A 57671-nucleotide genomic window follows, 5' to 3' on the forward strand; every position below is an offset into this window, starting at 1 on the left:
CGGCGCCTCCCTCTTCGTCGCCCTCCACCACCCTCAACGGACGGCCTTCGGCCGCGGCGCCTCTGCCGTCAGCGGGTGCCGCGGGCCCGGGCGATCTCGATCACCGCCCGCTCCAGGGCGTACTCGGGATCGCGGCCCGCGCCCTTGATGAGCGCGTCGGTCTCGGCGACCACGCTCATGGCGCGGGTGATCCCCGCCGGTGACCAGCCGCGGGCCTGCTGCCGCAGGGTGCGCATCTTCCACGGCGGCACCTTGGCCCGCTTGGCCAGCTCCGCCTCGCTCGTGCCCCGCTGCGGCTGGGACGCCACGGCGATGCCGCGCACCGCGCCCGCGAGCGCGCTGTTGATCAGCACCGGGGCGGTGCCCACCGCCAGGGACCACCGCAGCTGCTCCAACGCCTCCGGCAACCGGCCCTCGACGGCGCGGTCGGCGACCGAGAACCCGGACGCCTCGGCCTTCCCGGAGTGGTAGCGGGCCACGGCGGCGGCGTCCACCCGGCCCTCGGTGTCGGCGATCAGCTGGGTGCACGCGGCGGCGATCTCCCGCAGCTCGGTGCCGACCGCGTCCACCAGTGCCTGCGCGGCGTCCGACGTGATCTGCCGGCCGGCCGCGGAGAACTCGCCCTTGACGAACGCCACCCGCTCCGGGCCCTTCGTGGGCCCCTTGCAGTCCACCCTGTGGGCGCCCGCCTTCACCGCCGTCTGGAGCAGCGCCTTGCCCTTGGCGCCTCCGGCGTGGGTGAGGACCAGGTGGACGTCGTCGGCCGGAGCCTTGAGGTAGTCCGTGACGGTCGCCGCCAGATCCTTGGTGAGGTCGTGTGCGGAGCGCAGCACCACCACGCGACGGTCACCGAACAGGGAGGGCGAGGTGACCTCGACGAGTGTGGACGGACCGACCTGGGCGGGCATCAGATCGTGGACGTCCACGTCGGGGTCGGTCTCGCGGACCGCCGCGACCGCGGCGGCCACGGCTCGGTCGACGAGGAGCTCCTCGGTACCGACGATCACGGTGACGGGTGCGGCTGCAGGCATACACCGAGGATGCCACGTTCCACCGACCGACCGGACGCGATCGGTGCTCACCGCCGCGGATCGGGACCGCGTACGACGGCCCGTACGGGGTCGGAGCCGGTGCCGCCCAGGACGGCGACGTCCCCGTCACGGTCGGTGCGCAGGTTGATCCGCCCGAGCCGCTCCAGCAGCGCCCACGTGTACGGGGACGGGTGCCCGTACGGGTTGTCCGCGCCGACCGACGTCACCGTCACCACCGGGTCGGTGGCCGCCAGGAAGTCCGGGTCCTGGGTCCCCGCACCGTGGTGCGGAGCGGTCAGGACGGTCACCGCGAGCAGGTCGGCCTCCGGGGCGGTGAGCAGCCTCGCCTGGGCCTCCTCCTCGATGTCCCCGGTCAGCAGCACCGACATCGCCGCTCCGTCGGCCCGCACCACGACTGACCCGTCGTTGACCGACCCGGTGTGGCCCGGCGGGGGCCACAGCACCCGCAGCAGCCAGGGGCCGACCCGGAAGGACCGGCCGCGTTCCCCCTCCCACAGGTCCACGTCCGCCTCCGCCAGCAGGCGTCCGGTCGCGGTGCCGTCGAACCCGGCCGGCGCCAGCGCCGCGTCGACCCGGCGGTGCCGCAGGACTCCCGGCGTCCCGTCCACGTGGTCGGCGTGGTCGTGGCTGAGGACGAGCAACGGAACCTCCCGCACCCCCAACCGGTCCAGGCAGTCGTCGACCACGGCGGGGTCCTCCCCGGTGTCGGCCACCACCGCCGCGCCGCCGCCCGCCGACAGCACGAACGCGTCCCCCTGCCCCACGTCGCAGGCGACCAGGGTCCAGCCCACCGGCGGCCACCCCCCGGGCACGCACCGCACCGCCAGGAACAGCAGCAGCACGGTGACCACCACCGCCGCGACCACCCGCAGCACCCATCCCCGGGCCAGGACCAGGACGAGCAGGACGCAGGCCAGGAACAGGGCGCCCACCACGTCCGCCCGCCACGGCAGCGCGCCGTACGGCACCCGGGCCCCCGTCCGCGCGACCCACGCGACCCACGCCACGCCCCACCCGGGCGGCTGCGCGGCGACCGCCGCCCCGACCGGCCAGAGCACGGACAGCACCGCGAGCACGAAGCCCGCGACGGTCACCGACGCGACGACCGGCGCCGCGAGCACGTTGGCGGGTACCGCCACCCACGCGACCTCCCCCGACAACAGCACCAGTACCGGGGCGACCGCCACCTGGGCGGCCACGGCGACCGCGACGGCCTCGGCCAGTGGGTGCGGCATCCGCCGCGACCACACCCGGGTCCAGGACGGGACCAGCAGCAGGATGCCCGCCGTGGCCAGCACCGACAGGGCGAACCCGAAGGAGCCCGCCAGCCCCGGGGAGACGAACAGGACGCCCACCACGGTGACGCTCAGCGCGCCCAGCGCCGCATGGGAGCGTCCGGTGGCCAGTGCCAACAGGGCGAGCGAACCCATGAAGGCTGCCCGGACCACACTGGGCTCCGGTCGGCACACCAGGACGAACAGCCAGATCATCAGTGCCCCGCCCGCCACCGAGCACCATCGGGGAGCCCGCAGCCACCGGGCGAGCCCGAGCACGAACCCCGTCAGGACCGCCAGGTTCGCGCCGGACACGGTCAGCAGATGGGTCATCCCGGTCGCCCGGAAGTCCTCGGCGGTCTCCTCGCGCAGGAGCGACACGTCCCCGACCACCAGAGCGGGAAGCAGTCCGCGTTCCGGCTGGGGGAGGGCGGAGGCGGCCTCGCGCAGACCCGCGCGCACCCGACCGGCCAGCGACTGCGGGCCACTCGGTTCCGTCACCCGCTCCGGCGGTCCCCGGACCAGGACGAGCGCCGAGGTGAGCGGGTCGTCCTCCGCCGGGAGGAACACACCCCGGGCGCGGAAGGACTGCCCCGGCAACAGGCCGCGCCATCGTGGGTCCGAGGCCAGCACCACCACCCGCGCCCGGGAGGCGCGCCTGTGCCCGTCGACGTGCACCCAGGTGGTGCGGGAGCCGACGACCCACTCCGCGCGTCCGGGTCGGGGCGTTCCCGCCCGGGCCCGCGGATCCTCCCGGACGGTCGCTTCGAACTCGGCCTCCCGCTCCCGGGCGGCCGCCCGCGCCGCCGCGCTGCCCGCCTCCCGCGCCACGTGGGCGCCGGTCACCGCCGCCACCGTCGCAGCGCAGACCAGGGCGGCCACGACGGTGAGGGCCACGACCCGCCCCGAAGTCCGCGTCCACACGTACACCCCCGCCGCGACGCACCCGCAGACCACCGCGAGGCTCCACGCCACCCGTGGCGGCACCGACAGCGCGCCCAGGGCGGTGATCCACGCCGTGGCCGCCGGGAGGAGCAGCCGTGGGTCGGGCGGGTTCCGCAGGCCGAGGGCGTCCGTTCCGAGCCATGTCGCCACCGCGCTCACCCCACCGTCACGTGCGGTCGGAGGGTCTCCAGCGTCCGGTCCCCGATGCCGTTCACCTCGACCAGCGCGTCGACGCTGGCGAAGGGACCGTGGGTCTCCCGGTGGGCGACGATCTCGGCGGCGATGACCTCGCCGACCCGGGGAAGCCGGGTCAACGCGGTGACGTCGGCCCGGTTGATGTTCACCGGCCCTCCGGCCCCCGCGGCCTCGCCCGCGCCCCCGGCAGCCGGGACGCCCACCAGGACCTGTTCGCCGTCGACCAGAGGGCGGGCGAGGTTGAGGGTGTCCAGGTCGGTGTCCGGGAGGGCACCGCCCGCCCGCGCCACGGCGTCGGCCACCCGGGAACCCGCGGGCACCGTGTACAGCCCGGGCTCGGCGACCTTCCCACCCACGTGGACGACGAGGTCCTCCGGCGGGGCGGCGGCGCCCGTGCCGTCCCTCCCGTCCGCACCCCCGGTCTCCGTCCCGGACGCGGCGGCCGCCGCGGTTCCTCCGGCGGGGGAGGCCGCGGCGACCGCCTCCGCCGTCACCTCCTCGGGCCGGTCGCGCAGGGCGAGCAGGGCGGCTCCCACGGCGATCAGACCCAGGACGGTCAGGGCGAGCACGGCACGCCGCGACGGAGCGGCTCCGGCCGGCCACCGCTCGACGATCCGGGCCAGGAGCGACCCGGGCGGTTCGGGGCGGATCTCCTCGTACCCCGACGGCGGGCGGGCGGTCCGGTCCCGCCGCTCGGCCTCCGCGCCCCGGGTCCCCTCGGCGGACCGCTCCGCTCCGAGGCCCGCGGCGTCCGACCGCCACGCGGCCTCCGGAGCCCACGGCGACGCCTCGGGGGACGGTGACGTGACCGGAGGGTCCCCCGTACGGCCGGTCGGGGCGTCCGTGCCGCTGAGCGGAGCGCCCGCGTCCCCGGCCGGGGCGTTCGGGCCTGCTCCGGTCTCCGTGTCCCGATCCGCCTCCGGCGCCGCCACCGCGTAGGGGGCGCTGGGGATCGCGGGCGCGTCCGGTGGCGACGGTTCGGCCCCCTCGGCGGGCGGGCACGGCGCGGGGGCGTACGACCCGTCCGGGACGGGGGCGGACGGAGTCGGGTCGGGCGGCCACGGCCCGGTGCCGGGAACGGCGCCCGGGGCGAGCGCACGGAGCCGCTCACGGGGGTCGGGGACGGAGGAACGGCGTCGGACACGGCGCTGAAGGCTCATGCCGTCAACGCTAGGAAGGACGCCTACACGGTGTCAGCGCCCGATTTCCATCTGTGGATAACTCGGCCTCCCGGTCGGGAACGGCCCTCCCGGGGCCGAGCGTTCCTCCGGCCGACGGTCGTGAGGGGGCGACGACCGCCCCCGGGAACGACGAAGGGCCCGGTCCGGCGTGCACGCCGGACCGGGCCCCGCCCGTCAGGGTTCAGCCCTGGGCGGACTGAAGCTGGTGCAGGCGCTTGGCGATCGCGCTCTTGCGGTTCGCGGCCTGGTTCTTGTGGATGACGCCCTTGCTGTGCGCCTTGTCCAGCGCACGCGCGGCGGCGCGCTGGGCGACGACGGCCTGCTCGACGTTGCCGGCCTCGGCGGCCTCACGGAACCTGCGGATGGCCGTCTTCAGCGAAGAGCGCACCGCCTGGTTGCGGACACGAGCCTTCTCGTTCTGCCGAATGCGCTTCTTCTGCGACTTGATGTTCGCCATGCGAAAACGTGCTCCAGTTAATCTTGATCATCGCGCCGGACCGACCAGCGGCTCAGCTCGTGGGCAGCCGTACCACGAGCGGCCAGCGTGGGCGCCGACACAGGGTGTGAGTCCTCAGGGCTCTCATTCGAGCGCGGAGGTCCGAGACACGGACTTCCAGTATGCCGTATACGCGCACCACTTCGTGCATCCTCCGCGCGGCCCCGTCCCCGGGCGGAACGTTCCGCCCTCCTCACGAGAGCAACCACCCCGCCGTGTAGGCCGTCAGGTCCTCCCGGTCCGCCTCGTCCGCCACGTACAGCGCCACCCCCAGGGTCATCCCCTCCGGCGGCTCCACGCGCGTCATCCCCAGGCGGATCCCGGTGAGCGCGGTCGCGACCGACTCGGTGTCCTCGACCGGCCCCCACTTCCCGCTCGTGTGGGTCGGCAGCCCGAACCGGACCGCCACCTCGCCCCGGTCCGCGAGCGCCGCCACCCCCTCGGTCACCTGACGCACCATGAACCCCCCGTACAGGACGTCCATGGGCATGCCCGCGCCCACACCGGGGAGGACGACCTCGTCCGCGTCCTCGGTCACCCGGTCCAGGTACCCCGCCGACCAGTACTTCTCCTCGCCCCCGGCCACGAACGACGGCACACGTCCGCCCGGCACCAGTTCGACGTGCTGGGCCTGGACCGAGAAGACCGCGTCCTCGCCCAACTCCTCCCGCACCATGCCCATCAGTTCCGGTACCGAGGGGTCGTTGACGGTCACGGGCCGGATCTCCAGGTGCAGACCGGCGAAACCGTCCGCGGCCACCTCGGCGGCCCCGACCGCCAGCGCCGCCCGGGCCTCCTCGTCGAACCGGTCCCGGATCAGCGAGGAGCCCTCCGTCACGTGTCGCAGCCACGCCAGCGCCCGTACGTCCGGGTACTCGGCCGCCAGCCACGACAGCAGGTCCCCGGTGCCGGGCTCGCGTTCGACACCCCCGTCGGCGCCGACGGCGCCCGCGTACACGTACAGGGTGTCCACACCGCCGGTCGCCAGCAGGGCGTCCAACGCGTCCGTGTCCTCCCACGAGCCCACCCAGGCCGCGTCGGCGCCCTGAGAGGACGCCCACGGAGCGGGCTCCCCGGTGAACTGGTATCCCAGGAGCGCCGCGCTCCCCACCAGAACCACCGCGACGGCCGCCAGCCCGGCCAGTACCCGTGTCAGAAGCCACCTCAACGGACCGTTTCCTCCCGGTTCTCGCCCCCGCGCGCTCGGCGCGCCTCCCGACGGCCCGTTCCCGGCCCCACGTCGCATAATCTGGACACCAGTCCCGAACCCGCGGCCCATACTGCCGTACGGGCCGCGGCCGTCCACGGAGATGACGACCCCGTCCCCGTGGGATGATGGACGACGCCGTCGGACCGAGCCGCGGCGGGGCGGAGCCCACGGCCCGCCCGGGACCCGGACCCAACCTGTGAACGGAGCACGGTGGCACAGCCGAACTGGACCGATCCCGCGCTGATCCGCAACTTCTGCATCATCGCGCACATCGACCATGGCAAGTCGACGCTGGCCGACCGGATGCTCCAGATCACCGGGGTCGTCGAGGACCGCCAGATGCGCGCCCAGTACCTGGACCGCATGGACATCGAGCGCGAGCGCGGCATCACCATCAAGTCGCAGGCGGTGCGGATCCCCTTCACCGCGCTCGACGACAGGACGTACACGCTCGACCTGATCGACACCCCCGGCCACGTCGACTTCACCTACGAGGTGTCGCGCTCACTGGCCGCCTGCGAGGGCGCCATCCTGCTGGTGGACGCCGCGCAGGGCATCGAGGCGCAGACCCTCGCCAACCTCTACATGGCGCTGGAGAACGACCTCGCCATCATCCCGGTGCTCAACAAGATCGACCTTCCGGCCGCGCAGCCGGAGAAGTACGCCGAGGAGCTCGCCGGGATCATCGGCTGCGACCCCTCCGACGTGCTCAAGGTCAGCGCCAAGACCGGTGAGGGCGTCGAGGAGCTGCTCAACGAGATCGTCAACCAGGTGCCGCCGCCGGTCGGTGACGCCGACGCCCCCGCCCGCGCGATGATCTTCGACTCGGTCTACGACACCTACCGCGGCGTCGTCACCTACGTCCGGGTGGTCGACGGCAGGCTCAGCCCCCGCGAGCGCATCCAGATGATGTCGACCAGGGCCTCCCACGAGATCCTGGAGATCGGCGTCAGCTCGCCCGAGCCCAAGAAGTGCGACGGCCTGGGCGTCGGCGAGGTCGGCTACATCATCACGGGCGTCAAGGACGTGCGCCAGTCCAAGGTCGGTGACACGATCACCTCCCTGAACGCGCCCGCGACCGACATGCTCGCCGGGTACCAGGACCCCAAGCCGATGGTCTTCTCCGGCCTGTACCCGATCGAGGGCACCGACTACCCGGTGCTGCGCGACGCCCTGGAGAAGCTCCAGCTCAACGACGCCTCGCTGGCGTTCGAGCCGGAGACCTCCGCCGCGCTCGGCTTCGGTTTCCGCTGCGGCTTCCTCGGTCTGCTGCACCTGGAGATCACCCGCGCCCGCCTGGAGCGCGAGTTCAACCTCGACCTCATCTCCACCGCGCCCAACGTGATCTACCGGGTGGAGATGGAGGACGGCACCGAGCACGTGGTGACCAACCCCAGCGAGTTCCCCGCCGGGAAGATCGCCAGGATCTTCGAGCCGGTCGTCAAGGGGACGGTGCTCAGCCCGTCCGACTACATCGGCCAGATCATGGAGCTGTGCCAGGACCGGCGCGGCACCCTCCACGGCATGGACTACCTGTCCGAGGACCGCGTGGAGATGCGCTACACGCTGCCCATGGCCGAGATCGTCTTCGACTTCTTCGACCACCTGAAGTCGCGCACCAAGGGCTACGCCTCGCTCGACTACGAGCCCACCGGCGAGCAGGAGTCCGACCTGGTCAAGGTGGACATCCTGCTCCAGGGCGAGGCGGTGGACGCCTTCTCGGCGATCGTGCACAAGGAGAAGGCGTACGCCTACGGCGTCGAGATGACCAAGAAGCTGCGCGAGCTGATCCCGCGGCAGCAGTTCGAGGTGCCCGTGCAGGCGGCCATCGGCGCCCGGGTGATCGCCCGTGAGAACATCCGCGCCATCCGCAAGGACGTGCTCGCCAAGTGCTACGGCGGTGACATCAGCCGTAAGCGCAAGCTGCTGGAACGGCAGAAGGAGGGCAAGAAGCGCATGAAGATGGTCGGCCGTGTGGAAGTCCCCCAGGAGGCCTTCATCTCCGCCCTGTCCACCGACTCCGGCGGCGAGGACAAGAAGAAGAAGTAGGGGGTCCCCGGTCCGTGCGTTCCGCCTCGCGCCGACGCACGGACCGGACCCCGGCCTGGTCCTCAGCCCTTGACCGCTCCTGAGGTCAGGCCCTCGGTGATGAACCGCTGGAGGAACCAGAACACCGCCAGCGTCGGCAGGGACAGCATGATCGCGCCCACGGCGAACATCCCGAAGTTGGCGTTGCGCTGCGAGGCGACCAGTTGGTACAGCCCCAGCCCGAGCGTCTTGGCGTCCGTGTCGCGCAGGAACACGCTCGCCATCAGGAACTCGTTGATGGTGGCGATGAACACCAGCAGCGCCACGATCGCCAGGACCGGAGTGACCAGCGGGAGCATGATCCGGAAGAACACCTGCGCGTGTGTGGCCCCGTCCATCTGGGCGGACTCGTCCAGCTCCTTGGGGACGGTGTCGAAGAACCCCTTCATCAGCCACGTGTTGATGCTGAGCGCGCCGCCGAGGTACACGAGCAGCAGCCCCCACCGGGTGTCGAACCCGATCGCGGGATAGTACTCGCCGAGGGTGGAGAACATCAGGTAGATCGCGACGATCGCCAGGAACTGCGGGAACATCTGGATCACCAGGAGCCCGATCAGCCCCACCCGGCGCCCCTTGAACCGCATCCGGCTGAACGCGTACGCCGCCAGCGCCGACAACAGCACCGTCACCGCCGCGTTGGTGAGCGCGAAGAACAGCGAGTTCGCGTACCACGTGGTGAACGGGGTGTTCTGGAACAGATCCCGCGCGTTGCCCAGACTCGCCCCCGTCGGCCACAGCTCCGCGCTGCTCAGCGTCCCCACCGGGTTGAGCGCGGCCGACACCACGAACAGCACGGGGAAGAGCGCGAAGCCCGCGACCAGCCACATGACCGCGTGCCGCCAGCCCAGCCGGGCGGCCCACAGCGCGAAGCCGGCCGCCGCGGTGCGGCGGTGGCGGGTCGGCGCCGTGACTCCGGTGCTCGCCGTCATCAGTCCACCTCCTTGAGTGCCCGGCTCCGCCACAGGCTCACCACGGAGATCACCGAGACGATGACGAAGATCATCACCGACAGAGCGGCCGCGTACCCGTACTGGGCGGTGGCCTCGTTGAACGCCAACCGGTACGTGTAGGTGATGAGCAGGTCCGTCGCCCCGGCCGTGGAGTTGTCGGCGAAGAGCGGGCCGCCGCGGGTCAGCAGCCACACGGCGTTGAAGTTGTTGAAGTTGAACGCGAACACGGCGACCAGGATCGGGGTCATCGCCACCATGAGCAGGGGCAGCGTGACGTGCCGGAAGGACTGCCAGGCGTTCGCGCCGTCGATGCGCGCCGCCTGTTGCAGTTCGCGCGGGATGGCCTGGAGCGCGCCCGTGGCCACGAGGAACATGTACGGGTAGCCGAGCCACACGTTGGTGAGGATGACGGCGACGCGTGCGCTCCACGGGTTGCCGAACCAGTCCACGTCGAGCCCGAGCATGCGGTTGAACAGCCCGAAGTCGGTGTTGAACATGTCCCGCCACAGCAGGTACATGGCCAGCGAGCTCATGGCGTAGGGCAGGACCACCAGGATCCGGTACAGGACCTTGCCGCGCATGCGGGGCACGTGCAGGGTCAGTGCCACGGCCAGGCCCACCACGAAGACCAGGAACGTTACGGAGACGGCGAAGACGATGTTCCACACCAGGATGCCGAAGAACGACGTCGCGAAGGACGGGTTGAGCAGGAAGCGGGCGAAGTTGTCCAGGCCCACGTTCACCTGCCAGCCCTGCGGGAGCCGGTCGCCCTCCTCGTCGACGAACGCGCCGCGCTCGTCGTCGGCGGTGTAGACCCGCCCGGTCTCGGTGTCGGTCACGCAGTCGCACCCGGCGTCGTAGACGCGGACGGCGCTGCCCTCGAAGGCGGTCGACAGGCCGCTGGAGCGGATGCCCGCACCGCTGTCGGTCGGGACCGCGAACTCCTCCAGCTCGTCGCTGCGCGTGTTGACCTGGGCCGGGGTGAGGATCGTGTAGCCGAACGCCTCGGTGACCCGGCCGGAGGCCGGGTCGACGGTGGCGCCGTCGAGGTCCTCCAGGCCGTCGGCCGTTCCGGCGTAGGTCTGCCCCTCGGAGTCGGTGAGCAGGAAGACCAGCGATCCCGTCTCGGGGTCGCCCGTGGTGGCGACCGTCAGGGCGTACTCCTCGGAGTCGGGCGCGCGGGTCACGGACATCGACTCGATGGAGCTGATCGCCTGTTCCTTGCTCCCGCGGTGACCGTCGCTCATGTTGGTCACCGAGGTGCTCATCGTGTAGAGCACCGGGAGGATCTGGAAGGCCACCAGGAACAGCACACCGGGCACCAGGTACTTGGCCGGGACCGTGCGCCTGGACAGGTAGACGTAGTAGACCAGGCCCAGCACGGCGAGGACCAGCCCGATGCCGAGCCAGTTGTCGCCGAGGTAGAGGGGGAGCACCGCCCACGCGCCCAGGGCGGTGAACAGCCCCAACAGGCCGATCTTGACGACCCGTCCCGCCAGCGACCCGTCGCCGGCCCAGCGTCCGCCCGGCAGCGGTGGCCGGGAGGCACCGCGCCGCGGGCGTCCGTCGGCGGCGGTGGAGGGCGACGAAGAGGGGGGTGCTGCGGCCGAAGGCCGTCCGTTGAGGGCGGTGGAGGGCGACGAAGAGGGGGGTGCTGCGGCCGAAGGCCGTCCGTTGAGGGCGGTGGAGGGCGACGAAGAGGGGGGTGCTGCGGCCGAAGGCCGTCCGTTGAGGGCGGTGGAGGGCGACGGGCGGGCGGGCGCCCCCTGCTCGGGGGCGCCCTCCTTGCCGGAACCGGAGACCGTCACGACTACTCGCCGATCTGCTCGGAGATCGTCTGCGCGGCGGCCTCCATCGCCTCGCGCACGTCCCCGCCGCCGATGATCTCGGCCTGCGCGACGCCCAGCGGCTGCCAGGTCTCGCCCATCTCCGGGATGGACGGCATCGGCATGCCCTCGGCGCCCGCCTCGGCGATCGCGGCGACGTTGGGGTCGTCCGCGGAGACGGCCTCCAGGGCGTCGGCCTGGACCGGGACGCGCGGGTCGGCCTCGTACAGGCTGAGGATGAAGTCGGTGTCGGTGACGAGGGTGGTCACGAACTCCTCGGCGAGCGCGGAGTTGGCGCTGCCCTCGGTCACGAAGAAGCCCTGGTAACCGATGTAGGGCTGGGCGGGGCCGCCGTCCGCGAAGCCCGGGACGGGGCTGATCGCGTAGTCGATCCCGGACTCGTCGGCGCTGGCCAGGTCCCACGGGCCCGCGACGAGGAAGGCCGCCTCCTCGTCGAAGAACAGGCTGGCGTAGTTCTGGAGGGTGATGGAGCGGCGGAGCACGCCCTCGCCCGCCTCGCCGTACTCGGCGATCCGCTCCATGGCCTCGATCGACTCCTCGGTGCCGACGCCGAGGTCGCTCGGGTCCCAGGTTCCGGTGTCGTCCTGTCCGAACAGATAGCCGCCGGCGGAGGTGAACAGGGTGTTCATCCGGTAGGGGTCGCCCTCCTGGCCGACCGCCATGGACAGGACCTCGCTGACCTCGCCGTCCTCCTTGAGCTGGGAGCCGACCTCGACCATCTCCTCGAAGGTCTGCGGGGCGTCCGGCGTGAGCGCGGTGTTGCGCAGCAGGAAGAGGTTCTCCTGGGCGTAGGGGACACCGAAGAGCTGACCGTCGAACGACATGGCCTCCAGGGAGGTCTCGTCGAGCAGGGCCGCCCGGTCCTGGGGCAGTTCGATCGGCTGGACGGCGCCGTTGCGCACCAGGTTGCCGGTCCAGTCGTGGGCCCCGATGAAGACGTCCGGGGCGTTGCCCGCCTGGTGGGCGTTGAGCACGTCCCCCTGCATGTCCTCGAAGGCCACGGTGTCCACGCTGACGTCGATCCCGTTGGCCTCGGAGAACTGCTCGGCCGAGGCCTGGACGGCGTCGGCCCGCTCGGGGTCGGTCCAGACGACGAGTTCTCCCTGGGCCGTGGTCTCACCACCGTCGCCCGTGTCGCCGCCGCAGGCGGTCGCCGCCAGTGCGATCGCGGCGAGACCTGCGAACGCCGGTGCGCTGCGGAATCTCATGGTGTCTTCCCTCCGGGAGGCCGTACAGATGGGGCGCGCACGTGCCGGGCCGGGAGCCTGGTGTGTCACAGCATGCGCGGTGATGTGACATTAGCAATAACTTGCAAAGATTGAAAGGTTTTGCAGACCCCGTGGATAAAGATGCGGAAACATCCGGGAAACAGGTCGGTGGACCACCGACGATGGGTGACGCGGGTGTCGCTCCGGGTCGTCTCCCCACGTCGTGGCCGAGCGGGACGGCGGGCGCGGTGCCGGGCGTCCGACACCGCGCCCGCGCGGCGGCTAGGCCCGGAACCACACGGCCGTGTCGCCGGGCAACGTCAGCGATCCCCCGGCGGACCCCTCCACCGGACCGCTGGTGACGAGCACCTCGCCGGCCGCCGCGATCTCCACCGGCTCACCACCGAGGTTGACCGCGCACCGCAGACCCGGCTCGCGCTCGAAGTACAGCACGTGCTCCGGAGCGTCCAGCCAGGTCATGGAGCCGTCACCGAGCGCCTCCGACTCGCGCCGCAACCGCAGCGCGCGCTTGTACAGTTCCAGCGTCGAACCCTCGACACCGCGCTGGGCGGCACGGGAGAGCCCGCCCCACCCCTCCGGCATCGGCAGCCACGGCTCGGAACCCTCGGGTCCGAAACCGCAGGGGGAGGCCCCCTCCGTCCACGGCAGCGGAACCCGGCAGCCGTCACGGCCGCGCTCGGTGCGGCCCGAGCGCTCCCACGTGGGGTCCTGCAACGCCTCCTCGGGAAGGTCCGTGACCTCGGGAAGGCCCAGCTCCTCTCCCTGGTACAGGTAGACCGAACCGGGCAGGGCCAGCATGAGGAGCGTGGCGGCGCGCGCCCGGCGCAGTCCCCGTTCGCCCCCGCCGAAGCGGGTCGCGTGGCGGGTCACGTCGTGGTTGGACAGCACCCAGGTGGTCGTGGCGCCCACCGCCCCGTTGGCCGTCAGCGAGCGGTCGATGACCTCGCGCAGGCGGGCGGCCTCCCACGGCGCCGTCAGGTACTCGAAGTTGAACGCCTGGTGCAGCTCGCCGGGGCGCAGGTAGCGGGCGATCCGGTCGGCGTCCTCCACCCACGCCTCGGCCACCATGGCGCGGTCACCGGGGTACTCCGCGGCGATCGCGGCCCAGCGGCGGTAGATCTCGTGTACGCCGTCCTGGTCGAAGTAGGGCAGGGTCGTGCTGCCGTCGAGCAGGTCGGCCTTGGCGTCCCCGGCGATGTCGGGCAGGGCCGGGTCCTTGACCATGCCGTGCGCGACGTCGATCCGGAACCCGTCCACGCCGCGCTCCAACCAGAACCGCAGCACGTCGTCGAACTCGTCGTGGACCTCGGGGTTGGTCCAGTCGAAGTCGGGCTGTTCGGCGTCGAACAGGTGCAGGTACCACTGCTCCGGAGTGCCGTCGGGGCGCTTCAGGCGGGTCCAGGCCGGGCCGCCGAAGATCGACTTCCAGTTGTTGGGGGGCTCGTCGCCCTCGGGGCCCCGGCCGTCCCGGAACAGGTACCGGTCCCGCTCGGGGCTGCCCGGTTCGGCGGCCACGGCCTCGCGGAACCAGCGGTGCGCCGACGAGGAGTGGTTGGGCACGATGTCGATGATCACGCGGAGGCCGAGGTCGTGGGCGGCCGCGAGCAGGGCGTCGAAGTCCTCCAGGGTGCCGAAGCGCGGGTCGACGTCGCGGTAGTCGGCGACGTCGTACCCGCCGTCGGCGAGCGGGGAGACGTAGAAGGGCGTCAGCCAGATCGCGTCGACCCCCAGTTCGACGAGGTGGGGGAGGCGCTCGCGGATGCCGGCCAGATCTCCCTCCCCGTCGCCGTTGGAGTCGGCGAAGCTGCGCACGTAGATCTGGTAGATGGCGGCGTCGCGCCACCAGTGTGCCTGGAGCTCCATGAACGGGGGTCCTTCCCAGTGGGCGTCTGCAACTTCTTGCGCAAGATTACCGCTTACTTGCGATCATGTGACGGCGATCTCGACTAGAGTTGTCCGCATGGGTCCACGACTTGCCGACATCGCGCGGCACGCAGGCGTCAGCGAAGCGACGGTCTCGCGGGTGCTCAACGACAAGCCCGGCGTCGGCAGCGACACCCGCAAGGCTGTCCTGACGGCGCTCGACGTCCTCGGCTACGAGCGGCCCGCGCGGCTGCGGCAGCGCTCGGCGGGGCTCGTCGGGATGGTCATCCCGGAGCTGGAGAACCCGGTCTTCCCGATGTTCGCCCAGGCGGCCGAGGGCGCCCTCGCCCAGCGCGGCTACACCCCGGTCCTGTGCACCCAGACCCCCGGCGGCATAACGGAGGACGAGTACGTGGAACTCCTGCTGGAGCGCAACGTCTCCGGCATCCTCTTCGTCTCCGGCCGCCACGCCGACACCTCCGCCTCCCACGAGCGCTACCAGGCCCTCGTCACCCGCCGCCTGCCCATCGTGCTCGTGAACGGGTACGCCGACACCATCCCCGCCGCCTTCATCTCCTGCGACGACCGGGAGGCGGGCCGCCAGGCCGTCAACCACCTGGTCGCCCTGGGGCACACGCGGATCGGCTTCACCAGCGGCCCGGAACGCTACGTCCCCGTCCGCCGCAAGCTCGACGGCTACCGTCAGGCGCTGGCCCAGCACGGCCTGGACGGCGACGACCTGGTGGAACTGTCCCTGTTCGGCGTCGAGGGCGGCCACGCCGCGGCCGTCCGCCTCGTCGAGCGCGGCGTCACCGCGATGGTCTGCGGCTCCGACATGATGGCCCTGGGCGCCATCCGGGCCGCCCGCCAGCGCGGGCTGCGCGTCCCCGAGGACTTCTCCGTGGTCGGCTTCGACGACTCCCAGCTCATCGCGTTCACCGACCCGCCGCTGACCACGGTCCGCCAACCGGTCAACGCGATGGCCCTGGCGGCGGTCCGCGCCCTGTGCGACGAGATCGCCGGACACCCCGTCTCCCGCACCGAGTACCTGTTCGACCCCGAGCTGATCGTGCGCGGTTCCACTGCCGTCGCCCCGCCCCGCGCCACCGCCCCCGTCCAGGCCAGGGTGGCCTCCCCCGCCGACGCGGACGGCGCGCGCTCCGCCCGGGAGGCGGCCCCGCGCGGGTGAGGCCGTTCGCCGCGCCCGAGCCGGTGCGGCCGCATGGACGAGAAGGGACCGCGTGAGCACGCCCCCGGGTCGGTGACACTGGAGGTATGCCTTCCGTTGCCCTCGACGGCGATCCCGTCCCGCGGACCGGGGACCTGCCCGCGTCCTCACTCGCCGAGCTCGGCGACCGGCCGCTCGGGTTCTACGTCCACGTCCCGTTCTGTGTCACGCGCTGCGGCTACTGCGACTTCAACACCTACACCGCCGACGAGCTGGTCTCGCGCGACGGCACCGCCACCGCTTCCCGAGAGACCTACGCCGACCAGGCGGTCGCCGAGGTCGAGCTGGCCGACCGCCTCCTGCGCGGCGACCGCCCCCGGGTGAGCACGGTGTTCGTCGGCGGCGGGACGCCGACCCTGCTCCCCGCCGAGGACCTGGGACGGATCGTCGCCGCGATCCGCGACCGCTTCGGCCTGGCCGCCGACGCCGAACTGACGACCGAGGCCAACCCGGAGACCGTCGACCCCGACTACCTGGCACGGTTGCGTGAGGCCGGGTTCACCCGGGTCTCCTTCGGCATGCAGAGCGCCCGACCGCACGTGCTGCGGATCCTGGAGCGCGGTCACACCCCGGGGCGGCCGGAGCGGTGTGTGGAGTGGGCCCGCGCGGCCGGGTTCGAGCACGTCAACCTCGACCTGATCTACGGCACCCCCGGTGAGAGCGACGACGACTGGGCCGCCTCCCTGGCGGCCGCGGTCTCGGCCGCCCCCGACCACGTGTCGGCCTACTCGCTGATCGTGGAGGAGGGCACCCGTCTGGCCGCACGCGTCCGCCGCGGGGAACTGGCCGAACCCGACGACGACACGATGGCCGACCGCTACCTCATGGCCGACGAGGTCCTCGCCGAGGCCGGGTTCACCCCCTACGAGGTGTCCAACTGGGCGCGCGCCCCCGAGGGGCGCAGCAGGCACAACCTGCTGTACTGGACCGGCGGCCACTGGTGGGGCGTCGGCCCGGGCGCGCACAGCCACGTCGGCGGCACCCGGTGGTGGAACGTCAAGCACCCCGCCGCCTACGCCGCGCGGCTGGCGGCCGGATCGAGCCCCGGGCAGGCGCGTGAGGTGCTCACGGCCGAGGAGCGCCGGTTCGAGCGCGTTCTGCTGGAACTGCGGGTGGCGGACGGGTGCCCGCTGGAGCTGTTGGAGCCGCACGGACGGGCGGCGGCGCGGCGCTCCGTGGCGGAGGGCCTGCTCGACGCCGCCGCGCACGAGGCCGGACGCGCCGTCCTGACCCGCCGGGGACGCCTGCTCGCCGACGCCGTGGTCCGGGACCTGACCTGAGTCCTCCGGGCGCGGACTACTTCACCCAGTTGACGTTGAACGGGTAGCGGTACCACTCGCCCCGGTTGGCGGCCATGCCGCCGAGGATCCCCAGGACCAGGCAGACCACGGCGACGACCACCCACGTCAGGATGCCGATGAGCACGATCGTCAACAGCCAGGACACCACGATGCCGATCGTGACGAGGATCTGGAAGTTGAGCGCCTGGACCGACTGGTCCCGGACGAACGGCGACTCGTCCTTCTTGACGAGGAACACGATCAACGGGACGATCCAGCCGAACCCCGAGAAGAAGAACCCGGCCAACCCGCCGCCCAGGTGGGCGATCAGGCCCATCTGCCGTTCGGACTGGTTGGGTTGGCCGGTCGTGGCCGAGGAGGGCTCGAAGCCGCCCTGCGGGTATCCGCCGGGCGGGTAGCCCCCCTGCTGGTACCCGCCCGGCGCGTGGCCACCGGGAGGCGGACCGTAGCCGGGTTCCCCGCCGGGCGGACGGGCGCCCGGCGGAGGCCCGTACCCGGGCTGGCCGCCGCCCTGCGGACCGGGGGGCGGCGGCTGGCCGCCGGCCCCCTCCTGCCCCTGTTGCCGCCGCTCCCGGTCGTCGGGCTCCTCAGGAGGTGGCGTGTTCGGGTGCGACATGGCGGTGTCCCTTCGTGCTGACTCACTCAGACACTGGCGGGGGGACTACTTCAGGAGGCGGATACTCACCGGGTAGCGGTACGTGGTCCCCTTGTTGGCCCTGGACGCTCCCACGACCCCGAAGACGATCGCGAGGATCCAGATCAGCGCGATCAGTACGGAGCCGATCCAGGCCAGCCCTGGGAAGAAGATACCCAGTCCGATGAAGACCACGCAGGCGAAAACATAGGGGATGAGCAGGGTGAGCTGGAAGTTCGCCGCCTCGGAGGCGTGGTGGCGCACGACCGGGGACTGGTTCCGCTTGGCCAGGTAGATCGCCAGCGGGGGGATCCAGCCGAGGAAGGCGATCACGAACCCGGACAGATGCGCCATCATCGCCACCAGGGTGCCGTCGTCGCCGGCCGGTGCCTGCGCCTGGCCGCCGGGCTGCCCGTAGGCGGCCGGGCCGCCCGGGAACGGGGGCTGCTGGGGCTGTCCCGGCTGCTGCGGGTACGCCTGGTGCTGGGCGGGCGCGTAGGAGGGCTGGCCCTGGACGGGCTGGGGCGCGTACGGCGACTGCTCCGCCGCGGGCTGGGCGTAGCCGTGGGGCGCCGGCGGTTGCTGGGCGTACCCCTGCTGGGGCTGTCCGGGGGCGGGGGGCGGCGGTGCGAAGCCCGGCTGCCCGCCCGACGGCTGCTGGCCCTGTCCCGGCTGTCCCTGGAACTGCTGCTGTGCGGGGTCGGTCGCGGGCTGCTGGAAGCCCTGCTGGTCGTGCTGGGGCTGGGCGTACCCCTGCTGCGCGGGGTCGTGCTGGGGCGCGTAGGGGGGCTGTCCGCCCGACGGCTGTCCGTAGGCCGCCTGGGCGCCCGAGTGCTGGCCGCCCTCCGTCTGGGGCGCGTACGGCGACCGGGCCTGCGCGTACCCCTGGGGGGCGTATCCCTGCTGTGCGGGGTCGGTCGCGGGCTGCTGGAAGCCCTGCTGGTCGTGCTGGGGCTGGGCGTACCCCTGCTGCGCGGGGTCGTGCTGGGGCGCGTAGGGAGGTTGTCCGCCCGACGGCTGTCCGTAGGCCGCCTGGGCGCCCGAGTGCTGGCCGCCCTCCGTCTGGGGCGCGTACGGCGACCGGGCCTGCGGATGGGACTCTTCCTGTTGCTGCGGAGACTGCTGGGGCTGTGCGGGCTGCTGGCCCTGCGGGTCCTCCGGGGACGGGGGGTTCGTCGGGGTCTCGCTCATGCTCTTCCTTGGCTCCGCTGCTGGGGTGCGGTTGTTCTCTGGGGCTGTACCGACGACCGGGGAGGGCCCGAGGCGGGCGACCGGCACGACCGGACGCGGTGTCCTCGCCGTCGCCTGAGGAGAATCCTAGTGTTCACCCGGGTGCGGTCCCGTAACGAAGTCGATGAGCTCCTCGACCCGACCGAGCAGCGACGGCTCCAGGTCGGCGTAGGAGCGTACCGAACCCAGGATGCGGCGCCAGGCCGCGCCGGTCTCCATCCGCCACCCCAGGGCGCGGACGACCCCCTCCTTCCAGGGGGTCCCCCTGGGCACCTCGGGCCAGCGCTCGATCCCCACGGCCCGGGGGCGCACCGCCTGCCAGACGTCGACGTAGGGGTGACCGGTCACCAGGACGTGCTCACCGCGCACCCGTTCGGTGATCCTGCTCTCCTTGGAACCGGGGACGAGGTGGTCCACCAGGACCCCCAGCCGACGGCCGGGGCCGGGGGAGAAGTCCGCGACGATCGAGGGCAGGTCGTCGACCCCCTCCAGGAACTCCACGGCCACACCCTCCACCCGCAGGTCGTGTCCCCAGACCTTCTCCACGAGTTCGGCGTCGTGCGCGCCCTCGACGTAGATCCGGCTCTCCCGGGCGGTGCGCGCCCGCGCGTCCGGCACCGCGATCGAGCCCGACGCGCTGCGCAGCGGCCCCCTCGGCCCGGCCGGGGGGCGCACCAGCGTCACCGGCCGCCCCTCGACCAGGAAGGCCGCCGGTTCCAGGTCGAACACCCGACGGCGGCCGTGCCGGTCCTCCAGGGTCACGGTCGCCTTGTCCCAGGCCACCACGGCGCCGCAGAAGGTCTCCTCGGCGTCCTCCACGACCAGGTCCCGGCTCAGGGGTGTCTCGGGGACGTCCCGCCCTCCGGGGCGCCGCCGATCCGGGGCCAGAACGTCGCGGCCGTAGCGGCCGGTTCCCTTGGTAGCCACGGTCGTGCAGTCTACTGGTGTGCTCCGCGGCGCCGTCGGCACCGACTCTCCCGGCGCGGTCCGGACCCGGTCGGACCGTGACCGGCGGGGAAGATCGGGGCCGATCGGGGGTGTTACTACCCGTGGGTAGCAGACGGCGTTTGCGACCGGGCTTAGAATTAGCACTGAGGACCACGGAGTGCCAGGAGGTGACGAGTTGCTGGATGAGCGCAAGCTCGCGGTCCTGCGTGCGGTCGTTGAGGACTTCGTCAACACCAACGAGCCCGTTGGCTCCAAGGCTCTCGCGGACCGACACCGACTCGGGGTTTCACCCGCGACCATCCGCAACGACATGGTCGCCCTCGAGGAGGACGGCTACATCACCCAACCGCACACCAGTGCCGGCCGTGTGCCGACGGACAAGGGTTACCGGCTCTTCGTGGACCGCCTCTCCTCGGTCAAGCCGCTCTCGGCGGCCGAGCGGCGGGCCATCGAGTCCTTCCTCACGGGCGCGGTGGACCTCGACGAGATCGTCGCGCGCACGGTCCGTCTGCTCGCCCAGCTCACCCGCCAGGTCGCGATCGTGCAGTACCCGTCCCTGACCCGTTCGTCGGTGCAGCACGTGGAGCTGGTGCCCCTGGGCGGACCGCGGCTCATGATGGTCGTGATCACCAACACGGGCAGGGTCGAGCAGAGGGTCATCGACGGACTGGGTTCGGTCAGCGAGAGCGCCGTCAATGATCTGCGCGCCATGCTGAACCGGGCCATCGCGGGACTCCCCCTCGGAGACGTCCCCGACGCGGTGGACGACCTGCCCGCCCAGGTCGACCCGGAGCACCGCCACATGGCGGTGTCGGTCCTGTCGGTCCTGTTGGAAAGCCTCGTGGAGCGCCACGAGGAGAAGATCGTCCTGGCGGGCACCGCCAACCTCGCGGCGGTGGACTTCGCGGCCAGTCTGCGGGACGTGCTGGAAGCGCTGGAAGAGAACATGGTCCTCATCCGTTTGCTGGGTGAGGCGAAGGACCCTTCGATGCTGACCGTGCGCATCGGCGAGGAGAACTTCCACGAGGGTCTGCGGTCCACCTCCATCGTGTCAGCCGACTACGGCGTGGGAAACCAGTCGCTGGCCAAGATCGGAGTCGTGGGTCCCACCCGGATGGACTACCCGGGAACGATGGGCGCCGTACGTGCGGTGGCTCGGTATGTCGGACAGATTTTGGCAGGACAGTAACTCAGTGGCCAGAGACTATTACCAGGTTCTCGGGGTGCGTCGTGACGCGTCCAAGGACGAGATCAAGAAGGCGTACCGGCGGCTCGCGCGCGAGCTGCACCCGGACATCAACCCCGACCCCGCGACCCAGGAGCGCTTCAAGGAGGTGACCCAGGCCTACGAGGTCCTCTCCGACGAGAACAAGCGCCGGATGTTCGACATGGGCCAGGACCCCTTCGCTCCGGCCGGTGGCGGCGGCGCCGGAGGCTTCGGCGGCGCGGGAGGCTTCGCGTTCGACGACATCATGAACGCGTTCTTCGGCGGCGGACAGCCCGGCGCGCGCGGCCCGCGCGAACGGGTCCGGCGCGGACGCAGCATCAAGATCCGCGTCGAACTGGACCTGAAGGAGACCGCGTTCGGCGTCAGCAAGGAGATCACCTTCCCCACGGCGATCCTGTGCGACACCTGCCAGGGCGAGGGGACGGCTGCCGGTTCGCACCGCACCACGTGCGAGATGTGCCACGGCCAGGGTGAGGTCTCCCAGGTCACGCGCTCCTTCCTCGGCCAGGTCATGACCTCGCGCCCCTGCCCGCAGTGCTCGGGCCAGGGCACGGTCATCACCGACCCCTGCGCCGACTGCGCGGGCGAGGGGCGGGTGCGGGAGAAGGTCACCCGCACGGTCAAGATCCCCGCCGGCGTCGACGACGGCACCCGCATCCAGCTCGCGGGCGAGGGCGAGGTCGGCCCCAACGGAGGACCGCGCGGCGACATCATCCTGGAGATCGTCCAGCGCCCGCACCCCACCTTCGAGCGGCGCGGCGACGACCTGCACTGCACCGTGACCGTGCCCATGACGGCCGCCGCGCTGGGTGCCTCCTTCGCCTTCGACACCCTCGACGGCACGGAGAACATCGACCTGCGCCCCGGCACCAACTCCGGGCACGTCATCACCCTGCCGAACAAGGGAGTCACCCACCTCGACGGCGGAGGCCGCGGCGACCTGCGCATCCGCGTCGACGTGGAGACCCCCGCCAAGCTCGACGAGGAGCAGGAGGCGCTGCTGCGCAAGTTCGCCGAACTGCGCGGCGAGGACCAGTCGCCCGGGCGCTTCAGCCCCGGCCACGGCGGGTTCTTCGCCAAGATCCGCGACGCCTTCGGAGCCAAGTGACCCCGGCGGTCTTCCTGGTCGACACCGCCGACCTGGCGGCCGACCGGGTCGAGGTCACCGGCCCCGAGGGGCGGCACGCCGCCGTCGTACGCCGGATCCGCCAGGGTGAGACGGTGGACCTGTCCGACGGTCTCGGGCGGCGTGCCCGGTGCACGGTGACCGGGGTCGCCAAGGACGGGATCGTCTGCGCGGTGGTCGAACGCTGGGAGGAGCCGGAGCCCCGTCCGCGGCTGACCGTCGTCCAGGCACTGCCCAAGGGCGACCGCGGGGAACTGGCCGTGGAGATGATGACCGAGGCCGGGGTGGACGCCGTCGTGCCCTGGGCGGCCGAACGCTGCGTCACCCGGTGGAAGGGCGACCGGGCGGCCAAGTCCCTGGGCAAGTGGCGCGCCACCGCCCGCGAGGCGGCCAAGCAGGCGCGACGCGGACGGCTGCCGGAGGTGGCCGAACCGGCCGACCGCGCGGCCGTGGCGAAACTGCTGGCCGAGGCCGACCTGGCCGTCGTGCTGCACGAGGACGGCGCCCGACGCCTGGCCGAACTGGACCTGCCCGGGGGCGAGGGTGCCGGGATCGTGCTGGTCGTCGGACCCGAGGGCGGCTTCTCCGAGGCCGAGCTCGACGCCTTCGCCGAGGCCGGGGCGGTGCGCGCGCTACTGGGGCCCACGGTCCTGCGTACCTCCACCGCGGGGGTGGCCGCGCTGTCGGTGCTCCAGGCACGCACCGGTCGCTGGTAGCGGGGACGAGGACGAACGACGGGGGCGGCCACGGGAACTCGGTCCCGTAGCCGCCCCCTCTCACGTGCTCCGGCGGAACCCGGTCACCCCTGCGGGGTCTCCGCCACGGTGCCGCCGTCCGTTCCACCGGTGCTGGTGCTGTCGTCGGTGGGCTCGTCGCCGCCTCCGGCGTCCTCCGAACCGCCGTCCCCGCCGTCGCCTCCGGCGCCGTCCGTGGCTCCGTCGGTGCCCTCGTCGGTGGGTTCGTCGTCGACGGTGGGGCAGTCGTCCGCGCCGGTGCGATCGGAGGTCTGCTCGCCGCTCCCCTCGTCCGCGGGGCTCGCCTCCTCGGAGGGGGTCGGCCGGGTCGGGGAGCACTCGTCAGTCGGGGTGGCCTCCTCCGGCGGAGCGGAGGACCCGGGCGAGGAGGTGGGTGTGGGTGAGGGATCGTCCGCGGGCTCCGGCTCGGGAACGGCCACCCCGGCACCCGTGTCGGGGACGGGCTCGGCGGAGGCGACGTCCTCCTCCGAGGGGGCCGCAGCCGGGGGGGTGCCCTCACGGTCGGCGCCCGCAGGGACGATCTCCAGCACCTGGTCGCGAACCTCGGGGTTGGAGATGACCACGGACACCGCGATCAGGACCGCCCCCGCCACCGCCAGAGCCGGGCGCAGCCAGGGCAGCCCGAACCAGCCGCCCCGGGCGCGCTCGGTCCGCTCGCGGATCAGGTTCAGTCCCTCGGGGGAGGGCTCACACGCGTCCGCCTCCGATCTGAGGATCGAGCGGAGCCGGTTCTCGAACTCGTCGTTGTCGGATGGGCTGCTCATGTCGTCTGCTCCAGAACAGAGCGGAGCGCGGAGATGCCACGGGACGTGTGACTCTTCACCGCGCCCTTGCTGATCCCCATGGCGTCCGCGATCTGCGCCTCGGACAGGTCGCCGTAGTACCGGAGCACGATGGCCTCTCGCTGACGTGTGGGTAGTTTGCGCAGGGCCCTGATCACGGCCTCGCGCTCCAACTGGTTCATGGCGCCGTGCTCCGCGCTGGGAGCGTCCGGTAGCGCCTTGGGTGCGTGCTTCTCCACGACGGCGCGGTGGCGCAGGACCGACCGCGCCTTGTTCACGACCGCCTGTCGGAGGTAGGACAGGGCCTTGTTGGGGTCGCGCAGCCGTCGCCAGGCCGAGTGCATGGCGACGAAGGAGTCCTGCACGACCTCCTCCGCGGTCGCGTGGTCCCGGACGAGCAGCGAGGCGAGACGGACCAACGGGCGGTAGTGCTCCCGATAGAGTTCGGTCACCGCGTGGTCGGCGTCCCAGCCCACGGCGAGGGGGGCCGTGGTGGCTCCCGCCACCATGGTTTCTGTCGTCACATCAGTTCGACGCACACCCTTGTCGCGGGGTTTACGAAAGGGCATACCTCTTCTTTTCCAAGTAGGGGTGCGTTCCGGTCCGAACACGCTGGAGGGTGGACATCGGCGGAGGAGGCCGACGACCCGACGCGCACGGGTGCAAAGCCTATCGCGATTCTTCCGAAGGGAGACGCGGTACCAGGTGTTCCGGTTCGGGTCCGCGCGGTCCCGGAGGTCGGGACCTGCGGCATCATGGTGACCGGACAATCCGAGACGGCCGCTGCCGGTGGCGCCCGCCAGGCGGGCCCGGCAGCGGGAACAACCGGGCGACAGTCCCCCGACGGAGGTAATCGATGGCCGAGGCCGACTGCCTTTTCTGCAAGATCGTGCGGGGGGAGGTGCCCGCCGAGATCGTCCGCGAGGGCAAGCGCACCGTCGCCTTCCGCGACATCAACCCCCAGGCCCCGACGCACGTGCTGATCGTCCCGCGCGACCACCATCCGGACGCCGCGTCCGCCGCGGCCACCGGGGCAGGGCTGTTGGACGAGATCGCGCTGGAGGCCCGGGAGGTGGCCGAGGCCGAGGGCGTGGCCGACTCGGGGTACCGACTGGTGTTCAACACCGGAAGCGGCGCCGGGCAGACGGTGTTCCACCTGCACGGCCACCTGCTCGGCGGGCGCGGCCTGAACTGGCCGCCCGGGTAGCCGGCGCCCGACGCGGGTCCCGCGCCCCGCGGCGGCCCGCCTCACCGGCCCCGGCCGGGGCCGATGGGGGCGTGGGACGGTCGAAAAAGCGATCGATCCGGATGGAGACGCGTTGGTAGACTCGGGGCGTGGCCCCAGGGGCCGGGGAGCCTCGGGAGGCACCGGTTGGCAGGACGGGCCCGGTACCGGCTCGGGTGCCGCAGACGTCGCATCCCGTCAGCGAGGGCGACGGGGTCGGATCGAAGGGTAGGGACAGCGGCCGCAAGGCCACGTCATGGCCGAGACAACGCACACGCAACCGCGACAGGACACCCAGGTCAAGGTCGTGGTCCCGGACGAGCACACGATGGTCAGCCTGCTGGGCTCGGGGGACGAACTCCTCAGGGCGCTGGAACGGGCCTTCGACAGCGACATCCACGTCCGCGGGAACGAGTTCACGATCAGCGGCAGCCCCGAGGAGACCGCGGTCGTGGTCCGCCTCGTCGAGGAGCTCATCGAACTCGCCAAGAGCGGCACCCACGTCACCCCCGAGACCATCGAGCGCATGGTCCACATGCTGCGCACGCCCGGCTCGGAGCGTCCGGCCGACGTGCTCACGACCAACATCCTGTCCAACCGGGGCAGGACCATCCGCCCCAAGACCGTCAACCAGAAGCGGTACGTCGACGTCATCGACCGGCACACGGTCGTGTTCGGCATCGGTCCGGCGGGAACCGGCAAGACCTACCTGGCGATGGCCAAGGCCGTCAAGGCGCTCCAGGACAAGGAGGTCAACCGGATCATCCTCACCCGTCCGGCGGTCGAGGCGGGCGAGCGGCTGGGCTTTTTGCCGGGCACGCTCTACGAGAAGATCGACCCCTACCTGCGGCCGCTGTACGACGCGCTGCACGACATGCTCGACCCCGACTCCATCCCCAAGCTGATGTCGGCCGGGACGATCGAGGTCGCGCCCCTGGCGTACATGCGCGGCAGAACGCTCAACGACTCCTTCATCATCCTGGACGAGGCCCAGAACACCTCGCCCGAGCAGATGAAGATGTTCCTCACCAGGCTCGGCTTCGGCTCCAAGATCGTCGTGACCGGTGACGTCACGCAGGTCGACCTCCCCGGCGGGCAGACCAGCGGTCTGCGCACCATCGAGAACATCCTGAGTGACATCGACGACATCGCCTTCTGCCGCCTGTCCAGCGACGACGTGGTTCGCCACAAGCTCGTCGGGCAGATCGTCGACGCCTACGGCCGCTACGACGCCGCCCAGGGCGCCCCCACGGGACCCGGGGGCGGCCGCTCCCGCCGTCTGTCACCCCGCAGGGGCTCCGCCGACACTCCGGCGGACGGCGGCCCCGGGAGCCCCCACACGAAATAGCGGGCAGACTGGAGTGGTACACCGTCCGAGCTGGTGGGCCCGCCGTGGTGCGGGCCCACCGGTGTCGGACGCCCAGGCGCGGCCGCGGGCGGCGCCGCGCCGCCGGGCGGTCATCCCGTCCGGCCATGACGATTTCCAAGTGAGGCATCCGCAACCGATGAGTATCGACGTCGCCAACGAGTCGGGCGTCACCACCGTGGACGAGGAGCGACTCTCCCGCCTGGCTCGGCACGTGCTCGACGCCATGCGCGTCCACCCGCTGGCGGAGCTGTCCGTCGTTCTGGTGGACGAGGAGCCGATGACGGACCTGCACGTGCGGTGGATGGACGAACCCGGACCCACCGACGTTCTGTCCTTCCCGATGGACGAACTGCGTCCCGGAGGCCCCGGTCGCACCAGCGAGCCGGGCGTCCTCGGTGACGTGATCATCTGCCCCCAGGTGGCCGAGCGGCAGGCGCTCAAGGCCGGGCACTCGACCGAGGCCGAGATCGACCTGCTGTGCACGCACGGCATCCTGCACCTGCTCGGTTACGACCACGCCGAGCCGGACGAGCACAAGGAGATGTTCGGTCTCCAGGGCGAGATCCTGGCGTCCTGGCGCGAGCGTGAGGCGGCCTCGGCCGGAGGAGACGAGAGCGACCGATGAGCGCCGCGTCGGCCCCGACCGTGTTGGCCGCCGGAGATCCCGCACTGTGGGGCGCCGCGTTCGCCGCCGCCCTGCTGCTGATCGCGGTGGCCGCCTTTCTGGCCGCCGCCGAGGTGGCCGTCACCCGGGTGGGCTCGGTGGGGCTGCCCGGAAGCTCCGGTGAGCGGGCCGCCGACTCCCGCTGGGAGCGGGTGGCCGCCGACCCCACCCGGCACCTCAACGTCCTGCTGTTCCTGCGCGTGGTCACCGAGGTGTGCGCGACCCTGGCCACCGCGCTGGGCATGGTGTTCCTGCTGGGCCCGGGCTGGCCCGCGCTGGTCCTGACACTGGTGGCACTGGTCGTGGTGGAGTCCGTGTTCGTCGCGATCGCCCCGCGGATCCTGGGCCGCCAGTTCTCCGGGCCGATCGCCCGGGCCAGCGCCGCCGCCCTCCACCCGGTGCAGGTGGTGGTGAGCCCGGTGGCCCAGCTCCTGGTGGGGTTGGGCCGGGCGCTCACCCCGCGCGACAAGGGGGACCGGGAGGGCCCGTTCAGCACCGAGGTCGAGCTGCGCCAGCTCGTGGACCTGGCCGAGCGCGGCGAGGTCATCGACCCCGAGGAACGCCAGATGATCCACTCGGTGTTCAAGCTCGACGACACCTCTGTGCGCGAGGTGATGGTGCCCAGGCCCGACATCGTGTTCACCAACCGGGACGCGGACGCCGACGCGGTCCTGTCGCTCGCCCTGGCCAGCGGCTACTCGCGGATCCCCGTGACGGGCGAGGACGAGGACGACGTGGTCGGCATCGTCTATCTCAAGGACCTCGTCGAACGGTTGCGCGACCGTTGGTCGGCCTCCGCCGGAGGGGCGGAGGAACCGCCGCTGACCGCGGGGGACGTGATGCGTCCGGCGACGTACGTGCCCGACACCAAGCCCATCGACGAGTTGCTGCGCGAGATGCAGAAGCACCGCAACCACGTCGCCGTGGCCATCGACGAGTACGGCGGTACCGCGGGTCTGGTGACCCTGGAGGACATCGTGGAGGAGATCGTCGGTGAGATCACCGACGAGTACGACCACGAGATCCCGCCCGTGCAGTGGCTGGACGCGGACCGGGTGCGTGTGACGGCGCGCCTGCCGTTGGGGGAGCTCGACGAACTGTTCCCCGATCGGGACCTGGACGTACCCGACGTCGAGACGGTCGGCGGTCTGGTCGCCTTCGTGCTGGGGCGGGTCCCCACGGGCGGGGCGCAGGCGCAATACGCTGGTCTCAGACTCACCCTGGAGGGCCGGGGTGGCCGCCGGAACCGCCTGACCACGGTGTTGGTGGAGCGTCTGCCGGACGACGGCGGGTCCGCCGACGACCGGGGGAAGAACGAGGACGTAAGGAGCACGGAGCAGTGACGGACACGACGGGGCTGGGCCCCGAGGACGGCAAGCTCATCACCCTCGCCCGGGCCTCGCGGGCCCGCAACGCGGCGGCCGAGGGGGCGGCGGTGCGTGACGAGACCGGGCGCACCTACGTCGCCACGACGGTGGAGCTGCCCTCGCTCCGGCTGACCGCGTTGCAGGCGGCCGTCGCGGCGGCCGTGTCCAGCGAGGCCTCCGCGCTGGAGGCCGCGGTGGTGGTGACCGAGGCCAAGGAACTGACCGAGGACGACCGCGCGGTGGCGGACGACCTGAAGACCCAGGTGGTGGTGGTCGCGGCCCCCGACGGGGTGCCCGCGAGCGTCACCCGGCGCTGAGAAGGAACGATGAACGACCTCGACCTGGAGAAGCTGCGGCTTCCGCTGCCCGAACCCTCCCACCCGGAGGGTTTCCGCAGCGGGTTCGCCTGCTTCGTGGGCCGCCCCAACGTGGGCAAGTCCACCCTGATGAACGCGCTGGTCGGCCAGAAGGTGGCGATCACCAGCAACCGGCCGCAGACGACGCGGCGGACGGTGCGCGGGATCGTCCACCGGCCGGACGCGCAGCTGATCATCGTGGACACGCCCGGCCTGCACAAGCCCCGCACGCTGCTGGGGGAGCGGTTGGACTCGCTGGTGCGGTCCACGCTGGTCGAGGTGGACGTGATCGCGTTCTGCCTGCCCGCCAACGAGCCGATCGGGCGGGGGGACACCTACATCGCCAAGGAGCTGGCGGAGCAGACCAACACCCCCGTGGTCGCGCTGGTCACCAAGACCGACCTGGCCGACCGGGAGACCGTCGGCAGGCAGCTGCTCGCGGTACAGGAGCTGGGCGAGTGGGCCGACATCGTCCCGGTGTCGGCCGAGGGCGGATTCCAGCTCGACACCGTCGCCGACGTGCTGTGCTCCCATCTGCCGGAGGGGCCGCCGCTGTACCCGGACGGCGACCTGACGGACGAGCCCGACGAGATGCTCGTGGCGGAGCTGGTCCGCGAGGCGGCCCTGGAGGGTGTGCGCGACGAACTGCCGCACTCGATCGCGGTGGTCGTGGACGAGATGAACGAGCGGGAGAACACCAGGCCGGGCAAGGAGCTGGTGGACATCTACGCCTCGCTGTACGTGGAGCGCTCCAGCCAGAAGGCGATCGTCATCGGCTCGAAGGGCTCGCGGCTGCGGGATGTCGGTTCGCGGGCCCGCAAGCAGATCGAGGGGCTGCTGGGGCGACGGGTCTTCCTGGACCTGCGCGTGCGGGTGGCCAAGGACTGGCAGCGCGACCCCAAGCAGCTGCGCAGGCTGGGCTTCGACCAGCAGACGTAGGGGTTCGGTTCGGGCGTCGGCGGGGTGCCTGCGGAGGGGACCGCGCCGTGGCCGTCCGTCGGGGGTGGTGGTGGCCGGGGCCGTGACCGACGTCGGCACGGCCCCCGCGGCGGTCGGGGCGGGTCAGCTCTGGTGGTTGAGGTCGGTGGCCAGGGTGCGTGCGGCCTCCTGGACCAGGGGAGCGGCCCGGTCGACGAACTCCCAGGTCACACGGCGGTCCGGGCCGGACACGGAGACGGCCATCCGGGAGGGCGCGCCCTCGACGGGGACCGCCACGCAGCGCACGCCGATCTCCTGCTCGCCGTCGTCGATGGCGAAGCCGCGCTCGCGGATGCGCTGGAGTTCGGCGGCGAAGTCCTCGGGGCTGGTGATGGTGCGGTCGGTCGCGGCGGGCATGCCCGTGCGGCGCACGGTCGCCAGCGCCTCGTCGTCGCTGAGCTGGGAGAGCAGGGCCTTGCCGACCCCGGCCGAGTGCGGCAGGACGCGTCGGCCGACCTCGGTGAACATGCGCATGGCGTGCGGTGAGGGCACCTGCGCCACGTAGATGACCTTGTCACCGTCGAGCATCGCCAGGTTGGCGGTCTCGCCCAGGACCTCGACCAGGTGGGCCAGGTGCGGTCGGGCCCACGTGCCGAGCATCTGCGACGCCTTGTCGCCCAGCCCGATCAGCCGGGGGCCGAGGGCGTAACGGCGCGAGGGCAGCTGCCGCACGTACCCGTTGCCGACCAGGGTGCGGATGATGCGGTGGATGGTCGGCAGCGGCAGCCGGGACGACTCGGCGAGTTGGCTGAGGGAGGTCTCACCGCCGGCCTCCGCCATGATCTCCAGTAGGGCGAAGGCGCGTTCGAGTGACTGCACCCCACCGGAACGACCGCGCCTACCGGTCTCCTCGGTCAGGGGCGGGGTGTCCGTCTGGGTGGTCTGCGAGGCTGACAAAGGTCATGCTCCCATGTGAAGGCCGCTTGAGGTCACGGTCTTTATTCTGCGATACGAAAAGTACTTCCCATCTCTGAGTCCTCTATAGCACGTGACCGTCACGTAGCGCCGCCTGAATCCTCGTGATTCGGGGCGATCGGGACACCCCCGACACCGCTGAACTCTTGTTATTCCGGATGGCAGAAGTTAGCATCCGCATATAGGAATTTTGGTGGGCCTTCCCTAGGGAGGCCAGGCCACCCCTACGGAGAGGAACCGCAACGTGACAGCGGAGGACCCCCTGTCCCTCGACGAACTCACCACCGCCTTGGACGCCCGTCTGGCCGACGCCGACGCGCGCCTGGCCCGTGAGTACCCCGGGGCCAACACGGCCCGGCAGCCGGTGCACACCGTCTACGTTCCCGCTGACCGGATCCGGCCGGGACTGGCCGCGGACTGGGGGCGCGACGCCCTGGCCGCCCTCGACGAGTTCGCCCCCAAGCCCACCGACCTCGCCGAGATCACCGGGCTGAGCGAGTCCGCCGTGGCCGAGGCGCTGCCGCGCGTGCGCGCCAAACTCACCCGGGAGCCGATCGAGGACCTGCGCGCCGACCTGGAGGACGGGTACGGCGATCGCGGCGACGAGGCCGAGGACGCCGACGTGACCTCCGCCGCCGGGGCCTTCTGCGCCGACGTGGAGGCGGGCACCGCCACCCCCTACTTCGGCATCCGGATGAAGGGCATGGAGGCCGCCGGACGGCACCGCGGGGTCCGCAGTCTCACCCTGTTCCTCCAGACCCTCCTGGAACGCCTCGGCTCCCTGCCGGACAATCTCGTTCTCACCCTGCCCAAGATCACCTCGGTCGAGCAGGTCGAGGCGATGGCCTGGGTCTGCGAGCGGCTGGAGCGGCGTTTCGACCTGTCCGAGGGCCGCCTGCGGTTCGAGCTCCAGATCGAGACCCCCCAGTCGATCCTGCTCCAGGACGGCACCGCCGCCGTGGCCCGGATGATCGGGGCGAGCCAGGGCCGGGCGAGCGCGCTGCACTACGGCACCTACGACTACAGCGCCGCCTGCGGGATCACCGCCGCCTACCAGAGCCTGGCCCACCCGGTCGCCGACCACGCCAAGGCCGTCATGCAGCTCGCCGCAGCCGGGACCGGCGTATGGCTCTCCGACGGGGGCAGCAACATCCTGCCCGTGGGCGGGCGCGCCGACGTCCACCAGGCGTGGAAGCTGCACGCCGGGCTGGTCCGCCGGTCCCTGGAACGCGGCTACTACCAGGGCTGGGACCTGCACCCGAACCAGCTGCCCATGCGGTTCCTGGCCACCTACGCCTTCTACCGGGAGGCGTTCGAGCCCGCCGCCGCCCGCCTCAGGGCCTACTTCGGCGCGGTGGCCGGTGGTGTCATGGACGAGCCCGCCACCGCGCAGGCACTGGCGTCGGCCCTGGTCAACGGGTTGCGTTGCGGCGCGCTCGACGAGACCGAGGTCGAGGAGCACACCGGGACGGACACGGCCACGCTGCTGGCCCTGGCCACCCGCCGAGTCGGACAGGAGCAGTGATGACCACCCACGACCTTCTCCTGCGCGCCCAGCGCGCCATCACCCCCGAGGGCGAGCGGGCGGTGACCGTCGCCGTCACCGACGGCCGGATCACCGCCGTCCTGCCCGGAGCGGACGCCGCCGCCACCGCGGCCAGGGAGATCGTCCTGGCCGACGACGAGGTGCTGCTGCCGGGGCTGGTCGACTCCCACGTACACGTCAACGAACCCGGCCGCACCGAGTGGGAGGGCTTCGCCAGCGCCACCCGCGCCGCCGCGCTGGGCGGTGTGACCACGATCGTCGACATGCCGCTCAACAGCGTGCCGCCGACCACCACCGTCGACGGTCTCAACGTCAAGCGCTCCGTGGCGCGCGACCAGGTCGCCGTGGACGTCGGGTTCTGGGGCGGCGCCGTGCCCGAGAACAGCACCCCCGACACGACCAAGGAACTGCGCGCGCTGCACGAGCGGGGCGTGTACGGGTTCAAGGCGTTCCTGTCGCCGTCCGGCGTGGACGAGTTCGGCCACCTGTCACCCGACCAGTTGCGCACGGCGGCGGAGGCGATCGGCGAGTTCGGCGGTCAGATCATCGTGCACGCCGAGGACCCGTCGGTCCTGGACCGGGCGCCCGCCGCAGCGGGCCGCGAGTACGCGGACTTTCTGGCCTCGCGTCCGGACGAGGCCGAGCACGAGGCGATCGCGCTGGTCATCGAGACCGCGCGCCGGACCGGGACCCGGGCGCACATCCTGCACCTGTCCAGTGCCTCGGCGCTGCCGCTGATCGCCCGGGCCCGGGCCGAGGGCGTGCCGCTGACCGTGGAGACGTGCCCGCACTACCTGACGTTGGAGGCCGAGGCGATCCCCGCCGGGGCCACCCAGTTCAAGTGCTGCCCGCCCATCCGCGACCACGCCAACCGCGACCTGCTGTGGCGGGCGCTGTCGGACGGCCTGATCGACTGCGTGGTCAGCGACCACTCACCGAGCACCCCGGACCTGAAGGACCTGGACACGGGGGACTTCGGGACGGCCTGGGGCGGGGTGTCCGGGCTCCAGGTCGGCTTCAGCGCGATGTGGACCGAGGCGCGTCGGCGCGGCGTGCCGCTGGCGGACGTGGTGCGGTGGATGTCCGCCGGTCCGGCGCGGGTCGCCGGGGTCGAGGGCAAGGGCGCGATCGCCGAGGGGGGCGACGCGGACTTCGCGATCGTGGCCCCGGAGGAGGCGCTGCACGTGAACGCGCGCGAACTCCAGCACAAGAACCCGGTGAGCGCCTACGACGGCGCCGACCTGGTGGGTCGGGTGCGCCGCACGATCCTGCGCGGTGCGGACGTCGACCTGGCCGCCCCCGCCGGTCGGCTGCTGACCCGGAGCTGAGGCCCGCGGCCCGCACGGCCCCGGCGCGCGGTCGCGCGCCGGGACACTCCGGGTACGAAGAGTCATTGACCCTGGGTGTTATACTTGTATAGCACCCAGGGAGGTTCATCATGTTGGCACTGCGACTTCCGGCGGAGATCGAGGAGAGACTCGAAGCCCTGGCCAAGGAAACCGGCAGGTCGAAGAGCTTCTACGCTCGAGAGGCGATCGTCGCTCACCTGGATGAGCTTGAGGAGATCTACCTCGCTGAGAGCAGGCTTGAGGACCTGCGAGCGGGGCGGAGCGGTACGACTCCGCTCTCGGACGTGATGGGCGAGTATGGCCTGGAAAGTTGAACTCCACGACGACGCCAAGCGGGAATTGCGCAAGCTGGACGGACAGGCCGCGCGAAGAGTCTTCTGGTTCCTGGACGACCGGATCTCGGGCTCGGAGGATCCGCGGGCGCTCGGAGACGCTCTGAAGGGCAACCGACTGGGTGACCTCTGGCGCTATCGGGTCGGGGACTACCGAATCATCGCCGACCTTCAGGACGGGATCGTCACGGTTCTCGTCCTTCACGTGGGTCACCGCCGGGAGGTGTGCCGGGGCTGACCCGATGGGCGCCTGCTCGTAGGGCGGACAGCCGTCGGGCGCATTCGGCCGCCTCCCGAAGTGCGGCGTTGACCTTCTCCTCGAGGGTCGAGGTGCCCAGGATGGCGGCGGCTTTGGCCAGTGCCCCGTCATCGATGTCGGTCAGGGGCATGCTCATGGTGACCTCCTGGTGTTCGATCTCTGAACACCCTGGAGGCGTGAGGGTGATGCTCACCGAGGAATCCACGGACTGGTGGCCCCGGCGCGCATATGCGCGCCGGGGCCACCAGTCCGTGTCAGCGGGTCAGCCGCAGTACGCGGCCTCCTCGCCGATGATGCGGTACGGGCAGTCGGCGTAGTCGAGCAGCCGCAGGACGGCCTCCCGGTTACGCGCGGTCTCCCGGTCGATCACCGAGGACGGCGGGTAGAAGCCGCCGCCCCAGTAGCTGCTCGGGTACATCTCGTAGGTGAAGTTGACGATCCGCTGGTCGCCCCACAACCAGTCGTTGATCGTCCCGTCCGTCACGTACAGGTCGCTGGACTGCTGGGGCGTGTACCCGTTGGCCTGGGCCATGTAGGTGCCCAGGGCCTCGTGGGTGTCGTACTCGTCGCGGTTCATCCCGTTGGTCACCTCGTCGTAGGTGTAGCCGAACGGCCACAGGATGAGCTCGCTGTAGGTGTGGAAGTCGATCGCGGACGTGATCTGCTGCTCGCCGCCGACCACCCGGCCGCGCACGAAGTCGGCGACCGCCGAGACCTCGGGGGCGGACTCGGGGTAGGCGCCCCGGTAGGTCGAGCTGGACGTGCTGCCCGACGAACCGCCGCAGCAGCCCCAGTTGTAGTCCCAGTTGCGGTTCAGGTCCGTGCCGATGTACGACGAGCCCGGGTTGGGCTGGCGGTTCTTGCGCCAGTACCGCCACGACGAGCCCGCCATGTCGTACTCGGCGCCGTCGGGGTTGACGTTGGGCAGGATCCAGATCTCCCGGTCGTTCACCAGGTCGGTGATCCTGGCGTCGGAGCCGTACTCGCCGGTGAACAGCTCCATCAGGTACACGGCCATCTCGACCGTCAGGTGCTCGCGGGCGTGCTGCGAGTGCGTGAACAGGACCTCGGGCTCGTCCTCGTCCACGCCGACGTTGTCGCTGATCTTGACCGCGATCAGCTCACGCCCCTGGTGGGAGTACCCGTAGACCGACTGGGCGGCGATCCCGGGGTTCTGGGCGGTCACCCGGTCCACGACGTCGCGCAGCTCCGGGTACGTCGTGTACCCGTTGTCGGGGGCCAGCTGCACCGTGGGCGGATCGAACTCGGTGACCTCGTACCCGAGGTCGTCGATGGCCTCGACGCTCTCGGAGGTCGCGGTGACGAGCACCGAGTCGGCGCCGACGTCGTCGATCGCCGCGCCGGTCGAGGCGATCTCGGTCCGTTCCTCGGCGGTCGACACGCCGCTGACCTCGTACAGCGCGGGATCGTCGGCGGACTCGGCGCTGGCGGGACTGAGCAGACCGAGGACCAGTGCGCCGATCGCCAGGGGGGTGAGGATTCTTCGGGGGGTGGGGGAACGCATGACACTGCCTCCGTGGAGCGGGGGGTGAGGCGTCGGACATTTGGCGTCATTGCTAAATAAAGCCGTAAATCCTGTCAATCCGTCTAACTGAGCGTGTCCGCCGGAGCGGAACGCCTGGTTTGACGCCTTCGGCAGGTGAGCCCCGCTTCCCGGGGCCACAGACGGGCACGCACCGTGGCCGGATGTGGCCACGGTGTACACGGGGCGCACACCCCGGTGGGTGGCGCACGGACGCTCCGGGGCCGACCGCGCGGCCCGCGGAGGCGGTCAGCCGACCGCCTCCTCGACCAGCAGCCCGTCGATCGCGCTGTCCGTCCCCGCCGCGTGGCCCCGGGCGAACTCCTGGTCCGCCTCGGCCGTGCCGATGAGACGGTGGACCGCCCGGGTGAGGCGGTCGACGTCGAACCGGTCGCCGGGCTGGAGCGGCACCCCGACCTCCTCACGCGTGCGCGCCGCGGCGCCCAGGAGCCGTGCGGCGAGCGCACCGTCCTCCTCGGCCAGCGCCACCCCCGCGAACCCCTCCAGGGAGAAGGCCACCGCCCGGGGGTCGTCGCTCTGCAGGGCGAACTCCAACCCCTCGGTGTGCCGTTCCCGGGCCACGCGCGCGTCCCCGCGCATCTCGGCGCAGAACCCCAGTTCGGTCAGGACGAAGGCCAGCCCGGGGCGGTATCCGTCCTCCCGGTGGGAGGCCAGGACCGCGGACAGGTGCCGCTCCGCCTCCTCCGGCCGGCCACGGCGGCGCTCGCTCAGCGCCAGTCCCGCGTGCGCGAACCGGGCCCGGTCCGTCAGGGCCTGTTCCCGGGCCACGGCGATGGCCCGACGGTTGGCCTCGTCCGAGGCGTCCAGGTCGCCTTCGAGCAGGTGGACGCGCGCGATCCGGGTGTGCTCCTCCACCACCGAGGGCCACAACCCGATCCGCTCCGCCTGCTCCAGCGCGTGGCGGTGGAGTCGCGCCGCCTCCGGATAGTCGCCCTCGATCCCGGCCAGCACCCCGAGCAGGTTGCCCGCGCGCACCAGCCCCCAGGACTCACCGAGCTCCCCGAACAGCGACAGGCTCGCCCGCGCGTCCCGGTGGGCCGAGGCCAGATCGCTGCGCCGCAGCGCCCGCCATCCGCGCATGTGCAGGACGAAGGCCCGCCACCAGTGGTCCGAGCGGGACTCGAACACCGCCAGTGCCTCCTCCAGCACCGTGTCGGGCAGGTCCAGGCGCGACGCCTCCGTCTCGGCCGTGCGCGTCATGAAGACCAGCACCGCGCGGGCACGGGCGAGCGCGGCGGGGTCGGGCATCCGCGTCGCCAGGTCCAGCGCGGCCCGTGCCGTCTCCAGGGCCGCGGGGGAGTGGACGTCGGCGAAGGACAGGGCGGCGTGCCAGAGCAGGGCCACGGCGCGTTCCTCGTCGGTGCCGCCGCCCGGAGTCGCCAGGGCCAGGGACAGCAACCGGTGGCCCTCCCGGTAACGCCCGCGCAGGTACCAGTACCACCCGAGGGAGCCGGTGATACGCAGCGCCGGGCCCGCCTCACCCTGCTCGGCGGCCCACTCCACGGAGGCGCGCAGGTTGGCCGTCTCCTGGTCCAGCCATTCCAGACATCCCCCCTGGTCGCCACCGGAGCCGAAGAGCCGGGGCTCGAACTCCGCGGCCGCCCCGGCCAGGTGGGTCGCCAGCGCCCGCAGGGCGGAGGTCTCCTCTCCCGCCTCGACCAGCCGCTCCCGGGCGAAGGCCCGGATGGTCTCCAGGAGCCGGTACCGCGTACCCCGCCGACCCTGTTCGGCCACGATCAGCGACCGGTCCACGAGCGAGGCGAGGACCCCGACGACGGCCGGACGTGCGACGGCGGGGGTGCCCTCCTGGGGGAGTCCGGCGATCGCCTCCGCCCTGACCAGGTCGAACGGTCCGGCGTGGACCGACAGGCGGCGCAGGACGGCGCGTTCGTCGGCGCTGAGCAGCCGCCAGCTCCAGTCCACCATGGCGTGCAGTGTGCGCTGGCGTTCGTGGCGGCCCGCGCCTGTGCCGCCCAGGATCTGGAAGCGGTCGTCCAGGCGGGCGGCCAGTTCGTGCACGCCCAGGGAGCGCACCCGCGCGGCGGCCAGCTCCAGGGCCAACGGCAGACCGTCCAGGTGCCAGCAGATCGCGGCGACCGCGGCGGCGTTGTCCTCCGCCACGGCGAAGCCGGGCAGGGAGGCGGCCACACGCTGGGAGAACAGCTCGACCGCCGCCGACTCGGCCAGAGCCTCACGGGTGGCCGCCCGGGGCACGGGCAGCGGTCGAACCTGGTGCAGACGCTCACCGGGAACCCCCAGGGGCTCGCGGCTGGTGGTCAGGACCCGAAGGCGGGGCGCGGAACGCAGGAGCCCCGCCACCAGCTCGGCGACGGGGCCGAGGAGGTGTTCGCAGTTGTCCAGGACGAGCAGGGTCCCGTCCAGGCACTGGCCGAGCCGGGACACCTTGGAGCGGTCACCGGGGGAGCACCCCTCGTCGGAGAGGCCGACGGCGGTCGCGATCTCCTCGGCGATGCCGTGGACCGTCGTGGCGCCGGTGTCCCTGCCCCCGAGCTCGACGAACCACACCCCGGAGGGGGCGAGATCGGGGACGGCGGCCAGCGCGAGCGTGGTCTTGCCGACCCCTCCCGGGCCGACGAGGGTGACCAGACGGAACCGCTCCACGTCGCCGCGGATCCGTTCGACGGACTCCTTCCGGCCGATGACCTCGGTCAGCGGCGCGGGCACGTTCCCCGTGGGTCGGCGCGGGGCAGCCGCGACCGCGTCGGCGGCCGCCGCCCGTTCGGTCGGTGCGGGAGGAGCGGTCGCGCGCCCCGCGGTCAACGCGGTGCCGGGACGGGCGAGCGCCGGGGCCTGGGCGAGGATGTCCTGGTGCAGCCGGACCAGTTCCGGACCGGGGTCCACTCCCACCTCGTCGGCCAGCAGCCCGCGCATCCGCCGGTAGCTCTCCAGCGCCTCGGACTGGCGGCCCGCCCGGTACAGGGCGAGCATGTGGGCGGCGCGCAGCCGCTCCCGCAGCGGTTCACGTTCCACGAGTTCGTCGAGTTCGGGGATGAGGGCGGCGTCCTCGCCCAGGTCGAGCCGGGCGCGGAGACGGTCCTCCACCGCCGACAGCCGCATCTCCTCCCACCGGGTGACGGCGGGCCGGGTGAACGGGGCGTCCGCGTGGTCGGCCAGGGCCGGGCCGCGCCACAGCGCGAGGGCCCGGCCCAGGACGTCCGCCGTCTCGGCGGGACCGGCCCCACGCGCCCGCGCCACCAGTTCCTCGAACCGGCCCGCGTCCACCCGCTCGGCGTCGACCCGGAGCCGGTACCCGGACGGACCGGACTCCACCCTGGACCGGTACCCCGGCTCAGCGCCCTCCAGGGCGCGCCGCAGCCGGGACACGGTGGTCTGGAGGGCGGCGGCCGGGTCGGGCGGCGCGTCCTGCCACAGGTCCGCGCCCAGCCGGTCGGCGGAGACCCAGGCTCCCCGGTGGACGAGCAGGTGGGCCAGAAGGGAGCGCACCTTGGCTCCGGGGACGTTGACGGGTTCGTCCTCGTCGGTCCATACCGCCAGCTGCCCCAACACGCCGAATCGCATGTGCAGCAGCCTATCCGGACGAAGCGGTCATGTCCGGCGCACGTACTGTCCGCGGACGGACAGCCGACGGCAAGGGGACGGCGAGCACCCCCTCCTACGGTGGTTCTCGTCCACGGGGCAGCGCCCCCAACACCACACGGAGAAGACATGAGCGACCTGTTCACACCCGTCACCGTCGGCCGCGACGAGCTTCCCAACCGCCTCTTCATGGCCCCGATGACCCGCGCCCGGGCGGATGGGAACGGCCTGGTCAACGACATGGTGGCCGAGTACTACGCCCAGCGCGCCTCCGCCGGCCTGATCATCACCGAGGGCGTCCAGCCGAGCGTGCGCGGCCAGGGCTACATCAACACCCCCGGCCTGCACTCCGCCGAGCAGGTCGAGGCGTGGAAGAGGGTCACCGACGCCGTGCACGCCAAGGGCGGCCACATCTACGCGCAGATCATGCACGCGGGCCGCATCGGCCACCCCAGCCTGTACCCCGACGGGGGCCTGCCCGTCGCCCCCTCCGCGATCGCCTCCGGCGAGTCCCTGTTCGACGGCTCCGGCCTGCTCCCCCACCCGGTCCCGCGCGAGATGACCTCCGCCGACATCGCCGAGGCCCAGGACGACTTCGCCTCCGCCGCCCGCAACGCGATCACCGCCGGGTTCGACGGGGTGGAGCTGCACGGGGCCAACGGCTACCTCATCCACCAGTTCCTGGCCGACGGCGCCAACCAGCGCACCGACGAGTACGGCGGCAGCGCCGCCAACCGGGCCCGCTTCGCCGCGGAGGTGGTCGAGGCCGTCGCCGCCACCATCGGCGCCGAGCGCACCGCCCTGCGCGTCTCCCCCGGGAACACCTTCAACGGCATCACCGAGACCGACTCGCTCGGCCAGCACCTGGCTCTCCTGGAGGCCATCCCGAACCAGTCCGAACTGGCCTACCTGCACGTCGCGGGGATGGGACCGCGTGAGATGGCCGAGCGCCTGCGCAAGGAGTGGGACGGCGCCTTCGTGTACAACCCCGCGTCGGGCCTGGACACCGCCGCCGCGACAGCGGCGCTGGAGGAGGGGCTGGGCGACGCGGTGGCCCTGGGCACCGCCTGGCTGGCCAACCCCGACCTGGACGCCCGGATCAGGGCGGGCGCGGCCCTCAACGAGCCCGACTCCGCCACCTCCTACGGCGGCGACCACCGCGGCTACACCGACTACCCGACTCTCGGCGCCTGACCGTCTCCCGGGGGCTGACGGGACGAACGACGGCGGCGCCCGGTCCGACCGGGCGCCGCCGCGCCGTCGGAGGGGGCGATCACCTCCGAGACCGGCGGGGGTCAGACATCACGTCCCTCGGCGGCCTCCGGCTCCTCGCCGCGGTAGGCCGCACCGGCCTGGTCGGTGTACTTGGCCTCACCGGGACCGGCGCTGCCGATCTCGGCGGTGTCGATCCCGGCCGGTGATCCCGCGACCGCCTTCCGCCCGATCACGTTGAAGCAGATGTTGAGCAGGACCGCCACCAGGGCGGCGCCGATGATGCCGGAGTGGGCGATCATCTCCACGGACTCGGGCAGGAAGGAGTAGAAGGTCGGGTAGGCCAGCGGGATGACGGCCACGCCCACCGACGTCGCGACCAGCACCAGGTTGAGGTTGTTGGTGAAGTCGACCTTGCCGAGGGTCTTGACGCCGCTGGCGGCCACGCTGCCGAAGAGCACGAGTCCGGCGCCGCCCAGAACCGGGGCGGGCAGTGCGGCCATCACGCCGCCCAGGATCGGGAACAGGCCGAGCGCCAGCAGGATGACGCCGCCCGTGGCGACGACGAACCGGCTGCGGATGCCGGTCAGCGCCAGCAGGCCGATGTTCTGGGCGAAGGAGCTGGTGGGCGTCGCGCTGAAGACCGGGCCGATGATGGAGCCGCTGACGTCGGCGCGCAGACCGGCGGAGATGCGCTTGGCGTCCACCCTGGAGCCGGTGATCTCGCCGACCGCGATGATGTGCGAGGCGCCCTCGGTCAGGACCACCAGCATGATGACGCACATGGTCAGGACGGCGGCGAGTTCGAAGCGGGGCGGACCGAAGTAGAAGACCGAGGCGGGGTTGAAGACGATGTCGGCCTCACCGACCCGGCTGAAGTCGGCCATGCCGAGGGGCACCGCCACGAGCGTGCCCGCGACCAGGCCGAGCAGGACGGACAGGCGTCCCCAGATGCCCGGCAGGACGCGGGAGCAGACGAGGATGATCGCCAGGGTGATCCCGGCGAGCGCGAGGTTGGCCGGCGGGGCCGCGGGCACCTCGGCGCCGCCCTCCACGGTTCGGGTCCCGCCGTCCATGATCCAGCGGGCGGCCACCGGCATCAGGCTCACCCCGATGACGGTGATGATCGTCCCGGTGACGATCGGTGGGAAGAAGCGGATCAACTGCCCGAAGAACGGGGTCATGATCAGGGCGAAGACCCCGGCGGCCATGGAGGCGCCGAAGGCCACGGGCAGGTTCTCACCGTTCGACCCGGCGGCCAGGGAGGTGATGGCGCTGACCGGGACGAAGGAGCAGGCGACCACGATCGGCATCTGCGCGCCGATCCGCCGGTGCCCGACGGTCTGGATGAGGGTGGCGATCCCCGCGGCCAGGAGCGCTCCGCTGACGAGGATGCCCATCGCGGCGGGCTCGTTCGCGAGTCCAGCGGCGGCGCCGATGACCAGGGCCGGTGCCACCGCACCGGCGTACATGGTGAAGATGTGCTGCAACCCGTAGACGATCTGCAACCGGAGCGGCAGCCTCTCGTCCTCGGGGCGGGTGGGGGAGGAGGCGTTCGTTGTGGCCGAGTCCTTCGCGGACGGACTGTTCGACATGGCCAGTTTCCAGCCTTTGCGATTGGTGGCCACCGGCGGGGGGTGGCCGGTCTCTCGGGCCCGTGGGCCCGGTGGTGTCCACCGGTACGGCGGTCCGTGTCCGGGCACGCCGAAGAGCGGTGTGTCAGCCGCGTGTGTGCGTGGCTAGCGAGGCGGCGGCGCCTCGGGCTGTGCTTCCCGCGGGTGCGGGGCGGGGACCGGGGCCCGGCCGGCTACGAAACGGGCCCCGGGGCTCGGGCTCCTTACACGAAGCCGGGGACGGCCCTCCAGGCGTCACCGGCGTCGGGAGCGTCGTCGCGCTCGACCGTGGCCTCGATCTTGCCGTAGGGGCGGTCGGCGGCGAAGAAGACCTCGTTGGGGTTGTCCAGGCCGAACGGCGACAGGTCCACCAGGAAGTGGTGGTTGTTCGGCATGGAGAACCTGATCTCGGCGACCTCGGGGTGCGCCTCCAGGACGGCCTTGCCCATCTCGTACAGGGTCTGCTGGAGGGCGAGGCTGTGCGTCTCGGCGAACGCCTCCAGGCAGATGGCGCGGATGGAGGAGTAGAGCTTGTCGAACTCCAGGTCGGTGCCGACGTAGCGCCAGCGGGCGGTGACGTCCGTGGCCAGGATCCGGTCGTCGGTCTCCTTGAGGGTGGTGTACTTCGTCTTCGGGTAGCCGTGGAACTCGGACCCGGTGGACTTGAGGACGGTCAGGCCCTCGAAGCCGGATACCACCCACTCCTTGTCGCCGTCCTTGTTGACCACGGTGGTGCGGGTCTCGGCGCCGCTGCGGGCGAAGGCGTGGTCGTGCGGGCCGTTCGAGGTGGCGATGCGGTCCCAGGAGTACTCCTGGACCTCCTGACGGGCGCCGTGCACGTACTCGTGCTCGTCGACGAAGTGACGCGCCAGCTTCAGCGCGAACTCCTCGATGGCGCCGACGCCGCCCCACTCCCTGGCCTTGGCGTAGACCGTGTTCTTCTGGGTGTCGGTCGGCAGGCACTTGCTGTTGTCGCCGACGGTGTGGACGGTCTCCAGGTCGCCGCGCAGCTGCGAGGTGACGTTGACGTCCTTGATCCGGTGGACCGCGGTGTCGCGGTTGACGTGGACGAGGCGGACCTCGGCCTTGCCGTACTGGTTGTCTCCGAGTCGGATACCCATCAGGGCGTACTCCATCTCATGTGTGTACATGAAGTCGTCGTTTCGCGCCGGGCGTCGCGCCCGCGCCGTGCGCACGAGGGAGGACCGCTGTGGACATGCGGAAGGACCTATCACGCACTCGAAGAGGGTCGGTGTCGTCGCTACGGGATGTGGGGCGTGTCGTGCTCCCTTCGCCGCGGATCCGGCCGGGGCCGGGTTAGGAACCCCGGTAGGTCGAGTAGGCGAACGGGCTCAGCAGGAGCGGCACGTGGTAGTGCGCGTCCTCGTCCGCGAGGTCGAACACGATGGTGACCTCGGGGTAGAAGCCCTTCTGTCCGGTGGCCGCGAAGTAGGCCGCGGTGTCGAAGACGACGCGGTAGTACCCGGCGGGCAGCTGCTCGGGCCCCAGGTCGGGCACGCGCCCGTCGTCGTTGGTGCGGCCCTCGGCGACCGTCTTCCAGGCGGTGCGCTCCGCGTCGGCGGCGGCCTCCAGACGGACCGGGACGTCGCGGGCGGGGCGGCCCAGCGACGCGTCGAGGATGTGCGTGGTCACGTGGCTCATGCTGCGTCCAGGAGTTTCTCGAGTCGGAGTCCGGCGATCTTGCGGAGTTCCTCCGCGACCACCCGCAGTTCGGTGGGCGGGTCGTTGTCGAGGCGTCCGACGAGGTCGGCCAGGAGTTCACGGCTGGACCGGCCGCTGGCGCAGACCAGGTAGATCTGGCCGAACCGGGCCTCGTACTCGCCCTGGGCGAACTCGAAGATCCGCTGCACGCGCAGTGAGGCGTCGTCGGTGTCGGCGGCGAACGCGGACTGCTCGCCACGCGACCACCGCGCCTCTGTCCCCTTGCCCCGGGCCTTCTCCCCGATGCGCGGGTGGCGGGCCAGCGCGGAGGAGACCTCGTCGCCGGTGATCTCCCGCGCGTGCTTGTCGGCGAGCTCGGTGAGGGTGCGCCGGTCGGCGTAGGGCGCCTGCCCGGCCACGGCGTCGACCCAGCGGTCGATGTCGAGGCACTGGGCGAGTTCGACGCGCAGGTCCGCCCGTGACAGGGCGTTCAGGCGCGCCAGACCCGGATCGGCGGCCCCGTCCGGCTCTCGCGCGTTGGTCTCGGGCATCTGTTCTCTCCCCGTGTCCGGTGGGTGCGGTCACTCCCGTGAGGGGTCCCTACCCGCTCACGTCACTCGGATGTTCCTCCAGAGCCACCGGCAGTTTTTCGTAGTGCAGAGGGATGTTTCCGTATGACGGATGGAGGGACTCTAACTCCAGACCGTGTGATCTTGTCAACACTGGCAAGGGGGGATTGTCGAAAAAGTCCGAGTTTCGTGCGCTCGCACGAAGTTCGGGCGATCTTCCCGGTGGGGTGCGCGGGGCGGGGGGTGGAAGGGGGTCATGTGGCGCCCTTCGGCCGGGTTCTCGGTGGTTCGGTCCGCACCCGGTGGTTGACAAGGTCACGTCGGAGCCGCACACTCGGACTATTCCTTCAAGTGAAAACTACTTTCCGCAATACGGAAAATAAGGTGACGGAGGCCAGGCATGAGCCACGCGTTGGGCTACACGGTGAACTGCTCGCTGCTGTTCACCGAGCTCCCGATCAACGAACGCCCCAGGGCCGCGCGCGACGCGGGCTTCCACGCGGTGGAGTTCTGGTGGCCGTTCGAGAGCGCGACGCCCGCGCAGGACGAGATCGACGCCTTCGTCTCCGCGATCGACGACGCCGGCGTGCGGCTGAGCGGGCTCAACTTCTTCGCCGGCGCCCTGCCCGGTCCGGACCGCGGAGTCCTGTCCCAGCCCTCCCGCAGCGCCGAGTTCAGGGCCAACATCGAGGTCGTCGCCCGCATCGCCGAGCGCACCGGCACCACCGGCTTCAACGCCCTCTACGGGCTGCGCCAGCAGGGGGTCGACCCGGCCGAGCAGGACCGCCTGGCCCTGGAGAACACGGTCGCGGCCGCGACCGCCGTGGCCAAGGTCGGCGGAACCGTCCTCGTCGAGCCGATCAGCGGCTCCGAGGACTACCCGCTCAAGACGGCCGCCGACGCCCTCGCCTTCATCGCCAGGGTGAAGGAGGCCGGGGCCGACAACGTCGCGCTCCTGGCCGACTTCTTCCACCTGGCGGTCAACGGCGACGACGTGGCCGCGGTCGTGCGCGACCACGCCGCCGAGTTCGGCCACATCCAGATCGCCGACGCGCCCGGCCGCGGCGAGCCCGGCACCGGGTCGCTGCCCCTCGACCAACTCCTCACCGACGCCGAGGCCCGCGGCTACCGCGGCCTGGTCGGCCTGGAGTACAAGCCGACCGTGCCCTCCGCGGAGAGCTTCGGCTGGCTGAAGCGCTGACCAGCGCGTCCCAGACGGGCGGTCGCCAGCCCACGGTGACCGCCGGCGGGCCGTCCGCCCCGTACGCCCTCGGGGCGGGCGGCCGCACACCCAGGACGCCTCCGACACACCCGCCAACCACAGACCACGAAAGGGGCGGACATGCCCGCCAACAGCAACATCGCCTTCATCGGACTCGGCATCATGGGTCTGCCCATGGCCACCAACCTGGTCAAGGCCGGGTACAGCGTCACCGGCTACAACCTCGACCAGGCCGCCATCGACAAGCTCGTCGCGAACGGCGGTAAGGGCGCGGCCAACATCGCCGAGGCCGTCGCCGACGCCGACGTCGTCATCACGATGGTCCCGGACTCCCCGCAGGTGGAGGAGGTCCTCACCGGCGAGGGCGGCGTCTACGACAACGCCAAGGCCGGCGCCCTGGTCATCGACATGAGCAGCATCCGCCCCGACGTCACCCAGGCCCTCGCCGAGACCGGAACCAAGCGCGGCTTCCGCGTCCTGGACGCCCCCGTCTCCGGCGGTGAGGCCGGTGCCATCGAGGCCAAGCTGTCCATCATGGTCGGCGGCACGCAGGAGGACTTCGACACCGCCAAGCCGATCTTCGACGTCCTCGGCACCACCCCGGTCCTGGTCGGCCCCAACGGCGCCGGTCAGACCGTCAAGGCCGCCAACCAGCTCATCGTCGCGGGCAACATCCAGCTCGTGGCCGAGGCCCTCGTCTTCCTGGAGGCGCACGGCGTCGACACCGAGGCGGGCCTGGAGGTCCTCGGCGGCGGGCTCGCGGGCAGCACCGTCATGGCGCGCAAGGGCGAGGCCATGCGCAAGCGCGAGTTCCAGCCGGGCTTCCGCATCGCCCTGCACGACAAGGACATGAAGATCGTGACCACCGCCGCCCGCGAGGCCGGTGTGGCGATTCCGCTGGGCTCCCAGGTGGCCCAGTTCGTCGGCGCCCTCAAGCACCAGGGCCACGGCGGACTCGACCACTCCGCGCTGCTGAAGATCGTCGAGCAGCTCTCCGGCCGCACCGAGTAACGGCCACCTGGCAATGGGCTTCCGCCGGCGGTACCGGCCTGCCGTACCCACGTCTTACGTGTGATCCGCGTGGCTGACGGCGGCCTCGGGTGTTGGCCGCACCCTGGGTCCCGCCGGCGGAATCCGTTCAACCCCCCTAGCACTGAAGGGTTCGCTTCAAATGGTACAGATGCCCGCGATGAACGCTGTCATCGAGGTCCTCAAGGACGAGGGCGTGGACACCGCCTTCGGCTGCCCCGGCGCCGCCATCCTGCCCCTCTACAAGGCGATGGAGGAGGTCGGGGGGATCGAGCACCTGACCGTCCGCCACGAGGAGGGCGCCACCCACATGGCGGACGGGTGGTCGCGCACCACCGGCAAGGTGGGTGTCGCCATCGGCACCTCCGGCCCCGCCGGCACCAACATGATCACCGGCCTGTACACGGCGATGGCGGACTCCGTCCCGATCGTCTGCATCACCGGCCAGGCCATGACCTCCCTCCTGGACAAGGAGGGCTTCCAGGCGGTCGACATCGTCGAGATCGCCAAGCCCGTCACCAAGTGGGCCGTGCAGATCAGGGAGGCGGCCACCGCCCCCTGGATCTTCCGGGAGGCCTTCCGCGTCGCCCAGGAGGGCCGTCCCGGCCCCGTCCTGGTCGACATCCCGCTGGACGTCGCCAAGCAGGTCATCGAGTACGACCCCGCCATCGACGCCCCGCTGAGGATCAACACCGTCGAGCCGCACCAGCCGCGCGTCGAGCGCGCACTGGACATGCTCCTGGCCGCGGAGCGCCCGCTGCTGCTGGCCGGCGGAGGTGTGATCCTGTCCGAGGCATCCGAGGAGCTCAGGGAACTCGCCGAGTACCTGAACGTCCCCGTCCAGGTCACGCTCATGGGCAAGGGCTCCTTCGACGAGGACAGTCCGCTGTACTCCGGGATGACCGGCGTCCAGACCTCCCAGCGCTACGGCAACGCCTCCTTCCTGGAGTCGGACCTGGTCCTGGCGGTCGGTGCGCGCTTCGGCGACCGCCACACCGGCCAGATCGACGTCTACCGGGGCGACCGCAAGTTCATCCACGTCGACATCGAGCCCACCCAGATCGGCAAGGTCTTCGAACCGGACCTGGGCGTGGTCTCCGACGCGAAGCTGTTCCTGTCCGCTCTGCTGAAGGCCGCCAAGGCCCGGGGCAAGAGGGCCGAGGTCCAGCCGTGGGTCGACCGCGTCGGCGAACTCAAGCGGACCCTGACCCGCCGCGAGGACTTCGACAGCGTGCCGATCAAGGCGCCGCGCGTCTACAAGGAGATCAACGAGGTCTTCGACGCCGACACCTACTTCGTCACCGCGATCGGCCTCTACCAGATCTGGGGCGGTCAGCACCAGAAGGCCTACAAGCCGCGCCACTACCAGATCTGCGGCCAGGCGGGCCCGCTGGGCTGGGAGATCCCGGCCGCCATCGGCGTCAAGAAGGCGCTCAAGAACACCGAGCCGGACGCCGAGGTCGTCGGCATCGTCGGCGACTACGGCTTCCAGTACATGGTGGAGGAGCTGGCCGTCGCCGCCCAGTACAACGTCCCGTACGTGATCATCATGATCAACAACGAGTACCTGGGTCTCATCCGCCAGGCCTCGATCCCGTACGAGATGAACTACCAGGTCGACATCCACTACGACGAGTTCGGCACCGACAACGTCAAGATCATGGAGGCCTACGGCTGCTCCGGCCGCCGGGTCGCCGACCCGAACGACATCCGCGAGACCCTGGAGTGGGCGCGCAAGGAGGCCAAGGCCACCTCGCGTCCGGTGCTGGTCGAGATCATGATCGAGCGCGAGGCCAACACGCCGCACGGCCCCGCCATCGACGCGGTCAAGGAGTTCGAGCCCCTGCCGGAGGCCTGAGCCATCGGCGGACGCGTTCCCCGCGGGGAATGAACGGACGGGCGTCGCGGTCGTAGTGAACGGGGTACGGCCGCGACGCCGCCATCGCCGAGCGGCGCCGCTGTTTCCCCGTGACGGAGGGACCAGGTCACGCGACACGTGTCCCAGAATGTGGACGTCGGGTACCAGTATTCCGGAACACTCTGCTAGCGTGACGATCACTATGCTGCGAGAGCTGCTTCTCCTTAGTGGCCGCGGCGGGGGTCGTTAGACGGTCGGCTCCCTCGCCGCGGGACTTCGGCTTGCCCTGGTCGGCCACTGACCTCACGCCAGCACACCCTTCGAGGAGACACCCGATGGTGCCGCAGCAGCAGCCCAGCTCCATGCCCTTCCAGCGTTACCGGCCCTTCGCGCCGGTCGACCTGCCCGACCGCACGTGGCCGTCCAGGACGATCACCGAGGCGCCCCGGTGGCTGTCCACCGACCTGCGTGACGGCAACCAGGCGCTGATCGAGCCGATGGACCCCGCGCGCAAGCGGGAGATGTTCCAGCTGCTGGTCAGGATGGGCTACAAGGAGATCGAGGTCGGCTTCCCCGCCGCCAGCCAGACCGACTTCGACTTCGTCCGGTCCCTGATCGAAGAGGACCTGATCCCCGACGACGTCCAGATCTCCGTGCTGACCCAGGCCCGCGAGGACCTGATCGAGCGCACCGTACAGAGCCTGGTCGGCGCCAGGCGCTCCACCGTCCACCTGTACAACGCCACCGCCCCGACCTTCCGCCGCGTGGTCTTCAAGGTCGACCGCGAGCAGTGCAAGAACATCGCCGTCGAGGGCACCCGGCACGTCATGCGCTTCGCCGAGCAGTACCTGGGCGAGACCGAGTACTTCGGCTACGAGTACTCACCCGAGATCTTCATCGACACCGAACTGGACTTCGCCCTGGAGGTCTGCGAGGCCGTCATGGACGTCTGGCGGCCCGGGCCGGGCCGGGAGATCATCCTGAACCTGCCCGCCACGGTCGAGCGCGCCACCCCCAACGTCTACGCCGACCAGATCGAGTGGATGAGCCGCAACCTGACCCGGCGCGAGCACGTCGTGCTGTCGGTACACCCGCACAACGACCGCGGCACCGGCGTGGCCTCCGCCGAGCTGGCCGTCATGGCCGGGGCCGACCGCGTCGAGGGCTGCCTGTTCGGGCACGGCGAGCGCACCGGCAACGTCTGCCTGGTCACCCTGGGCCTGAACCTGTTCAGCCAGGGCGTGGACCCCAGGATCGACTTCTCCGACATCGACGAGATCCGCCGCACGGTCGAGCACTGCACCCAGCTGCCGGTGGCCCCGCGCCACCCCTACGGCGGCGACCTGGTCTACACCGCCTTCTCCGGCTCCCACCAGGACGCCATCAAGAAGGGCTTCACCGCACTGGAGGCCGACGCCGCCGCGGCGGGCACCCCGGTCGACGAGTACCCGTGGGACGTGCCCTACCTGCCCATCGACCCCAAGGACGTGGGCCGCAACTACGAGGCGGTCATCCGGGTCAACAGCCAGTCCGGCAAGGGCGGCGTCTCCTACATCATGCAGCGCGACCACGCCCTGGACCTGCCGCGCCGCCTGCAGATCGAGTTCTCCCGGGTCATCCAGGAGCACACCGACGCCGAGGGCGGCGAGTTCGCCGCGGAGCGGATCTGGGAGATCTTCTCCACCACCTACCTGTCCGAGTCCGGTCCGGTCGCGGTCCTGGCCCACCGGTCCACCACCGCCGAGGACGGCACCTACCGGATCGAGGCCGACGCCCGCGTCAACGGCGAGATCCGCGAGCTGACCGGCACCGGCAACGGTCCGATCTCGGCGTTCTGCGACGCCCTGACCGACGTGGACGTCAAGGTCCGCGTCATGGACTACGTCGAGCACTCGCTGGGCGGGGACGGCGACGCGCGGGCCGCCGCCTACGTGGAGGCCGAGATCGACGGCAACGTGGTGTGGGGCGTGGGGATCCACAGCAGCATCACCACGGCCTCCCTGAAGGCCGTCTGCAGCGCCATCGGCCGCGCCTGACCCAGCCCCGCCCCCTCGCCGACACGCGGCCGGGCCGCACCCCGCGGGGTGCGGCCCGGCCGTCGGGTGCACGGCCGTCACTCCCAGCCGAAGACCTGGGTCCAGGCGTGGTTGGCCTCGCCCACGCCGATCGCGACGAGACCGCAGTTGAGGATGTTCCTGCGGTGCCCCGGGCTGTTCATCCAGTCGTCCATCACCTGCTCGGCGCTGGTCTGGCCCTTGGCGACGTTCTCCGCGCCGTACGAACGGTACCCGTGGCGCGCGGCCCGGTCAGCCGGGGTCTCCTTGTCGGGGTTCACGTGCGCCACGTAGTTCCGGGCGTCCATGTCCTCGCTGTGCTCCTGGGCCGCGGCGGTCAGCCGGTCGTCCACGCGCAGCGGCCCGCAACCGGCGTCGGTCCGCTCGGCGTTGACCAACCGGACGACCTGCTCGGTCGCGGAGTCGCTCAGGGGAGCCGGTGGAGCGCCGGACCCCTCGGCCGCACCGCCGTCCCCGCCGGCCCCCTCCTGTCGCGCCTCGTCCCCGGAGCCGCCCTGTGCGTCCGCGTCGGCCCCGTCGTCGGACCCGCCGGTCGCGGCGGGGGCCGTGGCCCGGGCGGTGGCGGTCTGTCCGGAACCGGTCCGCTCGGTCCCCTCGGGTGTTGTGGTCGGGGCCTCGAAGAAGTCGTCGTCGGTCGCCGCGTCGGGAACGGCGGAGTCGTCCGCGACGGCGCTCCCGATCCGCCCGGCGGGGGAGTGGGAGGCGTCGGCCGATTCCGACGGGTCCAGCCGATCACCCAGGTCGGTGACGAGGAGGACCCCGGCCAGGGCCAGTCCGACCGGTACCGCGGTCAAGGACGCCACCAGCGGAAGCGGACTCCGCCGTCCGCCGCGCGCCGACCCCCGCCCGTGAGCGTTCGCCCTGCGCCTGCCTCGGCGGCCTCGTGCCATGTCGCTCTGTACCTTCCGTGCGGGTGCGGATGGGGGACGGCCGTGTGTCGCGGGGCGGTCACCGGGGGAGCCCCTCGGTCGCGTCCGTGCGCGTGCGGCCGGGTCCTGCGGCTCCGCCTCTCGGGCCCGCCCGGGTCCTCATGTCCGACACCGGGTGCCACTCTCGGGCGTGGGGAGCCCGTCGCGGAGCGCTTAGCGGGTGAGAGTAGAGCAAATGTCTCCAAAAGGGAATCCAAACCGTAATAAAGCCGATCGCGGCCGCCCCGTGGGAGCCCGCGCGTACGGGCGGTCGGTGGCATCCGCGACAATGGGAGGGTGAGTCTCTACCGCGACGAGGGCGTCGTCCTGCGCAACCAGAAACTGGGCGAGGCCGACCGCATCGTCACCCTGCTGACCCGGCGCACCGGCCTGGTGCGCGCCGTGGGCAAGGGGGTGCGCCGCACCAAGTCGCGCTTCGGCGCCCGCCTCGAACCGTGTACCCACGTCGACGTGCAGCTCTACACCGGCCGCACCCTGGACGTGATCACCCAGGCCGAGACCGTGCGCGCCTACGGGGAGGCGGTCGTGCACGACTACGCCCGCTACACCGCGGCCACCGCGATGCTGGAGACCGCCGAGAAGGTCGTCGCCGTGGAGAAGGACCCGGCCCTGCGCCAGTTCCTCCTGCTCATCGGTGCCCTGCGCGTCCTGGGAGAGGGAACGCACGACGCCCGGCTGGTGCTGGACGCCTACCTGCTCCGGTCGCTGGCCGTCGCCGGGTACGCCCCGGCCCTGGGCGAGTGCGCCCGCTGCGGGAGCCGGGGAGAGCACCGCGCGTTCGCGGTCCACGCAGGCGGTATGGTCTGCTCGGTGTGCCGTCCCCACGGCACCGTGCACCCCTCCGTCGAGACGCTCCGCCTGATGACGGCGCTGCTCGAGGGCGACTGGGACAGCGCGGACGCCAGCGCGGGAGGGCACCGTTCCGAGTGCAGCGGGTTGGTCGCGGCCTACCTACAGTGGCACCTGGAGAACGGAATCCGATCACTGCGGCACGTGGAGCGTTCTTGAGTCTGTTCAGCTTCGACACCGGAAACCGGCGGGAGTACACCCGGCCCGTCCCGCACCCGAGCGGGGCGCGCCCGCCGGAGTTGCCCGCCGACCTGGTGCCCAAGCACGTGGCCGTGGTCATGGACGGCAACGGGCGCTGGGCCAAGGAGCGCGGCCTGCCCCGCACCGAGGGGCACAAGGCGGGGGAGTCCTCCCTCTTCGACGTCATCGAGGGCGCCCTGGAGCTGGGCATCTCCCACCTGTCGGCCTACGCCTTCTCCACGGAGAACTGGAAGCGCTCACCCGACGAGGTCCGCTTCCTCATGGGCTTCAACCGCGACACCATCCGCCGCCGCCGCGACGAGCTGCACGCCCGCGGCGTCCGCATGAAGTGGGCCGGGCGCGCCGGTCGGCTCTGGAAGAGCGTCATCAAGGAGCTCCAGGACGCGGAGGAGATGACGAAGGACAACACCAAGCTCACCCTCCAGTTCTGCGTGAACTACGGCGGCCGGGCCGAGATCACCGACGCCGTGCGCGCGCTCGCCCGCAAGGCGGCCGACGGGCGGATCTCCCCGGAGAAGATCAGCGAGGACGCCATCGCGCGCGAGCTGTACGCGCCGGAGATCCCCGACGTCGACCTGTTCGTGCGCTCGTCCGGTGAGCAGCGGACCTCCAACTTCCTCCTGTGGCAGTCCGCCTACGCCGAGTTCGTCTTCCTCGACACGCTCTGGCCCGACTTCGACCGCCGCGACCTGTGGCGCGCCTGTGAGATCTACGCGCGCCGCGACCGCCGCTACGGCGGAGCCGAGCCCAACCCGGTCCCGGGGGAGGCCGGGTGAGCGCGCTGACGGGCGCGGACGGCGCCCCGCTCGTGCGGCCGGGGATGTCCTACGCGGCGGTGGGTGACAGCTTCACCGAGGGCGTGGGCGACCCCTACCCGGACGGGGTCTTCCGCGGCTGGGCCGACCGCGTGGCCGAGCACCTCGCCGACCACGTGGGCGAGGTGCGCTACGCCAACCTGGCCGTGCGCGGCAAGCTCATGCGCCAGATCGTCACCGACCAACTGCCCGCCGCCCTGGACATGGCGCCGGACCTGGTCTCGCTGTGTGCGGGCGGCAACGACCTGCTGCGCCCCGGCGGCGACCCGGAGCGCATGGCCCGGGTCCTGGACCACGCGGTGGGCCGGTTGCGCGCGGTCGGCAGCCAGGTCGTCCTGTTCACCGGGGTGAACATCGCCACCGGCTACATGCGCGGCGCCATCGGCCTGTTCGCCCGGTACTACATGAACGTGCGCGCGATCGCCGACGCCCACGGGTGCCTGCTCGTCGACCAGTGGTCGATGCGCGTCCTGACCGACCCCCGCGCCTGGGACGCCGACCGCCTGCACATGTCCCCGGAGGGGCACCGCAGGCTGGCGCTGCGGGTGTGCGAGGTGCTCGGGGTGCCCACCGAGCGGCGTTGGGACGAGCCGTGGCCGGAGCGGGAGCCGATCAGCTGGACCGAGGCGCGCCGGGACGACCTGACCTGGGTCCGGACGTCGCTGGCCCCGTGGATCGGCCGCCGCCTGACCGGGCGGTCCTCCGGCGACGACGTCACCGCCAAGCGTCCCGAGCTGACCCCGCTCACGCGGTCGGCCGAGCGGGCGGAGCACGGTTCGGTGTGACCTGTCCCGCAAAATCGGACAAACCATCAACCTACTGTCGCGTAACCATGCCTCAAAGTTGCATGATCGTGCACCATGAGCGGCTTTGGGAGCAGTGACCTCACGAACCGGGACATCCTGTCCTACGTGGCTCTCGGTGACAGCTTCACCGAGGGCATGAGCGACCCGTACCCGGACAGCGACAGTGTGCCCAACGGCCGTTACCGCGGCTGGGCCGACCGCGTGGCCGAACACCTGACCGACCACGTGGACGAGGTGCGCTACGCCAACCTCGCCGTGCGCGGCAGGCTCATCGGCCAGATCCGGTCCGAGCAGGTGCCCCGAGCCGTCGAGATGTCCCCCGACCTGGTGACCCTGTGCGCGGGCGGCAACGACATCATCCGCCCGGGCAGCGACCCCGACCGGGTCGTGCGCGACTTCGAGGCGATGGTGTCCGAACTCAGCGCCACGGGCGCGCGCGTGGTGGTCTTCACCGGCTTCGACACCAACTGGCAGCCGGTCATGCGCCACCTGCGTGGCAAGATCGCCACCTACAACATGCACATCCGCCACGTGGCGGACCAGTACGACTGCGACGTCGTGGACGTGTGGAGCATGCGGATCTTCTCCCACCCCCGCGCGTGGAACTGGGACCGCCTCCACCTGTCCCCGGAGGGACACCGCAGGCTGGCGCTGCGGGTGTGCGAGGTGCTGGGCGTGCCGGTGGAGGGCGACTGGAACGAGCCCTGGCCCCCGGCCGAGCCGCGCGACTGGCGCACCGCGCGCCAGGAGGACCTGCACTGGGCCCGCGAGTTCCTCGTGCCGTGGATCCACCGCCGCCTGACCGGGCGGTCCTCCGGCGACGGCGTGCGCCCCAAGCGGCCGACCCTGGAACCCTGCCGCCGCCCCGACCGGGTGGAGTAGCCCGCCGCGCCCCGGAACGGGGGTGCGGCGGTGCGGCCGGTTCCGGCGAACGGCTCGCCCCCGTGGGCGCGGACACGGCACAATGCGCTCATGCGATGGCTGTGGACGTGGGTTCTGGGATCGGTGACCGTCGTTCTCGCGGGCGCCTGGGCGCTGCCCCGGCTCCTCCCCGACCTGGGGCTGGGGTTGAACGAGCTGTCCCAGCTGTCCGGGATCGGCTCCCTGGCCGCCGGGGTGGCCGCGCTGGCGGTCGCGGTGTGGACGGCGCGCCGACAGAGCACGGCCGACGACCGGACCGGCGGGAGCGGGGGCGGGGCCGGTGGCACCACCCGTTACGGGGGAGACCACGTCGACTTCTCCGCGGGCACCTTCCACGGTCCGGTGACCGGGAAGAGGGTGGAGCACCACCACCGCGACCCCGGTGACACGGACGGTCGGTGACTCCCGCCGACGTCGCGGTACCCTGCCGCCGTACGTGAGCCGGACACCACCGACCCCCCGACTGGGCTGTCGGCCCGCGCCCGGGACCTGTCGGCCCGGACGGGGAGGCGTGATCTTGACCCCCGGCCACGGGTGGCCACCGACTTCCTGAGCACACGCAACCGCGTGGGCCGGACCGTGCCGGAGCCGACGGGGTTGGTGATCCGCCGAGAGGCGTTCGCGGCCCGCTTCGGCGGACTCAGCCACCACGTCCGTCTTCACGCGGTGCTGGACGGCGGTGTCCACGAGGTCACACGCCGGTGGGACCTCACCCTTGGCGACCGGATGTGGCCGGACGGCCGGGAGCGGCACTTCGACATCGTCGGGGAACACGTCTCGTCCCCGGTGGTCCACGTGCTGCGCACCGACCTCCGCGTCGGGGTCGGCTTCGGTGACCGCTTCCAGGAGATCGCCTCGTCGGTGTACCACCTGATCGAGCACCGAGCCCTGCCGGACCACCTGTCCCACCGGGACCCCTGGCCCGGACCGCTGGAACCCTGGGTTCTCGGCCCCGACCAGGGTGAGGACGCCGATCACCTGGTGGCGCTCGACTGCGCCAGCGAGGGACCGCGCACCCGCCGCCTCCAACTCTGGACGCGCGGCGGGACCGGCCGCCGCCAGGCCCGGGCGGCGCTCACCTGACCCCGGCGCCCGGGGCGGGTCAGCTCACGAACGCGCGCACTCGCCGCAGGTGCCGAACACCTCGACGGTGTGCGTCACCCCGGTGAACCCGTGCTTGGCGCCCACCTCGGCCGCCCACTTCTCCACGGCCGGTCCCTCGATCTCCACCGCAGTGGAGCACTTCCGGCACACCAGGTGGTGGTGGTGCTGCTCGCTGTCGCACGCCCGGTAGACGGCCTCGCCGTCGTCGGTGCGCAGCACGTCCACCTCACCGGAGTCGCTCAACGCCTGGAGCGCCCGGTAGACGGTGGTCAGGCCGATCTTGGAACCCTCGGCGCGCAGGTCCGCGTACAGGTCCTGGGCACTGCGGAAACCAGTGGACCCGGTCAGCGCCTGGCGGACCGTCTCGCGACGTGTACTCATCAGCTCTCTGTGGCGGAAACCCTGGCTTTCAGACCAGGGAGGAAGCCACTCCCTCCCTCTTAGTGGTGTAGGCGTATCCGTCGGCTCGTTGGAGTAGACGGACGTGCTTGTACCGGATGCCCTGGACAGTGCCGTGGGCGGTGGTGATGTTGAAGCTTCCGGTGGCGCGTACGGCGACGCGCCCTGTGTGGACCCCTGTCTTCTTGCCAGTGGGGACAACGGCGCGTACGAGGTCGCCGGTCTGGTAGCCGAAGAACTGTTTCTGCCTTGGCATGCGGAGGCGGGGGAAGCCGTGCTTATCGGTTCGGGTACGGGTGTGGGTTCCGCGTCCGGCACATCCGGCGACCAGGGCCGTGATGACGATCTCGGTCACCGTGCCAAGCTTGCCCACGCACAGGGCATCCAACGTATGGGTCTTCGGCAGACCGCAGCGCCCACGGTTCCATTTGGTGCGACCACCGCTGTCGGTATGAGTGGGCAGCATCGCGTCCAGGGCTCGCCACAGTGACCACCGTGTGGACTGTGCAGCGGCGGCGTTCCGCAAGGGTGCTTTGGCCTGTGCCAGAATCTTCGTGAGCAGTTGCGGCTTGCCTTTGAGGAAGTCCTCGACCGTCCGGTTGGACTTGGCCTGGTTGCAGGGGATACAGGCGATGGCGAGATTTGATACCCGGTCGCTGCCGCCGCACGAGCGAGGCCGGATGTGCTCGATGTTGAGCGGCACACCCTGCTTTCCGCAGTAGGCGCAGACCCGGTCCCACTTGGCCAGCAGGTATTCACGTACTTCGGTGCCGTGTAGGGTGCCGTGCTGGTATTCGGCCCCTTCGAGGGGTTCGCCCACACTGATGGCGTGGGTGTCGAACGCGACCCGCTCCACATGCACCACTCGTACCGGGGCCCACCGGGCAAGCCGACCGACCCACGACATGGTGGTGGCCACCCGGTGGTGAAGGGAGGGGGCGAGCCAGCCCTCGGGGCGGGTGCGGTTGAGGAAGCGGGGGGCGCGGTAGCGCAGTTTCGAGGTACGGCGGCGGCGCCGGTGGGCGGCTCGCTGCTCCATCTTCTTTCGGATCTGGGCGCCCCGGTGGTCGAGTTGGACGCTGTACCGTCCCCGGCGCTCACCAGCGACGGCGGTGAAGACGGCGATGCCGGTGTGCTTCGAGCCGGGGTCGACGCCCACTTCCACGCCGTCTATCTCCGAGTCCTCCGCCGTACGGTCTTTGAGACGGAGGACGAACGGGGTGTGCCGGTGAACAACAGCACGTCCCTTCTTGAGTAGCTTGCGTGCCCTGGCGGGCGTACATGGCTGGAGCGGGGTGCCGTGTTTGTCGAGTACGAACACGTATGGATGGGACTCACGTCCCTTCTCCCGAACCTGGTGGTT

52 protein-coding genes are annotated in these 57671 nt (G+C 71.6%); 27 read left to right on the forward strand and 25 right to left on the reverse strand.

The features are described 5' to 3' along the window. Positions 1-68: 68 nt before the first annotated feature. From holA to DVR05_RS06760, 5 genes are all read right to left on the reverse strand, one after another. Positions 69-1031, reverse strand: coding sequence for a DNA polymerase III subunit delta (gene holA / locus DVR05_RS06740; RefSeq protein ID WP_116244959.1), 963 nt, complete (start codon positions 1029-1031; stop codon positions 69-71). A gap of 47 nt (positions 1032-1078) precedes the next feature. Continuing rightward, positions 1079-3421 carry a ComEC/Rec2 family competence protein gene (locus DVR05_RS06745; RefSeq protein ID WP_116245325.1) on the reverse strand — a complete coding sequence of 781 codons (2343 nt, stop codon included), beginning with the start codon at positions 3419-3421 and terminating at the stop codon, positions 1079-1081. A gap of 5 nt (positions 3422-3426) precedes the next feature. Next, positions 3427-4626: a ComEA family DNA-binding protein gene (locus tag DVR05_RS06750; protein WP_116244960.1), complete on the reverse strand. Its 1200-nt coding sequence runs from the start codon at positions 4624-4626 to the stop codon at positions 3427-3429. 202 nt (positions 4627-4828) lie between these two features. Further along, positions 4829-5104, reverse strand: coding sequence for a 30S ribosomal protein S20 (gene rpsT, locus DVR05_RS06755; RefSeq protein WP_116244961.1), 276 nt, complete (start codon positions 5102-5104; stop codon positions 4829-4831). Between the two features lie 232 nt (positions 5105-5336). After that, a complete protein-coding gene (locus tag DVR05_RS06760) occupies positions 5337-6311 on the reverse strand; it encodes a hypothetical protein (RefSeq protein ID WP_116244962.1) in 975 nt (324 codons plus the stop codon). 252 nt (positions 6312-6563) lie between these two features. Between DVR05_RS06760 and lepA the strand changes: the two genes are divergently transcribed. Next, positions 6564-8402: a translation elongation factor 4 gene (gene lepA, locus DVR05_RS06765; RefSeq protein ID WP_116244963.1), complete on the forward strand. Its 1839-nt coding sequence runs from the start codon at positions 6564-6566 to the stop codon at positions 8400-8402. Between the two features lie 62 nt (positions 8403-8464). Here lepA and DVR05_RS06770 read toward each other — a convergent pair whose 3' ends face one another. The 4 genes from DVR05_RS06770 to DVR05_RS06785 all read right to left on the reverse strand — a co-directional run bounded on the left by DVR05_RS06770 (position 8465) and on the right by DVR05_RS06785 (position 14330). Beyond that, on the reverse strand, positions 8465-9370 hold the full coding sequence (locus tag DVR05_RS06770; protein ID WP_116244964.1) for a sugar ABC transporter permease: 906 nt from the start codon (positions 9368-9370) through the stop codon (positions 8465-8467). After that, entirely contained in the window at positions 9370-10923 is a 1554-nt protein-coding gene (locus DVR05_RS06775) for an ABC transporter permease subunit (RefSeq protein ID WP_116245326.1), read from the reverse strand. Before DVR05_RS06775 ends, DVR05_RS06770 begins: the two co-directional genes overlap by 1 nt. 278 nt (positions 10924-11201) lie before the next feature. After that, positions 11202-12446 (reverse strand): extracellular solute-binding protein, encoded by a 1245-nt coding sequence (locus tag DVR05_RS06780; RefSeq protein WP_116244965.1) that lies wholly within the window; start codon positions 12444-12446, stop codon positions 11202-11204. A 282-nt stretch (positions 12447-12728) separates the two neighbouring features. Next, positions 12729-14330: a glycoside hydrolase family 13 protein gene (locus DVR05_RS06785; protein ID WP_116244966.1), complete on the reverse strand. Its 1602-nt coding sequence runs from the start codon at positions 14328-14330 to the stop codon at positions 12729-12731. A gap of 97 nt (positions 14331-14427) precedes the next feature. Between DVR05_RS06785 and DVR05_RS06790 the strand changes: the two genes are divergently transcribed. Both DVR05_RS06790 and hemW read left to right on the forward strand, forming a co-directional pair. Then, positions 14428-15519: a LacI family DNA-binding transcriptional regulator gene (locus DVR05_RS06790; RefSeq protein WP_116244967.1), complete on the forward strand. Its 1092-nt coding sequence runs from the start codon at positions 14428-14430 to the stop codon at positions 15517-15519. An 86-nt stretch (positions 15520-15605) separates the two neighbouring features. After that, entirely contained in the window at positions 15606-16838 is a 1233-nt protein-coding gene (gene hemW / locus DVR05_RS06795) for a radical SAM family heme chaperone HemW (RefSeq protein WP_116244968.1), read from the forward strand. A gap of 16 nt (positions 16839-16854) precedes the next feature. Here the strand turns inward: hemW and DVR05_RS06800 are convergent, their stop codons facing one another. From DVR05_RS06800 to DVR05_RS06810, 3 genes are all read right to left on the reverse strand, one after another. Further along, positions 16855-17475, reverse strand: a complete 621-nt coding sequence (locus DVR05_RS06800) for a DUF4870 domain-containing protein (protein WP_116244969.1) — start codon at positions 17473-17475, stop codon at positions 16855-16857. A gap of 45 nt (positions 17476-17520) precedes the next feature. Beyond that, on the reverse strand, positions 17521-17850 hold the full coding sequence (locus DVR05_RS06805) for a DUF4870 domain-containing protein (protein WP_116245327.1): 330 nt from the start codon (positions 17848-17850) through the stop codon (positions 17521-17523). Between the two features lie 960 nt (positions 17851-18810). Then, complete coding sequence (locus tag DVR05_RS06810; RefSeq protein WP_116244970.1) at positions 18811-19650, reverse strand: DUF3097 domain-containing protein; 840 nt, start codon at positions 19648-19650, stop codon at positions 18811-18813. Between the two features lie 196 nt (positions 19651-19846). Between DVR05_RS06810 and hrcA the strand changes: the two genes are divergently transcribed. Genes hrcA through DVR05_RS06825 form a run of 3 tightly spaced genes read left to right on the forward strand, consistent with a single transcriptional unit; the run spans position 19847 to position 22741 of the window. After that, on the forward strand, positions 19847-20860 hold the full coding sequence (hrcA, locus tag DVR05_RS06815) for a heat-inducible transcriptional repressor HrcA (protein ID WP_116244971.1): 1014 nt from the start codon (positions 19847-19849) through the stop codon (positions 20858-20860). Positions 20861-20864: 4 nt separating this feature from the next. Further along, positions 20865-22007, forward strand: a complete 1143-nt coding sequence (gene dnaJ, locus DVR05_RS06820; RefSeq protein WP_116244972.1) for a molecular chaperone DnaJ — start codon at positions 20865-20867, stop codon at positions 22005-22007. Beyond that, the gene (locus DVR05_RS06825) at positions 22004-22741 is read left to right on the forward strand and encodes a 16S rRNA (uracil(1498)-N(3))-methyltransferase (RefSeq protein WP_116244973.1); all 738 of its coding nucleotides are present in this window, start codon (positions 22004-22006) and stop codon (positions 22739-22741) included. Before dnaJ ends, DVR05_RS06825 begins: the two co-directional genes overlap by 4 nt. Before the next feature lie 83 nt (positions 22742-22824). Here the strand turns inward: DVR05_RS06825 and DVR05_RS06830 are convergent, their stop codons facing one another. Together DVR05_RS06830 and DVR05_RS06835 are read right to left on the reverse strand one after the other, a co-directional pair. Further along, on the reverse strand, positions 22825-23544 hold the full coding sequence (locus DVR05_RS06830) for a hypothetical protein (protein ID WP_116244974.1): 720 nt from the start codon (positions 23542-23544) through the stop codon (positions 22825-22827). Continuing rightward, positions 23541-24071 carry a SigE family RNA polymerase sigma factor gene (locus tag DVR05_RS06835; protein ID WP_017599553.1) on the reverse strand — a complete coding sequence of 177 codons (531 nt, stop codon included), beginning with the start codon at positions 24069-24071 and terminating at the stop codon, positions 23541-23543. The genes DVR05_RS06830 and DVR05_RS06835 overlap by 4 nt, the downstream gene beginning before the upstream one ends. Before the next feature lie 347 nt (positions 24072-24418). On the opposite strand from DVR05_RS06835, the gene DVR05_RS06840 reads away from it, so the two are divergent. The 6 genes from DVR05_RS06840 to era all read left to right on the forward strand — a co-directional run bounded on the left by DVR05_RS06840 (position 24419) and on the right by era (position 29482). Further along, complete coding sequence (locus tag DVR05_RS06840; RefSeq protein WP_116244975.1) at positions 24419-24769, forward strand: histidine triad nucleotide-binding protein; 351 nt, start codon at positions 24419-24421, stop codon at positions 24767-24769. A 274-nt stretch (positions 24770-25043) separates the two neighbouring features. After that, the gene (locus tag DVR05_RS06845; protein WP_116244976.1) at positions 25044-26135 is read left to right on the forward strand and encodes a PhoH family protein; all 1092 of its coding nucleotides are present in this window, start codon (positions 25044-25046) and stop codon (positions 26133-26135) included. 157 nt (positions 26136-26292) lie between these two features. Then, on the forward strand, positions 26293-26781 hold the full coding sequence (ybeY, locus tag DVR05_RS06850; RefSeq protein ID WP_116244977.1) for an rRNA maturation RNase YbeY: 489 nt from the start codon (positions 26293-26295) through the stop codon (positions 26779-26781). Beyond that, positions 26778-28163: a hemolysin family protein gene (locus tag DVR05_RS06855; RefSeq protein WP_116244978.1), complete on the forward strand. Its 1386-nt coding sequence runs from the start codon at positions 26778-26780 to the stop codon at positions 28161-28163. The genes ybeY and DVR05_RS06855 overlap by 4 nt, the downstream gene beginning before the upstream one ends. After that, complete coding sequence (locus DVR05_RS06860; RefSeq protein WP_116244979.1) at positions 28160-28504, forward strand: cytidine deaminase; 345 nt, start codon at positions 28160-28162, stop codon at positions 28502-28504. Before DVR05_RS06855 ends, DVR05_RS06860 begins: the two co-directional genes overlap by 4 nt. Before the next feature lie 9 nt (positions 28505-28513). Beyond that, entirely contained in the window at positions 28514-29482 is a 969-nt protein-coding gene (era, locus tag DVR05_RS06865) for a GTPase Era (RefSeq protein WP_116244980.1), read from the forward strand. Positions 29483-29605: 123 nt separating this feature from the next. On the opposite strand, the gene DVR05_RS06870 is transcribed toward era, so the two are convergent. Then, positions 29606-30340 carry an IclR family transcriptional regulator gene (locus tag DVR05_RS06870; protein WP_116244981.1) on the reverse strand — a complete coding sequence of 245 codons (735 nt, stop codon included), beginning with the start codon at positions 30338-30340 and terminating at the stop codon, positions 29606-29608. A gap of 340 nt (positions 30341-30680) precedes the next feature. On the opposite strand from DVR05_RS06870, the gene DVR05_RS06875 reads away from it, so the two are divergent. The 4 genes from DVR05_RS06875 (at position 30681) to DVR05_RS06890 (ending at position 33901) form a co-directional block, all read left to right on the forward strand. Beyond that, a complete protein-coding gene (locus DVR05_RS06875) occupies positions 30681-31961 on the forward strand; it encodes a DUF6986 family protein (protein ID WP_116244982.1) in 1281 nt (426 codons plus the stop codon). Then, on the forward strand, positions 31961-33310 hold the full coding sequence (allB, locus tag DVR05_RS06880) for an allantoinase AllB (protein WP_116244983.1): 1350 nt from the start codon (positions 31961-31963) through the stop codon (positions 33308-33310). Before DVR05_RS06875 ends, allB begins: the two co-directional genes overlap by 1 nt. Before the next feature lie 110 nt (positions 33311-33420). After that, positions 33421-33645 (forward strand): TraY domain-containing protein, encoded by a 225-nt coding sequence (locus DVR05_RS06885; RefSeq protein ID WP_116244984.1) that lies wholly within the window; start codon positions 33421-33423, stop codon positions 33643-33645. Beyond that, entirely contained in the window at positions 33629-33901 is a 273-nt protein-coding gene (locus DVR05_RS06890; RefSeq protein ID WP_116244985.1) for a type II toxin-antitoxin system RelE/ParE family toxin, read from the forward strand. Before DVR05_RS06885 ends, DVR05_RS06890 begins: the two co-directional genes overlap by 17 nt. Here DVR05_RS06890 and DVR05_RS06895 read toward each other — a convergent pair. The 3 genes from DVR05_RS06895 to DVR05_RS06905 all read right to left on the reverse strand — a co-directional run bounded on the left by DVR05_RS06895 (position 33849) and on the right by DVR05_RS06905 (position 39026). Then, positions 33849-34115, reverse strand: a complete 267-nt coding sequence (locus tag DVR05_RS06895) for a hypothetical protein (RefSeq protein WP_198659103.1) — start codon at positions 34113-34115, stop codon at positions 33849-33851. The genes DVR05_RS06890 and DVR05_RS06895 overlap by 53 nt on opposite strands. Positions 34116-34184: 69 nt before the next feature. Beyond that, positions 34185-35447: a M14 family metallopeptidase gene (locus DVR05_RS06900; RefSeq protein ID WP_116244986.1), complete on the reverse strand. Its 1263-nt coding sequence runs from the start codon at positions 35445-35447 to the stop codon at positions 34185-34187. Between the two features lie 267 nt (positions 35448-35714). Further along, the gene (locus DVR05_RS06905) at positions 35715-39026 is read right to left on the reverse strand and encodes a BTAD domain-containing putative transcriptional regulator (protein ID WP_116244987.1); all 3312 of its coding nucleotides are present in this window, start codon (positions 39024-39026) and stop codon (positions 35715-35717) included. Positions 39027-39173: 147 nt separating this feature from the next. Between DVR05_RS06905 and DVR05_RS06910 the strand changes: the two genes are divergently transcribed. Beyond that, positions 39174-40238 carry an alkene reductase gene (locus tag DVR05_RS06910; RefSeq protein ID WP_116244988.1) on the forward strand — a complete coding sequence of 355 codons (1065 nt, stop codon included), beginning with the start codon at positions 39174-39176 and terminating at the stop codon, positions 40236-40238. 101 nt (positions 40239-40339) lie between these two features. On the opposite strand, the gene DVR05_RS06915 is transcribed toward DVR05_RS06910, so the two are convergent. From DVR05_RS06915 to uraD, 4 genes are all read right to left on the reverse strand, one after another. Beyond that, entirely contained in the window at positions 40340-41851 is a 1512-nt protein-coding gene (locus tag DVR05_RS06915) for a nucleobase:cation symporter-2 family protein (protein ID WP_116244989.1), read from the reverse strand. Between the two features lie 242 nt (positions 41852-42093). Beyond that, a complete protein-coding gene (gene pucL / locus DVR05_RS06920; protein ID WP_116245329.1) occupies positions 42094-42990 on the reverse strand; it encodes a factor-independent urate hydroxylase in 897 nt (298 codons plus the stop codon). Positions 42991-43186: 196 nt separating this feature from the next. After that, positions 43187-43531: a hydroxyisourate hydrolase gene (uraH, locus tag DVR05_RS06925; RefSeq protein WP_116244990.1), complete on the reverse strand. Its 345-nt coding sequence runs from the start codon at positions 43529-43531 to the stop codon at positions 43187-43189. Continuing rightward, positions 43528-44082 carry a 2-oxo-4-hydroxy-4-carboxy-5-ureidoimidazoline decarboxylase gene (gene uraD / locus DVR05_RS06930; protein ID WP_116244991.1) on the reverse strand — a complete coding sequence of 185 codons (555 nt, stop codon included), beginning with the start codon at positions 44080-44082 and terminating at the stop codon, positions 43528-43530. Before uraD ends, uraH begins: the two co-directional genes overlap by 4 nt. Before the next feature lie 418 nt (positions 44083-44500). On the opposite strand from uraD, the gene DVR05_RS06935 reads away from it, so the two are divergent. From DVR05_RS06935 to leuA, 4 genes are all read left to right on the forward strand, one after another. Further along, the gene (locus DVR05_RS06935) at positions 44501-45301 is read left to right on the forward strand and encodes a hydroxypyruvate isomerase family protein (RefSeq protein WP_116244992.1); all 801 of its coding nucleotides are present in this window, start codon (positions 44501-44503) and stop codon (positions 45299-45301) included. Between the two features lie 141 nt (positions 45302-45442). Next, positions 45443-46333 (forward strand): 2-hydroxy-3-oxopropionate reductase, encoded by an 891-nt coding sequence (locus DVR05_RS06940; protein WP_116244993.1) that lies wholly within the window; start codon positions 45443-45445, stop codon positions 46331-46333. 160 nt (positions 46334-46493) lie between these two features. Further along, on the forward strand, positions 46494-48209 hold the full coding sequence (gene gcl / locus DVR05_RS06945; RefSeq protein WP_116244994.1) for a glyoxylate carboligase: 1716 nt from the start codon (positions 46494-46496) through the stop codon (positions 48207-48209). A 335-nt stretch (positions 48210-48544) separates the two neighbouring features. Continuing rightward, on the forward strand, positions 48545-50245 hold the full coding sequence (gene leuA / locus DVR05_RS06950) for a 2-isopropylmalate synthase (protein WP_116244995.1): 1701 nt from the start codon (positions 48545-48547) through the stop codon (positions 50243-50245). Between the two features lie 77 nt (positions 50246-50322). On the opposite strand, the gene DVR05_RS06955 is transcribed toward leuA, so the two are convergent. Continuing rightward, positions 50323-51087, reverse strand: a complete 765-nt coding sequence (locus DVR05_RS06955; protein WP_232832021.1) for a CAP domain-containing protein — start codon at positions 51085-51087, stop codon at positions 50323-50325. Between the two features lie 402 nt (positions 51088-51489). Between DVR05_RS06955 and recO the strand changes: the two genes are divergently transcribed. From recO to DVR05_RS06985, 6 genes are all read left to right on the forward strand, one after another. Continuing rightward, positions 51490-52221 (forward strand): DNA repair protein RecO, encoded by a 732-nt coding sequence (gene recO / locus DVR05_RS06960; RefSeq protein ID WP_116244997.1) that lies wholly within the window; start codon positions 51490-51492, stop codon positions 52219-52221. Further along, positions 52218-53039, forward strand: coding sequence for an isoprenyl transferase (locus DVR05_RS06965; RefSeq protein WP_116244998.1), 822 nt, complete (start codon positions 52218-52220; stop codon positions 53037-53039). Before recO ends, DVR05_RS06965 begins: the two co-directional genes overlap by 4 nt. A gap of 44 nt (positions 53040-53083) precedes the next feature. Continuing rightward, entirely contained in the window at positions 53084-53863 is a 780-nt protein-coding gene (locus DVR05_RS06970; protein ID WP_116245330.1) for an SGNH/GDSL hydrolase family protein, read from the forward strand. A 75-nt stretch (positions 53864-53938) separates the two neighbouring features. Next, positions 53939-54766 (forward strand): SGNH/GDSL hydrolase family protein, encoded by an 828-nt coding sequence (locus DVR05_RS06975; protein WP_116244999.1) that lies wholly within the window; start codon positions 53939-53941, stop codon positions 54764-54766. Between the two features lie 90 nt (positions 54767-54856). Beyond that, the gene (locus tag DVR05_RS06980; protein ID WP_116245000.1) at positions 54857-55207 is read left to right on the forward strand and encodes a hypothetical protein; all 351 of its coding nucleotides are present in this window, start codon (positions 54857-54859) and stop codon (positions 55205-55207) included. 132 nt (positions 55208-55339) lie between these two features. Continuing rightward, entirely contained in the window at positions 55340-55888 is a 549-nt protein-coding gene (locus tag DVR05_RS06985; RefSeq protein WP_116245001.1) for a hypothetical protein, read from the forward strand. A 24-nt stretch (positions 55889-55912) separates the two neighbouring features. Here DVR05_RS06985 and DVR05_RS06990 read toward each other — a convergent pair whose 3' ends face one another. Together DVR05_RS06990 and iscB are read right to left on the reverse strand one after the other, a co-directional pair. Continuing rightward, a complete protein-coding gene (locus DVR05_RS06990; RefSeq protein ID WP_116245002.1) occupies positions 55913-56290 on the reverse strand; it encodes a Fur family transcriptional regulator in 378 nt (125 codons plus the stop codon). A gap of 28 nt (positions 56291-56318) precedes the next feature. Then, positions 56319-57629, reverse strand: coding sequence for an RNA-guided endonuclease IscB (gene iscB, locus DVR05_RS06995; RefSeq protein ID WP_116245003.1), 1311 nt, complete (start codon positions 57627-57629; stop codon positions 56319-56321). Positions 57630-57671: the final 42 nt, after the last annotated feature.

Origin of the sequence: Nocardiopsis sp. FIRDI 009 (genome assembly GCF_003386285.1) — a bacterium.
In the GTDB taxonomy this organism is placed as follows: Bacteria; Actinomycetota; Actinomycetes; order Streptosporangiales; family Streptosporangiaceae; genus Nocardiopsis.

Bases quoted from the DNA above. Each gene is read 5' to 3' on its own strand.
- holA (WP_116244959.1), bottom strand. From the start codon at position 1,031: ATGCCTGCAGCCGCACCCGTCACCGTGATCGTCGGTACCGAGGAGCTC.
- DVR05_RS06750 (WP_116244960.1), bottom strand. From the start codon at position 4,626: ATGAGCCTTCAGCGCCGTGTCCGACGCCGTTCCTCCGTCCCCGACCCC.
- rpsT (WP_116244961.1), bottom strand. From the start codon at position 5,104: ATGGCGAACATCAAGTCGCAGAAGAAGCGCATTCGGCAGAACGAGAAG.
- DVR05_RS06770 (WP_116244964.1), bottom strand. From the start codon at position 9,370: ATGACGGCGAGCACCGGAGTCACGGCGCCGACCCGCCACCGCCGCACC.
- DVR05_RS06780 (WP_116244965.1), bottom strand. From the start codon at position 12,446: ATGAGATTCCGCAGCGCACCGGCGTTCGCAGGTCTCGCCGCGATCGCA.
- DVR05_RS06785 (WP_116244966.1), bottom strand. From the start codon at position 14,330: ATGGAGCTCCAGGCACACTGGTGGCGCGACGCCGCCATCTACCAGATC.
- DVR05_RS06790 (WP_116244967.1), top strand. From the start codon at position 14,428: ATGGGTCCACGACTTGCCGACATCGCGCGGCACGCAGGCGTCAGCGAA.
- hemW (WP_116244968.1), top strand. From the start codon at position 15,606: ATGCCTTCCGTTGCCCTCGACGGCGATCCCGTCCCGCGGACCGGGGAC.
- DVR05_RS06800 (WP_116244969.1), bottom strand. From the start codon at position 17,475: ATGTCGCACCCGAACACGCCACCTCCTGAGGAGCCCGACGACCGGGAG.
- DVR05_RS06805 (WP_116245327.1), bottom strand. From the start codon at position 17,850: ATGATGGCGCATCTGTCCGGGTTCGTGATCGCCTTCCTCGGCTGGATC.
- DVR05_RS06830 (WP_116244974.1), bottom strand. From the start codon at position 23,544: ATGAGCAGCCCATCCGACAACGACGAGTTCGAGAACCGGCTCCGCTCG.
- DVR05_RS06835 (WP_017599553.1), bottom strand. From the start codon at position 24,071: ATGGTGGCGGGAGCCACCACGGCCCCCCTCGCCGTGGGCTGGGACGCC.
- DVR05_RS06840 (WP_116244975.1), top strand. From the start codon at position 24,419: ATGGCCGAGGCCGACTGCCTTTTCTGCAAGATCGTGCGGGGGGAGGTG.
- DVR05_RS06845 (WP_116244976.1), top strand. From the start codon at position 25,044: ATGGCCGAGACAACGCACACGCAACCGCGACAGGACACCCAGGTCAAG.
- ybeY (WP_116244977.1), top strand. From the start codon at position 26,293: ATGAGTATCGACGTCGCCAACGAGTCGGGCGTCACCACCGTGGACGAG.
- DVR05_RS06855 (WP_116244978.1), top strand. From the start codon at position 26,778: ATGAGCGCCGCGTCGGCCCCGACCGTGTTGGCCGCCGGAGATCCCGCA.
- era (WP_116244980.1), top strand. From the start codon at position 28,514: ATGAACGACCTCGACCTGGAGAAGCTGCGGCTTCCGCTGCCCGAACCC.
- allB (WP_116244983.1), top strand. From the start codon at position 31,961: ATGACCACCCACGACCTTCTCCTGCGCGCCCAGCGCGCCATCACCCCC.
- DVR05_RS06885 (WP_116244984.1), top strand. From the start codon at position 33,421: ATGTTGGCACTGCGACTTCCGGCGGAGATCGAGGAGAGACTCGAAGCC.
- DVR05_RS06890 (WP_116244985.1), top strand. From the start codon at position 33,629: ATGGCCTGGAAAGTTGAACTCCACGACGACGCCAAGCGGGAATTGCGC.
- DVR05_RS06900 (WP_116244986.1), bottom strand. From the start codon at position 35,447: ATGCGTTCCCCCACCCCCCGAAGAATCCTCACCCCCCTGGCGATCGGC.
- DVR05_RS06905 (WP_116244987.1), bottom strand. From the start codon at position 39,026: ATGCGATTCGGCGTGTTGGGGCAGCTGGCGGTATGGACCGACGAGGAC.
- DVR05_RS06910 (WP_116244988.1), top strand. From the start codon at position 39,174: ATGAGCGACCTGTTCACACCCGTCACCGTCGGCCGCGACGAGCTTCCC.
- DVR05_RS06915 (WP_116244989.1), bottom strand. From the start codon at position 41,851: ATGTCGAACAGTCCGTCCGCGAAGGACTCGGCCACAACGAACGCCTCC.
- pucL (WP_116245329.1), bottom strand. From the start codon at position 42,990: ATGGGTATCCGACTCGGAGACAACCAGTACGGCAAGGCCGAGGTCCGC.
- uraH (WP_116244990.1), bottom strand. From the start codon at position 43,531: ATGAGCCACGTGACCACGCACATCCTCGACGCGTCGCTGGGCCGCCCC.
- uraD (WP_116244991.1), bottom strand. From the start codon at position 44,082: ATGCCCGAGACCAACGCGCGAGAGCCGGACGGGGCCGCCGATCCGGGT.
- DVR05_RS06935 (WP_116244992.1), top strand. From the start codon at position 44,501: ATGAGCCACGCGTTGGGCTACACGGTGAACTGCTCGCTGCTGTTCACC.
- DVR05_RS06940 (WP_116244993.1), top strand. From the start codon at position 45,443: ATGCCCGCCAACAGCAACATCGCCTTCATCGGACTCGGCATCATGGGT.
- gcl (WP_116244994.1), top strand. From the start codon at position 46,494: ATGGTACAGATGCCCGCGATGAACGCTGTCATCGAGGTCCTCAAGGAC.
- leuA (WP_116244995.1), top strand. From the start codon at position 48,545: ATGGTGCCGCAGCAGCAGCCCAGCTCCATGCCCTTCCAGCGTTACCGG.
- DVR05_RS06970 (WP_116245330.1), top strand. From the start codon at position 53,084: ATGTCCTACGCGGCGGTGGGTGACAGCTTCACCGAGGGCGTGGGCGAC.
- DVR05_RS06975 (WP_116244999.1), top strand. From the start codon at position 53,939: ATGAGCGGCTTTGGGAGCAGTGACCTCACGAACCGGGACATCCTGTCC.
- DVR05_RS06980 (WP_116245000.1), top strand. From the start codon at position 54,857: ATGCGATGGCTGTGGACGTGGGTTCTGGGATCGGTGACCGTCGTTCTC.
- DVR05_RS06990 (WP_116245002.1), bottom strand. From the start codon at position 56,290: ATGAGTACACGTCGCGAGACGGTCCGCCAGGCGCTGACCGGGTCCACT.